A 55,645-nucleotide genomic window follows, 5' to 3' on the forward strand; every position below is an offset into this window, starting at 1 on the left:
TGCCGTTCGACTTGCATGTGTAAGGCATGCCGCCAGCGTTCAATCTGAGCCAGGATCAAACTCTTCAGTTCAATCCAACAAACTCGCAAATTCACTGACGGTAGATTTCTCTACCTCGATGGATCTCTCCATCTTATTTAGTGCGTTTGCCTTAATACATTTCGTGGCCGAAACCACTGCATCAAGACACCCACACCTATCGGTTGTCCAAACTTTTAAAGAGCATCGCCGCGCCAAATCAACACATCAATTCGTCTGCAGCAGAGAAGCGAGATTATGTAACACTTCCTCACCTCCGTCAAGCACTTCAGCAAAATTTCTTTCACCTCACTGCTTCACTACATTCTCTGACTTCCGCTTACACCAACAACCTTCGCTGGTTGCGGGGGCAGGATTTGAACCTGCGACCTTCGGGTTATGAGCCCGACGAGCTGCCAGACTGCTCCACCCCGCGTCCGTCAGAGAGGCCGAATTATGCAGAGCTTCCGCCCCCTCGTCAACCCCTCGAAGCAAATTAATGGAATTTAATTCTCCAGCCACTCCAGCAGGGTTCTCCACTGTTCGACGTCCTTCTTATTGCGCGCCCGCGGCGGATCGAAGACTGTCGCCCCGGCAGCGGCTGCATTGACGTAGTTCTGTGTATTCCGGAGATAGGCAACGATGGGCAGGTCGAAATGTTTGAGGAACTCTTCCAGCATTGCCGCCGCCCTGGTGCGCGGATCAACACGCATCGCGACAATTGCGACCTTGGCGCGCTGGCCGCGGATTTCGCTACGAATGGAGTTGAGAAAGTCTTCCGTGGCCGCCATATCGAAGACCGAAGGCACCAGCGGAACAACGACTCGATCGACGGCGCGAATGTAATCGGTGAGTTTGTATCCCTGCAGCCCAGCCGGCGCATCGACAACGACCCAGTCGGCTTCGCGCGGCAGACTCAGGGATATCTGATTGCCGCCATAGTAGCCAGTCACCGCCGGCAGCGAGGGATCGCGAAAAGCCATCCAGCGCAATGCCGATTGCTGCCGGTCGAGATCACACAGCGTTGTCACCTTGCCCTGATTGGCAAAATGACCGGAGAGATTCGTCGCCAAGGTGGTCTTACCCGCCCCACCCTTGGGATTTGCCACGAGAACAGCCCGCATACCACCTCCCTCTATATTGGAGGTGCAATTATATTGCCGCACGCAAGGGCGTCATAGATGCATAGAATATGGACTTTGATTCGGCACACGCACCATGATCACAAAAGTAGCCAGCGAACGACAAGGCATCCAATCCATCGAGGTCGGCTTTCGCCTGCTCGACGTACTTGCCAAGAACAATCGATCAATGATGTTGCGCGACATCGCCAAGGGGGCTGGCATGCCTGCGGCCAAAGCACATCGCTACCTGGTCAGCTTCATGCGCATCGGTATCGTCGAGCAGGATGCCGGCACCGGCCGTTACGATCTCGGCGCCTACGCACTTGACCTTGGACTCTCCGGACTCGGCAGACTGGATCCGGTCAGATTGGCCGGCCCCGTGCTCGATTCGCTGTGCGAAACGATTCATGAAACTGTCGCACTGGCTGTCTGGGGAACACATGGGGCAACCATCGTCCGGATCGTGGATGCCGGCAGCCCGATCACGATTACCTTGCGCCCGGGCACAGTTCTCTCGCTCAGCCGCTCGGCCACCGGCCGCGCCTTTGCCGCATTCTATCGCTCGCCCTTCCTCAAGAAAATGATTGACGAGGAGTTGCATGAGCAGGCCCTGTCAAGCAAGACGGCCATTGGCACGTGCCGCCGACAACTGGAAAAGACGCTGACCGAAATCCGCGAGCGCGGACTTTCCCGCGCCACCGGAAGCCTGACCCCCGGCATCAACGGCTTCAGTGCGCCGGTATACGATCACAGCGAACGCATGGTCGCCGCCATCACTTCACTGGGTTCGGTCGGGGAGTTCGACGTGGAATGGGACAGCCCGACCGCCCGCGCCATGCAGCAGGCAGCCGCTGATCTGTCGCACCGACTTGGCTACGGCAGTATCAACAATGATGGTGCCCCCAGTCGGAATCGAACCAACACCTGATGATTACAAATCAACTGCACGACCTTCATGCTATGGGGGCTGAAGTCGGGCCGAGATTATAGCCGATCAGCACCCGAGGAAGGAAAAGAAGGTCTCCCCATTTGGGAGACCTTCTTTTTTCAGCGGTGACGCTTTCCGCTGGGATGGACGGACGGTTTGCCCGCACCACGCTGACCATTGCCCGCTCTTGCCCGGGAGTCATCCCGACGCGGCCCGCGCGGCGGTTGCGGCGGCCGCGGCTTGGCCACCGCCGATTGTTCGAAGCCTTCGATGGCAACACGATCCAGCGTCCGCTTGATCAGCTTCTCGATGTCCTTTAGCTGAGCCCGCTCATCGTGGCAGACCAGCGAGATCGCCTCGCCGACCATGCCGGCGCGACCGGTACGGCCGATGCGGTGGACGTAGTCCTCGGGCACGTTGGGCAGCTCGTAATTGATCACGTAGGGCAGTGCGTCGATGTCGATGCCGCGCGCCGCGATGTCGGTGGCGACCAGCGCGACCAGCTTGCCTTCCTTGAACTCGGAAAGGACGCGGGTGCGCGCCCCTTGCGATTTGTCGCCATGGATTGCCGCCGCCTTGATGCCGGCCTTGTCCAGCGTCCGCGCCAGCGCGTCGGCGCCGTGCTTGGTCCGGGCGAAGACCAGCACCTGGTGCCAACCATGCGTCTGGAACAGGTGGCAGAGCAGCTCCTTCTTGCGCTCGCGGTCGGTCTCGATGACTTTCTGGGTCACCGTCTCGGCCGCCGTGTTACGCGGCGCGACGTCGACCGACACCGGCTGGTTGAGCAGGCCGGCGGCGAGTTCGCGGATTTCCGGCGAAAAGGTCGCCGAGAACAGCAGGTTCTGCCGTTGCTTGGGTAGCAGCGCGATGATCTTGCGGATGTCGCGAATGAAGCCCATGTCGAGCATGCGATCAGCTTCGTCGAGGACGAAGATCTCGATCGCCGACAGATCAACCGTCTTCTGCTGAACGTGGTCGAGCAGTCGCCCCGGTGTTGCCACCAGGATGTCCACGCCGCGGCGCAGATTGGCGATCTGGGGGTTGATGCCGACGCCGCCGAAGACGGCCAGCGAATTGATCGGCAGGTGTTTGCCGTAGGTGCGCACGCTTTCCTCGACCTGGATCGCCAGTTCGCGGGTCGGCGTCAGCACCAGCACGCGCGGCGTCTTGGCGATGCGCGTCAGGCGGTCATTGGCAACACCGGCCAGGCGGTGCAGGATGGGTAGCGTGAAGCCGGCGGTCTTGCCGGTGCCGGTCTGTGCCGTCGCCATCAGGTCATGGCCGGCGAGCACGGCGGGAATCGCCTGCTGCTGGATCGGCGTCGGCGTGTCGTAGCCTTGTTCGGCAACGGCACGCTGGATTTCGGCCTTCAGGCCGAGTTCGGAAAAAAGCATGGACAGCTCCAAAGGCGGACGCCCGGCCACAGCCGGGTGCCCGCACGGAAAATCAGATCAGGGAAAGGCCGCGCTCGAGGTCGGCCTGCAGATCCTCGACCGCTTCCAGGCCGACCGCGATGCGCAGCAGGCCTTCGTTGATGCCGGCGGCGGCCCGGGCTTCCGGGGAAATGCGGCCGTGCGTGGTCGAGGCGGGATGGGTGATGGTGGTCTTCGTATCGCCGAGATTGGCGGTGATCGATAGCAGGTGGCAGTTATCCACCACCGTCCAGGCCTGCTCGCGGGCGCCCTTGACCTCGAAGGAGACGATGGCGCCACCACTGGCCTGCTGCGTCTGCGCCAGCGCGTATTGCGGGTGCGACGGCAGTCCCGGGTAGAAAACGCGGGCGACCTTGGGGTGCGCTTCCAGCCAGTGGGCCAGCCGTGCAGCATTGGCGGCCTGCGCCTCGATCCGGATCTTCAGCGTTTCCAGGCCCTTGAGCAGGACCCAAGCATTGAACGCCGACAGCGTCGGCCCGGCGGTACGCAGGTACTTGAAAACTTCCTCGGTCAGTTTCTTCGGACCGCAGACGGCGCCGCCGAGGACGCGCCCCTGGCCGTCGATGTACTTGGTCGCCGAATGGACGACGAGGTCAGCGCCCATCTCCAGCGGCTTCTGCAGGATAGGCGTGCAGAAGCAGTTATCGACCGCAACCAGGATGCCGCGCGCGTGAGCGATTGCACTCAGCGCCCGGATATCGGCGATTTCGGTCAGCGGATTCGACGGTGTTTCCAGGAAGAACAGCCTGGTTTCCGGGCGGATCGCCGCTTCCCAGGCCGCCGGGTCGGTATGCGAGACGAAGGTGGTGGTGATGCCGGTGCGCGACAGGATGTTGTTGAACAGCTGCACGGTGGCGCCGAACAGGCTGTTTGAGGCGACGATGTGGTCGCCCTGCTTGAGGTGCGCCAGGCACAGCGCCATGATCGCCGCCATGCCGCTGGCGGTGGCAACGCAATCCTCGGCGCCTTCGAGTGCCGCCAGACGTTCCTCGAACATGGTCACGGTCGGATTCGAGAAACGCGCGTAGACGTTGCCTTCCTCTTCGCCGGAGAAGCGCTTCGCTGCCTGCGCGGCACTGCCGAAGACGAAGCTCGACGTCAGGTAAAGCGCTTCGGCATGCTCGCCGAACTGGCTACGCTCCTGGCCGGCGCGAACGGCCAGCGTTTCCGGACGGTAGTTCGGCAACCCAGCCATCATTCCTGCCCGCCGTTGGCCAGACCGAGCACCATCTGCTGCGATTCGCGGCCGTCGCCATCGTCTTCGTTCTTGTCGTCGCTCTTCGCAGGTTTCTTGCTGCGCTTGCCCTCGACGGCATCGAGATAATAGTCGTCGATATCGCCGGTGATGTAGCAACCGTCGAAGCAGGAGGCGTCGAACACGGTCAGGTCGGCGCGCAGCTTGGTGATCGATTGCTTGAGCGCCTCGATGTCCTGATAGACCAGCGCATCGGCGCCGATTTCGGCGGCGATCTGGGCGTCGCTGCGACCGGTGGCGATCAGTTCGGCACGCGTCGGCATGTCGATGCCGTAGACATTCGGGAAACGTACCGGCGGCGCAGCGGAAGCGAAATAGACCTTGACCGCACCGGCCGCTCGCGCCATCTCGACGATCTCGCGGCTGGTCGTGCCACGGACGATGGAATCGTCAACCAACAGCACGCGCTTGCCCTTGAACTCCTGGCCGACGGTGTTCAGCTTCTGGCGCACCGATTTCTTGCGCATCGCCTGGCCAGGCATGATGAAGGTGCGGCCCACGTAGCGGTTCTTGACGAAGCCTTCGCGGAACGGAATGTTCAGCACATGCGCCAACTGCATGGCCGAGGGACGGCTGGAATCGGGAATCGGAATGACGACGTCGATCTCGTCCACCGGAATCGCCGTCCTGACCTTCTCGGCCAGCAATTCGCCCATCGCCAGACGGGCTTCGTAGACCGGCACGCGGTCGATCACGGTGTCCGGCCGGGCCAGATAGACGTACTCGAAAATGCACGGCGCGTACATCGGCTGCTGGGCGCATTGGCGGGTGTGCAACTGGTGATTGAGGTCGATGAACACCGCCTCGCCCGGCTCGATGTCGCGGATGGTCTGGAAACCCAGGGTATCCAGCGCCACCGACTCGGAGGCAACCAGGTACTCGGTGCCTTCCGGGGTTTCGTTCTGACCGTAGATCAACGGACGGATACCGTGCGGGTCGCGGAACGCGAGCAGCCCATAGCCGGCGATGATAGCGACAACGGCGTAGGCGCCGCGGCATCGGCGATGGACACCGGCCACCGCCTGGAAAATGCTGTCCACATCCAGTTCATAACCGTGTGCCGCCGACTGCAGTTCATGCGCCAGCACGTTGAGCAGGACTTCGGAATCGGAATTGGTATTGATGTGTCGGCGATCAAGGCGGAACATCTCCTCCTTCAACTGCTCGGCGTTGGTCAGGTTACCGTTGTGACCGAGCACGATGCCAAACGGCGAATTGACGTAGAAAGGCTGCGCCTCGGCAAAGTTGTAGGCTGAGCCGGCGGTCGGGTAGCGGACGTGGCCGATACCGCAGTTACCCGGCAGCGCCCGCATGTTGCGGGTGCGGAAAACGTCGCGCACCAGCCCCGGCCCCTTGTGCAGGTGGAAGGTATTGCCTTCCGCCGTGGCAATACCGGCCGCATCCTGACCGCGGTGCTGCAGCACCATGAGTCCGTCGTACAGCAATTGATTGACCGGAGTAGTGGCCAAGACGCCGAGAATCCCGCACATGATATTTTCCTGATTAACTGAATCGAATACGTTTGGCCAGATCGTGTGGCAACATCGGTTTCATCGCCAGCACAGCCGTTTCCAGTGGCGGCGCCAGCGCCGCGCCGCGCCACCAAGGCTGGCTTGGTGCGGCCGTCATGCCACCGAGCGCCACCAGCAGCAGGGTCACCAACAGGCCCCGTGCCAGACCGAAGAACATGCCCAGCAGGCGGTCGGAGACCGACAGCCCCAAAGCTTTCACTGCCTTGAGGATGAGCAGGCGGACAATCGCCATCGCCACCAGCACGCCGACAAAGATCAGCGTACAACCGATCAGCGCGCGCACTGTCGGATCCTCGATCCCGCCCGGCAGCATCGCGCCGAGTTCGGGGCCAAAACTGAATGCTGCATAAATGCCCAGGCCCCAGGCCAGCAAGGCGATGACCTCGCTGACCATGCCTCGCCACAGGCCGAAGCCCAAGGAAAGCAGGACAATGGTCACGGCAATGTAATCGAACAGGGTCATGGCTTGGGTGCAATGACACCGGAAACGCCAATACGTTTCATCTTTTCCAGTGCCTTTTCAGCCGCATCGCGGCTCGGGAAGGGGCCGGCGCGCACGCGGATCTTCTTGCCCTGCGGCGAATCAAGCGGCTCGGTGAAGGTCTTGATACCCTGCTCGCCGAGCTTCTTGCGCAAATTATCGACATTGGCCTGGTTGGCAAAGGCACCGATCAGGATCAGATGCGGCGCCCCGGCCGCTGCCGCTGCAGGAGCTGGCGCCGGTGACTGTCCGGCAAGGATCGCCGCTGCCCGGCGGGCCTCGTCGTTGGCCGCCGCGCTGGGCGCTTCAGGCTTTTTCTCGGCCACCGGTTTTTCCGGCGCTTTGACCACCGGCTTATCGGCAGGCTTGGCCGGTGCCGGCGGGACCACCGCAGGCACCGGGGCCGGCGCAGGTGGCGGACTGGCTTCGACGACGCGGGCTGCCGGTGCGGCGGGCGCCTCACTCGTCGGCACGGGTTTTTCAGGCGGGCTTTCGACCGGCACGGCGACCATCGCCGGCGCGAACGGTTTGTCGTCCTGGCCGGGAATGCGGATTTCGACGTCCTGTACGGGTGGCCGCGGATCGTGATCCATCAGCATCGGCAATACCAGGGCGACGAGCGAGACGAAGAAGACGGCACCGACCAGGCGGCGGCGGGCGCGTTTCTTGAGCTGCAACTGAACGTCGTTGTCTTCCATCAATCAGGCTTTCCTGCCCAGCGCTTCGAGTGCGCCGGCCACCGTGTAGAACGATCCGAAGGCGAGGATTCTATCACTTTCCCCGGCTGCCTCCCGGGCCGCCCGCATCGCCTCGGCCGGCGTGTCGTGGCAGACGATCTCGCCGCCGACCCCGGCATCGCGCACGATCTGCGCCAGCGCCGCGGCGGTCGTGCCGCGCGGCCCCGGCAGGCTGGCCAGATGCCAGACGTCGACGCGATCCTTGAGCGGCGCCAGGGCGCCGGCGATGTCCTTGTCGGCGAGCATGCCGAGTACCGCCCGGGTGCGGTCGAAAAAACCCATGTTCGAGAGGTTGTCGGCGAGCACCTTGACCGCCTGCGGATTGTGGCCAACGTCGAGGACGATTGCCGGCTTGCCGGGAACGACCTGGAAGCGCCCGCTCAATTCGGTTTCGATCAAGCCCGGGCGGATCGCCTGCATGGTTACCGGTAGCTGGTCGGCAATGGCTTCCAGCGCCGCCAGCGCGACGCTGGCGTTGAACAACTGGGTCGGCCCGCGCAGCCCCGGGTAGGCCAGCGAGCGGCGCACGATCTGCGCGCCGCTACGGCACCACCAGCGCCACTGCAGGCGGTTTTCGGCGGCCTCGGCGCCAGGGCGTTCGAAACCGAAGTCGCGGCCGACCAGGCGCAGGTCGGCACCAATCGCCGCGGCGTGGTCGAGCAGGCGTTGCGGCGGCTGCGGGTCGGCGCACAGCGCCGGTTTGCCGGCGCGGAAGATGCCGGCCTTCTCGAAGCCGATCGATTCGCGATCCGGCCCCAGCCAGTCGGTATGGTCGAGCGCCACGGTGGTGACGATGGAAACATCCGGTTCATAGGCGTTGACCGCATCAAGACGACCACCGAGACCGACTTCGAGGACTGCCGCCTCGACACCGGCAGCGGCGAAGACTTCCCAGGCGGCGAGCGTGCCGAATTCGAAATAGGTCAGGGCGACGCCGGTCGCCAGTCGCGCCGCCTCGACCTTGGCGAAGGCGGTGCACAGTGCGGCGTCGTCGACCGGCACGCCGTTCAGACGGACGCGCTCGTTGTAGGCGAGGATGTGCGGCGAGGTGTAGCAGCCGACCTTGTAGCCGGCGCGGTCGATGATGTTCTCGAGGTAGGCGCAGGTCGAGCCCTTGCCGTTGGTGCCGCCGACGACGATCACCGGGCAGTGCTGGACCTGGCCGAGCGCCGCCTTGACCTGGCGGATGCGTTCCAGGCCGAGCTCGATGCCGGCCTGCCCCTTCGGATGCAGGCCTTCGAGATGGACCAGCCAGTCGGCGAGAGTCTTCAAGCGGCGGCCGGCTGGTTGAGCAGCAGCGCCAGCGTCCGCGCGACCTGGTCGCGCATTTCGCGGCGATCGACGATCATGTCGATGGCGCCCTTGTCGAGCAGGAACTCGGCACGCTGGAAGCCTTCCGGCAGCTTCTCGCGCACCGTCTGCTCGATGACGCGCGGGCCGGCGAAGCCGATCAGCGCATTCGGCTCGGCGATGACGACGTCGCCGACGAAGGCGAACGAGGCCGAGACGCCGCCCATGGTCGGGTCGGTCAGGATCGAGATGAAGGGCTGGCCGACCTGCGACAGACGGGTCAGCGCCGCCGTCGTCTTGGCCATCTGCATCAGCGAGAACAGACCTTCCTGCATGCGCGCACCGCCGGAAGCGGCAACGCAGATGAACGGCGTCTTCTGCTCGATCGCGACGTTGACCCCGCGCACGAAACGCTCGCCGAGCACCGAACCCATCGAACCGCCCATGAAGTCGAATTCAAAGGCAGCGGCAACCGCCGGAATGTTCTTGATCGCGCCCTGCATGACCACCAGCGAATCGCTTTCGCCGGTATCGCGGTTGGCATCCATCAGGCGATCCGGGTACTTTTTCGAATCCTTGAACTTGAGGCTGTCCACCGGCACCACCTCGGCACCGATCTCGAAGCGGCCTTCCGGATCGAGCAGCAGGTCCAGACGCTGGCGGGCGTTGATGCGATGGTGATGGCCGCACTTCGGGCAGACCTGCAGGTTGTTCTGCAGATCGGTCGCGTAGAGCACCGCCTCGCAGGCCGGGCACTTGCTCCACAGGCCTTCGGGCAGATTGCCGCGGCGCTGCTGGGCGCCCTGTTCGCGCTTGATCTTCGGGGGTAGCAGTTTGGTCAGCCAGCTCATTTTTTCACCTCATCCACACCGCGACGGATCTCGGCAACCAGCGCCTTGACGTTGGCGCAGGCCGAACTGTTGTCACCGTTCGCGGTTGATTTCTCGATTTCTTCGATAATCCGGCTGCCGACAACGACGGCATCGGCAAACGCGGCGATGCGCGCGGCGGTCGCCGCGTCACGGATGCCGAAGCCGACACCGACCGGCAGACCGGTCTGTTCACGGATCAGCGGCAGCTTCTGCGCCACCGCCTCCACATTCAGCGCGCCGGAACCGGTCACGCCGGCCAGCGACACGTAATAGACATAACCACTGGCGATCTTCGCCGTGTGGGCGATGCGCTCGGCGCTGGAAGTCGGCGCGATCAGGAAGATCGGATCCATGCCCTGCGCCTTCATCGCCGCGCCGAATTTCTCCGCCTCTTCCGGCGGATAATCGACCACCAGCACGCCATCGACGCCCGATTGCGCGGCCTTCTCGGCGAACGTCGTCAGGCCCATGGCTTCGATCGGATTGGCGTAGCCCATCAGCACCACCGGCGTCTTATCGTCCTCGGTACGGAAGCGGGTCACCAGTTGCAGTACCTTGCGCAGGCTCATGCCCTTGGCCAGCGCCCGCTCGGACGCGCGCTGGATGGTCGGGCCGTCGGCCATCGGGTCGGAGAAGGGCACCCCCAGCTCGATGATGTCGGCGCCGGCTTCGACCAGGGCGTGCATCAGCGGCACGGTCAGGTCGGCATCGGGATCGCCGGCGGTGATGAAGGGAATCAGTGCCTTGCGGCCCTCGCCATTGAGGCGTGCGAAAGTTTTTTGGATGCGCGACATCAGACGGACTCCTGCCGGGCCGCCCCAAAGGAGGCCAGCGCCCCCTCGGGGGGCAGCGAATGAAATGAGCGTGGGGGCATCAAAACACGATCCCCGACTTCTCGGCCACGGTGTGCATGTCCTTGTCACCCCGGCCGGAGAGGTTGACCAGCAGAATCTTGTCCTTGGCCAGTGTCGGCGCCAGCTTCATCGCGTAGGCGATGGCGTGGCTGGACTCCAGCGCCGGGATGATGCCTTCCAGGCGGCACAGGTCGTGGAAGGCCTTGAGCGCCTCGCCGTCCTTGATCGGCTGGTATTCGGCGCGACCGATGTCCTTCAGCCAGGCGTGTTCCGGGCCGACACCGGGATAGTCGAGGCCGGCGGAAACCGAGTGCGTCTCGATGATCTGGCCGTCCTCGTTCTGCAGCAGGTAGGTGCGGTTGCCGTGCAGCACGCCGGGGACGCCGGCGGTCAGCGAAGCGGCGTGCATGCCGGTCTCGATGCCGGAACCGGCGGCTTCGACACCGATCAGGCGGACATCCGGCACGTCGATGTAGGGGTAGAAGATGCCCATCGCGTTGGAACCGCCACCGACCGCAGCGATCACCGCATCGGGCTGGCGCCCGGCCATTTCCGGCATCTGTTCGAGGCATTCCTCGCCGATGATCTTCTGGAAGTCGCGCACCAGCATGGGATACGGGTGCGGACCGGCGACCGTGCCGATGATGTAGAAGGTGTTGTGGATGTTGGTGACCCAGTCGCGCATCGCTTCGTTGAGCGCGTCCTTCAGCGTCTTCGAGCCGGACTCGACGGGTACCACGGTGGCGCCGAGCAGCTTCATGCGATAGACGTTGGCCGCCTGGCGACGCACATCCTCGCTGCCCATGTAGACGACGCACTCGAAACCGTAGCGGGCGGCAACCGTCGCCGTGGCGACGCCGTGCTGGCCAGCGCCGGTTTCGGCGATGACGCGCGGCTTGCCCATGCGCTTGGCCAGCAAGGCCTGGCCGATGCAGTTGTTCACCTTGTGCGCGCCGGTATGGTTCAGATCCTCGCGCTTCAAGTAAATCTGGGCGCCACCGCAGACCTCGGACAGGCGCTTGGCGTGATAGATCGGTGACGGACGGCCGACGAAATGCTTGAGCTCGTAATCGTACTCGGCGCGGAAGGCCGGGTCGGCCTGGGCCGCAGCGTAGGCGGCCTTCAGCTCATCGAGCGCGCCGAACAGCGTTTCGGCAACGAAGACGCCGCCGTAGGGGCCGAAATGGCCGCTGGCGTCGGGAAAATTGTATTGCGATTGGGACATGGCGAAACTCCTGGAAAATGGGTGAACGGGAACCGGCGAAGATCCCGTTTCAGGGATGGTTCGCCAGGTGACGCCGCCAACAGGTTCGGGTGATACCGCCCACCGATTTCCGCATGATTTTCCTAAACTTCGCCGATCGCCGCATCGGCTGCCCGAACGGCAGCAACAAAAGCGGCGATCTTGTCGTGATCCTTGATCCCCTTGCCCGCTTCGACACCCGACGAGACATCGACCGCCACCGGTCGCACCCGACGGATCGCGTCGCCGACATTGTCCGCGTGCAGCCCGCCGGAAAGCACCAGATGCCCCGGCAGGCCCGGCGGAACCAGCGTCCAGTCGAACACGTGACCGCCACCACCATAGCCTTCGACAAAAGCATCGAGCAACAAACCGCGCGCATCGGAATACGAGCGCGCGAATTCTACCAGATCGAGCCCCGGCCTCACGCGCGCCGCTCGCAGCCAGGGTCTGGCGAAGCTGCGGCAGAACGCCGGCGCCTCGTCGCCGTGAAATTGGAGCAAATTGAGCGGCACTGCGGCGCAGGTCGCCCCGATTTCCTCAGCCGAGGCATTGACGAACAAGCCGACCACATCGACGAAGGGCGGCACCCGGCGCGCCAGTTCGGCGGCCCGTTCCGGCGTCACGTAACGCGGACTGGGCGAGTAGAAGACGAAACCGATGGCGTCGGCACCGGCGGCGACGGCGGCATCCACGTCAGCTTCGCGGGTCAGGCCACAGATCTTGATGCGGGTTTTCATGTCAGCAATCCATCGAGAAAATCATCGGCCGGTTCGGGCAGCCCCCATTCCGGCGCATAAACCGGACCGCGAAAATACAGGCCGTCCGGCGAGAAAGTCGGTGCCGCCTGCGTCCGGTCGCGCATCTGCAGCAGCGCATCGACCCAGTCCGGCGACTGCGCGCCTTTACCGACATGAACCAGCGTGCCGACCAGATTGCGCACCATGTGGTGCAGGAAGGCCGAGGCGGCAAAATCGAAGACGAACATTGCCCCGTGCTGGCGGACGCTGGCGCCGATCATCAATTTGACCGGCGACTTGGCCTGGCATTGCGCCGCCCGGAAGGCCGAAAAATCGTGCTCGCCAAGCAGTCGACTGCAAGCATCCTGCATCGCCGCCAGGTCGAGCGGCAGGTGGAACCAGCCGACCCGTCCCTGCCACAGGCCAGGCCGCTGCGGCCGGTTGAGCAGCAAGTAGCGGTAGCGCCGGCCGTGGGCGCTGAAGCGAGCATGGAATTCATCGCTCACCGGCTGCGCCCAGCGCACCGCGACACCGTCCGGCAGATGCGTATTGACGCCGCGCACCCAGGCCGTCAGCGGTCGCTCGACCGGCGCGTCGAAATGCACGACCTGCTGCGTCGCATGCACGCCGGCATCGGTGCGGCCGGCACACAAGGTCGCCACCGGCTGGCCGGCGATCTTCGCCAGGGCAGCCTCCAGCGCATCCTGCACGGTGCCGCCGCCGGCCTGACTCTGCCAGCCGTGAAAGGGCGAACCGAAGTACTCGACGCCGAGCGCAATCCTCACCACGCCATCACCCCCAGCAAGGCCAGTGTCGACACCAGCACCAGCAGGCTGTCACGTCTCAGCCATGCCTGCGTCTGCAAACTCAGCACATTCGGGCCGTCGTGCATCTCACCGCCAGCCGACAACACTTTGCGCCAGGCACCTTTTTCCTGTGCCTGCTGCAGGCGCTCCAGGACCAGCGACAGCCGAACGACCAGGCGTTCGCCGTCGAAGCCCAGACGCGAGGCCGGCAACAGCAGCCCTGCCAGACCGGCCAGCAGCCCTTCCCGCCCCAGGCGCGAGAAGAGGCACGACAGGCAACCGAGCATCACGATCAGGCGCAAGGCATGGACATTGGCCTCGGCCATACCCTCGTAGGTCGGCGCCCAGGCGATATCGGCATAGGCTTCCCCTGGCGTGTGATAGGCCAGGATCAGCCACAGGCTGAGCAACAACCAGCGGGCACGTCGGGTAAATGCAAACCACGGGCGGGCGACCCCGGGGATCAGCAGCAGGCAGGCGGAAATCAGCAGCAGGCCGGGATAAGCCAGATACTGAACCGCGAGCACGGCGGCAAACCACAGGAAGACAGCAGCAGAGGGATGCAGGGTATACGACTCCATAAATGCGAACGGCCCCTTGCGGGGCCGTTTGCCAGGCGCAATCAGCAGATTTTACCCGCCAATGCGCCCCAGGATGCTCTGCGCTTGCTCGACCAAGTCGCCGGAACCTTCGTTCAGCACTTCCTGCAACAGCTCGCGCGCCCCTTCAAGGTCGCCCATTTCCTCGTAGGCCTTGGCCAGATCGAGCTTGGTATTGACCTCTTCCCATTGCGCGTCATGAACCTCTGCTGCGGTTTCGTCCGCACCGGCACTGGCCTGGGACAACCCAGCCGGTTCCGGCAAATCAGCGGATTCGGTTTCCGTCGGTGAGGGTTCGGCGGAAAGATCCAGATTGATCGAGCCGATGTCGAACTCGGAAGGCATCATCGGCTGCCCCAGGAAGACCGAGTCGGAGAGCTTGACGTCGAAATCCATGTCATCCGCGCCCAGGGCCATCGGATTGACGATGGTATTGACCAGGTCAGGCGCATCCATGGTCAAGGGCTCGGCGGCAATTTCCGCTTCGACCTTAGACGCTTCTGCCGGAACTTCGACAGGCGTATCTTCTTCTACCACCACCGGCGTTACCGAGGTCGAAACCAGCGCCGCCAGGTCGTCGGCTTCCGGCATTTCCTCTACTGACACAGCACCCGCTTCAACTTCTGGCAGTTCGTCCAGCGCGAAGTCGCCGGTATCCACGGCTTGTCCGAAGTTACCGGCATTGGAAATCACCAGCGTGCCCTCGGGCGAGAAGTCGTGGGCAGGATCAGCAGCAGCGAACTCGTCCTCGACCGTCGCCGCTGGGGCTTCAACCGCGGCATCGAGCGGCGGCAGATCAAGTGCATCGAGCCCCTTGTCTTCCGGCTCGGCGTCGAGCGCGACAGCACCAAGCGAGGAATCTCCGCCGACCATGCCGCTCAGATCGAAGTCGAGCGCGTCCGGCGTGCTCTCACCGGTGACCACGGTATCGACGTAGGGCTCAGCCGGCCGCGGCACGGACAGGCTCAATTCCGCCTCGGCTGCTGCACCGGCTTCTTCAGTCAACTCTGCCACCGGTGCGGCATTGCCGAGATCGAAGTCCAGCGCCATCCCGTCATCGGCCGGTTCGGCAGCCGCAAATTCAGCGGCCATTGGCGATGTAGGCTCAAGCGCCGGCTCGGGTTCGGTGTCAAATTCCGGTTCGGCAAACGTCGGCGTCTCGAAAACGAGCGCATCGTCGGCACTGGTCTGCACCGGGGAGTCGACGCGCTCCGGCACATCCAGGGTGGCGGCAGCGGCCGTCGCGGCGGCTACCGCTGCGGTACTGGCAACCAGCGTGGCATCGGCATCGAAGGATTTGGCAAGCGACGGTTTGGCGGACTGTGCAGCCCCGCCGTACAGAGGATTCTCGGGGTCGATTTCGGCGCCCAGCGCCGCTACCTTCTCCCATTCCGGTCCAACACCTGCCGTCTGCGCATAGAGCTCGCTGGCCAGTGTTTCGAATTGCTTGATGCTGCGACGATTGGCGTAGATTTCAAGCAGCTTGGCGTGGATGGCCAAGCGACTCGGATCTTTCTGCATCGCCTCGAGGAGGATTTCCTCAGCCTGGGCGTCACGTCCGTAAGCCATATAGACATCGGCCTCGGCAACCGGATCGACTTCATCGGTATCGATCGTGCCCGGACCCGCCTGGCTGAACTCGCCGGTATGCGGCGGCGTGCTGGCGGTATCGACACTCTGGCCACCGGTCATGCGGAATACCGAATTCGGCCCGAGGCTGGATGGCGACGGCGCAGCCGTAGTTTCAGCACCGAGGGCATCCGGCTTGCGCCGACGACGATAGAGCAGAAGGCCGGTCAACAATGCAATCGCGGCAGCACCACCGGCCAGCGGCAGCGCATTGTCGAGCAGGGAGTCTTCCTCGACAGGCGCTTCCGGAACGACCGGCGCCGGCGCGACCGGCGGTTTGGTTTCAGCTGCCGGCGGCTCGGCCGCTGCAGGCTGAGCCGGCTCGGCTGGCGCTGGCGTCGTCGATGCTTCAGTGGCTGGCGCAGCCTGCTGGGCGGCGGGCTCGACCGGCGTCTCGGCCGGCTTGGTTTCAGGCACGGCCGCCTCGACTGCTGGCGCGGGCTTTTCCAGTTCGGCAAGTCGCTGGTTCTTCATTTCCAGCAACTTCTGTATTTCGGTCAGGTTGCGTTCAAGCTGCGTCACCCGCGCCTGCGACTCCTGCAGCGCCTTGTCGGCAGCAATGCGGTCGACCTCGGTGCCAGCCGGAGCATCGGCGCGCGACACCTTGACCTGATCGCGTGCGCTATCGACAGCCGGCGTCTTCTCCTCGACCTTGGGCGTGATCTTGCCAGCGGCACTCTGGGCCGCCGGCGACTCAGCCCGCGCCTCGGCCGCCGCAGCTGCCAGCTTGCGTCGGTAGGCAGCAAAATCGCCGGCCGACACGTAAACAGCGCGCGCCTCCTTTTCGGAAACGGCAGCAACACTGGCTTCATCCGGCACGTTCAGGATGACACCCGCCTTGAGACGATTGATGTCGTTCTCGATGAAGGCTTCGCGGTTGTTGCGATAGAGACCGACCAGCATCTGCTCGAGCGAGACGCTGGCGTAACGACGTTCATTGGCAATCCGCAGCAAGGTATCGCCACGTTCGACCAGCCGGGTTGAGGAATCGCCAGCCGGTGCCTTTTCCGGGGCCTTCGCAACCGGAGTCACGGCGGCGACTTCCGCTCTTTTGGGCGGCGGAGCCACCGTTTCAGGCGCGGCACCACCGCCCCTGACGGTTTCAACGATCTTGGCATCGACGCTGGTACGCATTCCCTGGCCGCTGGCAAACTCCGGCGGATCAAGCAGGAAAGTGTATTCCCGAACCAGGCGACCGGCCGGCCAGGTCAGCTCGACCAGAAAATCAAGGAAGGGCTCATTGACCGGACGCGCTGAACTCACGCGCAGGACCGATTTGCCGTTACTGCGTCGCTCCACCGCGAAGCGCAGGTCGGTCAGCGCCGAGGAGTATTCCACGCCAGCCTGTTTGAAAATATCCGGCGGCGCCAACCTGGCATTCATGCCAACCAGCTCCTCCCCCGTCGCCGAAAGCTCGACCTCGGCCTTCAGCGGCTGTCCCAGACTGGAGAAAACTGTCAGTTTCCCGAGTCCGGCAGCTTCGGCGGCCGTGGTCGCAAGCGACATACAGGAAGCGACGGCAAGCGCCAGCGCACATTTCTTGAATTTGGAAGAATTGTTCTCGGTCACGGCCATGCCCTGAGCGTATAACTTGGGAGAATCAAATTAACATCATGGACTTAGCAATGCAAGCTAAACCCGCTTCTCATTTACGGACTTTCAGCATATACCCAACAAATAAAAAACGGGGCAGATCGCCCCGTTTTTGCTAATCATGCCGAGTTCAGGCATCGAGCAGGATGCGCAGCATGCGCCGCAGCGGTTCGGCGGCACCCCACAGCAACTGGTCGCCGCAGGTGAAGGCAGCCAGGTACTCCGGGCCCATCGCCATCTTGTGCAGACGGCCGACCGGCACCGTCAGCGTGCCGGTAACGGCAGCCGGGGTCAGCTCGCGCTCGGAAATCTCGCGATCGTTCGGCACGACCTTGGCCCACTGATTGGCCTTGGCCAGCATGTCGCTGATTTCATCGAGCGGCACGTCCTTCTTCAGCTTGATGGTCAGCGCCTGGCTGTGGCAACGCATCGCGCCGATGCGTACGCACAGGCCGTCGATCGGGATCGAACCCGCCGTACGGAAAGCCGGCTTGCCGAGGATCTTGTTGCACTCGGCGCCGCCCTTCCACTCTTCCTTGGACTGGCCGTTTTCGTACGGCACGTCGATCCACGGAATCAGCGAGCCGGCCAGCGGCGTGTTGCGGAAGTTCTTCTTCGGGAAGCTGTCCGAACGAATGGTCTCGGCAACCTTGCGATCGATGTCGAGGATGGCCGAGGCCGGATCGGCCAGCAGGTCCTTGACCGAATCGTGGATGACGCCCATCTGGCTGATCAGTTCGCGCATGTTCTGCGCGCCGGCACCGGAAGCGGCCTGGTAGGTCATGGACGTGGCCCACTCGACCAGATCGTTCTGGAACAGGCCACCGAGGCCCATCAGCATCAGGGAAACGGTGCAGTTGCCGCCGATCCAGTTCTTGCCGCCCTTGGCCAGCGCATCCTTGATCACGTGCATGTTGACCGGATCGAGGATGATCACGGCGTCGTCAGCCATGCGCAGCGACGAGGCAGCATCGATCCAGTGGCCGTTCCAGCCGGCAGCGCGCAGCTTGGGGAAGACTTCCTTGGTGTAGTCGCCGCCCTGGCAGGTGATGATGATTTCGCAGGCCTTCAGCGCATCGATGTTGGACGCATCCTGCAGCGGCAGCGAGGCTTCCTTGCCGCCGAAGACCGGTGCCTTGCCGCCAGCGGCGGAGGTCGAGAAATAAACCGGATCGATATAGGCGAAATCGCCCTCTTCGACCATACGCTGCATCAGCACGGAACCAACCATGCCACGCCAACCGACCAGACCAACCTTCTTCATGACTCTCTCTCCAGATACAAGCTTTGTTTAACGCGCGAACCGCAGCTTTGGTTTACGCCAGCGCCGCCAGCACGGCGTCGCCCATTTCCTTCGTCCCGACCTTGTTGGTCCCGCGCTCGTAGATGTCGCCGGTGCGATAGCCCTGGGCCAGCACCTTTTTGACCGCGTTTTCCACCCGCAGTGCCTGTTCTTCCAGGCCGAAGGTGTAACGCAGCATCATCGCCGCCGACAGGATGGTGGCCAGCGGGTTGGCCACGCCTTTACCGGCGATGTCCGGGGCGGAGCCGTGCGAGGGCTCGTACAGGCCCTTGTTCTTGTCGTCGAGCGAGGCCGACGGCAGCATGCCGATCGAACCGGTCAGCATCGACGCCTCATCCGACAGGATGTCGCCGAACATGTTGCCCGTGACCATCACGTCGAACTGCTTCGGCGCCTTGACCAGTTGCATGGCGGCGTTGTCGACCAGCATGTGGCTGAGTTCGACATCCGGGTAGTCGTGGGCGATTTCGATCATCACGTCACGCCACAACTGCGTGCATTCGAGCACGTTCATCTTGTCCACCGAACACAGCTTCTTGTTGCGCTTCTGCGCCGCCTGGAAGGCAACATGGCCGATGCGGCGAATTTCCGACTCGCTGTAGACCATGGTATTGAAGCCAACGCGCTCGCCATTTTCCTCGCGCACGCCGCGCGGCTGGCCAAAATAAATGTCACCGGTCAGTTCGCGGACGATCAGGATGTCGAGCCCGGCAACGACTTCCGGCTTCAGCGTCGAGGCATTGGCCAGCTCCGGGTAGAGGATGGCCGGACGCAGGTTGGCGAACAGGTTGAGATCCTTGCGGATACCGAGCAGGCCACGCTCCGGGCGTTGCTCACGGGGCAAACCGTCCCACTGCGGGCCGCCGACGGCGCCGAGCAGCACGGCATCGGCTTCGCGTGCCAGTTTCTGGGTCGCTTCCGGATACGGGTTGCCGGTCGCATCGACCGCACCGCCGCCAAGCAGCGCCGTTTCCATTTCGAACTTGAGGTCGAGCGCATTGAGCACCCGCACCGCTTCGGCGGTGATTTCCGGACCGATGCCGTCACCCGGCAGCACACAAATCTTCATGTTTTCTCCTTATTGGGCGAACAGCCAGGGCTGCTCGACGCGGCGCTTCTCTTCGAAGGCCTTGATCTTGTCGGCGTGACGCAGGGTCAGGCCGATGTCGTCCCAGCCGTTGATCAGGCATTCCTTGCGGAAGGCATCGACCTGGAAGGGAATGGCGTGGCCGTCGGGGCGGACCACCGCCTGCGCCGGCAGGTCGACAACCAGCTTGTAGCCCGGCGTCGCCTCGACCTGCTGGAACAGCACCTCGATTTCGGCAGCCGGCAGCATGATCGGCAGGATGCCGTTCTTGAAGCAGTTGTTGAAGAAGATGTCGGCAAAGCTCTCGGCGATGATCGCCTTGAAACCGAAATCGAGCAGCGCCCACGGCGCGTGCTCGCGCGAACTGCCGCAGCCGAAGTTGGCGCGCGTCAGCAGTACTTCGGCCCCTTGGTAGCGCGGCTGGTTGAGCACGAAGTTGGGGTTCTTCGGGCGCTGCGAATTGTCCTGGCCGGGCTGGCCGACATCCATGTAGCGCCATTCGTCGAAGGCGTTCGGACCGAAGCCGGAACGCTTGATCGACTTGAGGAACTGCTTCGGGATGATCGCGTCGGTATCGACGTTGCTGCGATCAAGCGGCGCCACCAGCCCTTCGAGACGTACAAACTTATCCATCAGTCCACCACCTTCTGCACGGCTTCACCACCCTTTTTGAGCGCACCGCCAACAACTTCCCCTCCCTTATGCAGGGCACTTTCAACGGCCTCGCCCCCCTTCTGCAGGGCCTCACCGGTCTTTTCGGCACCGATCGCAACGTCCTTCTTGACACCTTGCGCGGTATTGCACGCAGCAATCCCGAAACACAACACAACCACCATCAGGAAACGCATCGTCATTACTCCTCAGAGAACGTCCCGCACATCGGCGAAACGGCCAGCAATGGCCGCAGCCGCCGCCATCGCCGGGCTGACGAGATGGGTCCGCCCACCCGGCCCCTGGCGCCCTTCGAAATTACGGTTCGAGGTCGAGGCGCAACGCTCGCCCGGCTCCAGACGGTCGGCGTTCATCGCCAGACACATCGAGCAGCCCGGCTCGCGCCACTCGAAACCGGCAGCAACGAACACTTTATCGAGGCCCTCTTCCTCGGCCTGGCGCTTGACCAGCCCGGAGCCCGGCACAGCCAACGCCAGCTTGACGTTGGCGGCGACATGACGGCCCTTGAGCACGGCAGCCGCCTGGCGCAGGTCCTCGATCCGCGAATTGGTGCACGAACCGATGAAAACCTTGTCGATGGCAATGTTCTGAATCGGCGTATTCGGGTTGAGCCCCATGTATTGCAACGCACGCTCCATGCCCTCGCGCTTGACCGGATCGGCTTCCTTGGCCGGATCGGGAACGACAGCGTCGATGCCGACCACCATTTCCGGCGACGTGCCCCAGGTCACCTGCGGCCGGATGTCTTCGGCCTTGAGCGTGACCACGCGATCGAACTGCGCGCCCGGGTCGGAATGCAGCGTACGCCAGTAGGCGACGGCTTTGTCCCAGGTTTCGCCCTGCGGCGAGAACGGCCGGCCATTCAGGTAGTTGATCGTGGTGTCGTCGACGGCGACGAAGCCCATCCGGGCGCCGCCTTCAATGGCCATGTTGCACAGCGTCATCCGGCCTTCCATCGACAGGCTGCGGATGGCGCTGCCGCCGAACTCGATGGCGTAACCGGTGCCGCCGGCGGTGCCGATGGCGCCGATGATGGCCAGCGCCACGTCCTTGGCGGTAACACCCTTGCCGAGCTTGCCTTCGACCGCGATCAGCATGGTCTTCGACTTCTTCTGCACCAGGCATTGCGTCGCCATCACGTGCTCGACTTCGGAGGTACCGATGCCGTGTGCCAGACAGGCGAAAGCGCCGTGCGTCGAGGTGTGCGAATCACCGCAGACGACGGTCATGCCTGGCAGCGTGGCGCCGTTTTCCGGACCGACGACGTGCAGGATGCCCATCCGCGGGTCTTTGAACGGGAAGTAGGCGAGTGCGCCGACTTCGCGGATATTGGCGTCCAGCGTCTCAACCTGCAGGCGGGAGATCGGGTCCTTGATCCCCTCGTCCCAGTGATCGGTCGGCGTGTTGTGATCGGGGGTCGAGACGATGGACGAAACGCGCCACGGCTTGCGGCCAGCCAGTTTCAGGCCTTCGAAAGCCTGCGGGCTGGTCACTTCATGGACGAGGTGACGATCGATATAGAGGAGTGCCGTGCCGTCTGCTTCCTGATGGACGACATGGTTCTCCCACAGCTTGTCGTAAAGTGTCTTCGACATGGGACCTGGCAGTGTGCGGTAAAGCCTTGAATTATTGCACAGGATCGGGCGTTTTTGCCGCCTGGAACACAGTGTCGGCCGTCACCCAGCGCCAGACCAGCAGCAGACCGGCCAACGCGAACACCGATCCGAGCGAGAAAGTCCAGCCGGCCCCCCAGTCATCCCAGGCCCAGCCGCTGACCAAGGCCCCGATCAGACCGCCGGCACCGAAGGACAGGCTGGAATAGAGCGCCTGCCCGCGCCCCTGCGCCTTACCCGGAAACCACTGGTTCACGGCGGCAATGGCGGCGGCATGATAAGCGCCGAAAGTCAGGCCGTGCAGCAGCTGAACGAAGATCATCGCCGCCACCGACTCGACCGCCCAGCCCATCAACAGGAAACGCAACACAGCCGCTGCAAAACTCAGCAGCAGGATGTCGCGCAGGCTGTAGCGGCGGGCGATCCGTGCCATCAACAGGAAGACGCCGATTTCTGCGAGCACTCCGAGCGACCACAGCAGGCCGACCGCCGTCTTGGCATAACCGTGACCGCTGAGGTGGATCGAATAAAACACGTAGAAACCGCCATGCGCCGCCGACATGGCAAAACACGCCCCCATCAGCGCCAGCACCCGCGGCTGGCGCAGGATGTCGCGGATCGGTGTTTCCTCGCCGGTCGCTGAATGGAGGGGCGCTTCCGGCAGAACCAAGGCAAAGACCAGAATGCCGAGCAGGATGAAGGCGCACACCCAGAGCACGCCGACCGGCGCCACCCAGTCAAGCAAGGCGCCGGTCCCCATCACTGCGATGATGAAACCGACCGACCCCCACAAGCGGATATTGCCGTAGCGTCCGCGCTCCTCGCGCAGGTGATCGAAGGTCAGCGTTTCGACCAGCGGCAACGCGGCGCTCCAGAACAAGGCCAGCACCGCCATCGCCACCAGCATGCCAGGCAGGCGGTCGAGCCAGAAGAAAGCGAGAAAGCCCGCCAGGCCAACTGCCCCAGCCAGCCGGATGACCGCCAGACGATGGCCGAAGTGATCGACCAGCCAGCCCCAGAGATTGGGACCGAACAGGCGCATCAGCTGCATCTGCGACATCAGCAGGCCGATGTCCCAGGCCGAGAAACTCAGCGACTGGAGATACAGCCCGAAATACGGCGAGAAAGCGCCGATGAAGGCGAAATAGAAGAAGTAATAGCCCGACAGACGCCAGTGCGGCAGGGCTTGCATACCGCGCTCCTAGCGTCGGCGCCGCCGGGCGGCGCGCAGTTCAGCCAACCGACTGCTGGCCGGCACGGAAGGCCAGCAGCATGTGATAGAGCTCGTCCTTGAGCTTGACCCGCTGTTTCTTCATGTCTTCCAGCGTGAAATCGGCAACCGGCATGTCGTGCGCTTCCAGATCCTCGACCTTGCCGGTCAGCCGGTTGTAGCTGGCGAGCTGACGCGAGAACAAGGCATTGCCCGCCTTGAGGGCGGTGATGGCATCGGCGAACTCCGGGAATTCGCTGAGAAGATCGTGATGGTCAACCTGCATGATGCTCCCCTTCAGTAGACACGGCCAGCCGCCATGGCCAGCCCGTGGAAAATCTCAGCCCGGCAGGCGTGGCGTCGTGCACACGACGTCGCCGCACTGCGCCCGGTGGCGCAAGGCATGATCGATCAGCACCAGCGCCAGCATCGCTTCGGCAATCGGCGTCGCCCGGATGCCGACACAGGGATCGTGGCGCCCCTGGGTCGCCACCTCGACCGCGTTGCCGTCGACATCGACCGAACGGCGCGCCTGGGCAATCGACGAGGTCGGCTTGATCGCCATGTTGACGACAATCCGCTGGCCGGTCGAAATACCGCCGAGCACGCCGCCAGCGTGGTTGCTGGCAAAACCCTGCGGCGTCATCTCGTCGCCGTGCTCGCTGCCCTTCTGGGCGACCGACGCAAAACCGTCGCCGACCTCGACACCCTTGACCGCGTTGATGCCCATCATCGCGTAGGCAATCTCGGCGTCGAGCCGGTCGAACACCGGCTCGCCCCAGCCCGGCGGCACACCGTCGGCGGTCACGGTTATCTTCGCGCCGACCGAATCGAGCGACTTGCGCAGGTCGTCCATGTAGCTTTCCAGTGTCGGCACGAGCGCGGCATTGGGCGCGAAGAAGGCGTTGCCGTCGATGTCGTCGGCGCTGACGAAAGGAATCTCGATCGGCCCGAGCGCGCTCATCCAGCCGCGGATGCTGACGCCGTAGCGTTCCTTCAGCCACTTGCGGGCAATCGCCCCGGCAGCGACGCGGACCGCCGTTTCGCGCGCCGACGAACGACCGCCGCCGCGATAGTCGCGGAAACCGTATTTCTGGGTATAGGTGTAATCGGCGTGACCGGGACGGAAGGTCGTCGCGATGTTGCCGTAATCCTTGCTGCGCTGGTCCTGGTTGCGGATCAGCAGCGCAATCGGCGTGCCGGTGGTCTTGCCCTCGAACACCCCGGACAGGATTTCGACGGTATCCGGCTCGCGGCGCTGGGTCACATGCCGCGAGGTGCCCGGCTTGCGCCGGTCGAGTTCGGCCTGGATGTCGGCTTCGCAGAGCGCCAGCCCCGGCGGGCAGCCATCGACGACACAACCGATTGCCGGACCATGCGACTCGCCAAAGGAAGTCACCGTAAACAGGGTGCCGAAGGTATTGCCGGACATGAAATCACACCATATTTGAGGAGGGCGGAGTGTACCACGCCGCCCCCTTGCCGCCCGCCCGCAGGACTCAGGCCGCCGTTTCTTCCGGCCAGTTCTTGATGTAGTTCTTGAGCAGCGCGTTCTCCAGGCCCTGCTCCTCAAGCACAGCCTTGGCCACGTCGAGGAAGGAAATCACGCCGAGCAACTGTCCGTTATCGACGACCGGCAGGTAGCGCGAGTGCTTTTCTATCATCAACCGGCGCAGGTCGTTGGCTTCCATGTCGGGGTAGGCAATCACCGGATCTGCAATCATGACGTCACCGAGCGGCAGATCGGTTCCCTGCCCGCCTGCCGCCTTAAGTGCCTTGAGCACTTCACGGAAGGTGACGATACCGACCATGCGCCCCTCGTCCATGACCACCAGCGAACCGACGTCCAGGTCGGCCATCGTCGCGATGGCCGAAGCCAGCGACTGCCCCGGTGTCGCGGTATACAGTGCGCCGCCCTTGACGCGGAGGATTTCCTTGACCTGCATTGTTCTCTCCTTGATTGCGCAGTGCGCTTTGCGACGATCTTAGATTAAGGCGGGCGTTTCGCAAAGGACTTGCGCCTGCCGCCCGGCAGCCGCCGTCGGGAATGACAGACAAAAGAAAGAAACTATCGACGTATTTAACAAAATTTATGGCTTTACCACTTGCCGAACGTCATAGGCCTATATAGAATTCGTCATATGACCTAAGTAATACCTGTTTAAGACGGTCAGATACGAATACATTTATTGCATAGGAGAGATTTCCATGACTTCCGTCAAAACCATCGAAAAAATCGACGCCCGCGAGATTCGCCGCAAGCTGGGCCTGAACCAGCAACAATTCTGGTCGGCACTGGGCGTTACCCAGAGCGGCGGCTCCCGCTACGAGAGCGGCCGCAACATGCCGAAGCCGGTTCGCGAACTGCTGCGCCTGGTTCACGTCGAGCAGATCGACATCCGCACCATCAAGCGCGATGACTGGGAAGTGGTCGAGTACCTCAAGGCCCAGGAGCCGGAGCTGTACAAGTCGCTGAAGAAGTCGGCGCGCAACCACGCCAAGAAGGCCGCCTGATTGACGCCCCGGCAACGGGGCACGGCAGCCGCAGCGGGCCTCAGGGTGAGACGATCACCTTGAGGCCCGTTTCTTTTTCGATCTGCGCGGCGAATTGCTGCATGACGGCCGCCGGCAGGGCGCTCAGGCGCGGTGCCGCCGGCTGCATCGACGGCCGTGCCAGCCCGTACAGATGGACGCCGGCGAGTTTGCCGGCCAGCGGTTGCAACAAGCGGCAATAGGCATCGGCCGATTCTTTCGCGGGCGCCTGCCCATCGAAGGCGAACCAGCAAGTCTGCACCCAGGTGCGCACCAGACCCGCACAGATTTCTAGATTGCGCGCCGCCTTTTCCGGCGAACCGGGAATCTCATTGACCAGGGCAATCTCGTCCGCCAGTGCCCGATCAAGCTTGAACCAGACCTCGCCCGCCAGTTCGGACAGGCGGCGCAACCCGTCCTGCACGCCCGGGCGGTGGACCAGGCTGCCATTGGTGATCAGACGCACCGGCAAGCCCGGCACCAGACGCTCGACGATGCGCCCGACCACATCGACGGCGGCGGCAAACTCGGCCGCCGAGGTCGGCTCGCCATTGCCGGAAAAGGCGACGTCGACCAGGCGACGCGCTTCGGGTGGCGCATGACGGGACAGGTAATCGCCATCAATCGCCGCCTGCAGGAAGCCCGACAACTCGCCCGCCAGCAGATCCAGGTCGATCGGCGGCGGCCCGCCGCGGCTCAGCCCCTCGACCTGGCAATAGACGCAGGCCCAGTTGCAGGCATTGTTCGGATTGAGATTGACGCCCACCGAGACCCCACCGGCACGTCGGGAAACGACCGGATAAACGTAGCGGAGGCCGGCGCTGTCGCGGCTGTGATCAACGGTGGTAAGCATGCCTGCATTGTATAATCGGGCGGTCCAACGGCGAACCCCTTGCCCATGCCAATCCACCGCAGTCAGGCACTCGCATGAACGAACCCGCACCGACCGTGCGCCCCGGCGGCAACTCGACGGCACTGGTGCTGACAGGTGGCGGGGCTCGCGCCGCCTACCAGGTCGGCGTTCTGCTGGCGGTCAGCAAACTGGCCGGCAAGCAGCGGCGACGCAATCCCTTCCCGATCATCTGCGGCACCTCCGCCGGCGCCATCAATGCCGTCGGCCTGGCCTGCCAGGCCGACAACTTCGGCCGGGCGGTCACCACCCTGGCCAGTTTCTGGCGCAACATGAAGGCCGGCGACATCTATCGCACCGACCCGATCGGCGTCGGCGCGGCCGGCGCGCGCTGGCTGTCGGCACTGGCTTTCGGCTGGCTACTCGGCCGGCCACCGCGCTCGCTACTCGACAACTCTCCCCTGCATTCGCTGCTGCACCGGAACATGGACCTGGCCGGCATCGACCGCGCGATCCGTCGCGGCGCCTTGCACGCGATCAGTATTTCCGCCTCCGGCTACGACTCGGGACAACACATCAACTTCTTTCAGGCTGCGACCGATGCCCAACCCTGGCACCGCTCGCAGCGCATCGGCGTCAAGACCGAACTGAGCATTGGCCACCTGCTGGCCTCCAGCGCCATTCCCTTCATCTTCCCGGCGACGCGGATCAATCGCGAATACTTCGGCGACGGCTCGATGCGTCAGATCGCCCCCTTGTCGCCGGCCATCCACCTCGGTGCCGAACGCCTGCTGATCGTTGGCGCGCCGCGTCGCGACGAACATCGGGAGCGGCTGCACACCGACGACTACCCTTCGCTCGCCCAGATTGCCGGCCATGCGCTGTCGAGCATCTTCCTTGACGGGCTGGCGGTGGACATTGAACGTGTCGAGCGCATCAACCGTACCTTGTCGGCGATTCCGGAGGATTTGCGGCAGGCGTCGGGAATCAAGCTGCGGCCGATCGACACCCTGGTCATTTCGCCCTCCGAGCGTATCGACCGGATCGCCGCCGAACACGCCCACACGTTACCCTGGCCGATCAAGCTCCTGCTTGGCGGGATCGGCGCGATGAACCGGCGCGGCGGCGCACTGACCAGCTACCTGCTGTTCGAAAAGCCCTTCACCCGCAAACTGATCGACCTCGGTTACGCCGACACGCTGGCCCGGGCCGGCGAAGTCGGCGATTTCCTCGAACTGTAGCTTACTGGCCGGCCTCGACCAGACGCCGGGCGCGAACGCCGGCGGCCAGGCGCTCAAGCACGAGCAGGCTGTCATCCCAGTGGATGCAGGCGTCGGTGATGCTCTGACCATAGGTCAGCGGCTTTTCCGGCGACAGGTCCTGACGCCCCTCGACCAGATGCGACTCGACCATGACCCCCATGATCCGCTCCTCGCCGGCGGAAAGCTGAGCGGCGACGCTGTCGCAGACCTCCATCTGCAGCTTGTACTGCTTACGGCTGTTGCCGTGCGAGAAATCGACCATCAGTCGCGCCGCCAGACCGGCCTTGGCGATTTCCTGGCAGGCTGCATCGACGCTGGCGGCGTCGTAGTTGGGCTCCTTGCCACCGCGCAGGATGACGTGGCAGTCCTCGTTGCCCATCGTGGACACGATGGCGGTATGGCCGGACTTGGTCACCGACAGAAAGTGGTGCGGCGAATTAGCCGAACGGATGGCGTCGACCGCGATCCGCATGTTGCCGTCGGTGCCGTTCTTGAAGCCGACCGGACACGACAGCCCGGAAGCCAGTTCGCGGTGCACCTGCGATTCGGTGGTACGGGCACCGATGGCGCCCCAGGCAATCAGGTCGGCCGTGTATTGCGGGGTGATCGTGTCGAGGAACTCGGTCGCGCAGGGCAGGCCGAGTTCGTTGATCTCGAGCAGGATGCGCCGCGCCAGGCGGATGCCTTCGTTGATACGGAAGGTATTGTCGAGGCGCGGGTCGTTGATCAGCCCCTTCCAGCCGACCGTGGTGCGCGGCTTCTCGAAGTACACGCGCATGACGACGATCAGGTCGTCGGCATACTTATCCGCCTCGCGGGCGAGACGCTTGGCGTACTCCATCGCTGCATCGTAGTCGTGGATCGAACAGGGGCCGATGACCACCAGCAGGCGGTCGTCAGCACCGTGCAGAACACGGTGGATGGCTTGGCGGGCGGCATAGGTCGTCTGCGCGGCGCGCCCGGAAGCCGGGTATTCGCGGAAAACGTGGGCCGGTGGTACCAGTTCCTTGATTTCCCTGATCCGTACGTCGTCGGTGACCGGTTTACCCGTAGCCGTGCTGTTCGCTGCCATGTCCTGAACCATCCAGTAGAAATTGCCGAAGATCGGCCATTCTACCGGAAGGCAAGGCGCTACGGCTTCACGGCAGTTGCGTCAGGTAATGCGAGAGGGAAACGATGTCTTCGTTCTTCAACGGCGCGGTGGCAATCCTCATCAGTTGATTGTTGCGCACGCCGGTACCGTCACGATAGTGAGTGATCGACTTCTTCAGGTAAGGCTGCTGCTGGCCGGCCAGCCGCGGATAGAGTTCGCTGCCGCGAGCATCTGCGCCATGGCAGCGGGCACACAGCTTGTCGAAGAGGACCTTGCCATGGGCGATCTGGCTGACATCGGCCTTGGAGGGCGGAACCGTGACGCTGGCGTAATAGAGGGCGATCTGGGCACGCTCCTCGTTGTTGAGGACCTTGATCAGGCCTTCCATGAATGCATCCTTGCGCTCGCCGGCACCGAACTTGCGAATCTGTTCGAGCAGGTAAGCGGGATGCTGACCGGCCAGATTCGGCACGTCGCTGGTCTTGGCAACGCCGTTTTCACCATGGCAATTGGCGCAGAAAAAGCTCGCCTTCTTGCCGGCAACAACTGCTGCCTGGAGCGTGGCCGGATCGGCCTGCAGGGCCTTCATGCGCTCGTGAGCCGCCGACTGGGCGAACAAGGGACCGCTCGCCAGCAGAGTGGCCAGAAACAGGATCACGCGCATGACTTGACTCCGGAAAATGACAATGCGGAATTATGCCGTCCCGCCCACCGTCAGTCCATCGATTCGCAGCGTTGGCTGCCCCACGCCGACCGGGACGCTCTGCCCTTCCTTGCCACAGGTGCCGACACCGGGGTCGAGGCGCAGGTCGTTACCGATCATCGACACCCGGGTCAGCGCGTCCGGGCCATTGCCGATCAGCGTCGCACCCTTGATCGGCCGGGTCACCTTGCCATCCTCGATGAGGTAGGCCTCGCTCATCGAGAAGACGAACTTGCCGCTGGTGATATCAACCTGACCGCCGCCGAAGTTGGCGGCGTAGATGCCCTTCTTGACCGAGGCGATGATTTCCTGCGGATCGTGCTCGCCGGCCAGCATCATGGTGTTGGTCATGCGCGGCAGCGGCAGGTGGGCGAAGGACTCGCGGCGGCCGTTGCCGGTCGGGGCGACGCCGCTCAGGCGGGCATTCAGGCTGTCCTGCATGTAACCTTTGAGGATGCCGTCCTCGATCAGCACGTTGCGCTGGGTCGGGTTGCCCTCGTCGTCGATGTTCAGCGAACCACGCCGGTCGGCGATGGTGCCGTCGTCGATGACGGTGACGCCCTTGGCGGCAACGCGTTCGCCGATGCGCCCGGAAAAGGCCGAGCTGCCCTTGCGGTTGAAATCACCCTCGAGGCCGTGGCCGACGGCTTCGTGCAGCAGGATGCCGGGCCAGCCGGAACCAAGAACGACGGTCATCTGCCCGGCCGGCGCCGCTTCGGCGCGCAGGTTGGTGACCGCCTGGTGCACCGCTTCGCTGGCGTAACGCTGCAGCACCTCGTCGTTGAAATAGCCGAAGTCGAACCGCCCACCGCCGCCCGAGGCGCCCTGCTCGCGCCGGCCGTTTTCCTCGACGATGACCGAGATCGAACAACGCACCAGCGGCCGGATGTCGGCGGCCAGCCGGCCGTCGGAACCGGCGACCAGGATCACCTCGTACTCGCCGGCGAGCGAGGCATTGACCTGCTGGACACGGGTATCGAGCGCCCGGGCGAAGCCTTCCAGGCGTTCGAGCAGTTTGACCTTGGCGTCCGCCGGCAGCGATGCCAGCGGATCGTTCGGCAGGTAGAGCGCGCGGGCGCCGGCCGAGGCGCGCAGCGCCGGCAGTACGCCGGACTGGCCGGCAGCGGCAATGGCACGCACCGCACTGGCCGCGTCGCCGAGCGCAGCAGCGCTGATGTCGTCGGAGTAGGCAAAGGCCGTCTTCTCGCCGGACAGGGCACGCACACCGACCCCCTGATCGATATTGAAGCTGCCCGATTTGACGATGCCCTCGTCGAGACTCCAGGCCTCGGAGCGCGAATACTGGAAGTAGAGATCGGCGTAATCGACCTGATGCGCCATGATCTGCCCAAAGGTCCGCGACAGGTCGGTTTCGCTCAGGGAGAAAGGCGTCAGCAGCAGGGATTCGGCTTGCGCCAGCGCGTTGGGTTGGCTCATGGAACGTCCTTATAGTTTGCGGTGGGCGAGCGCCGGCAGGCTCTCGCGGACTTCGGCAATGCGTTGGTGGTCGAGGTCGGCGATGACGACGCCCGGCCCTTTCAATTTACGGTCGAGAATTTCGCCCCAGGGGTCGACGATCATGCTGTTGCCGTGGGTCAAGCGACCGCTTTCGTGGCGCCCGCCCTGGCCGACGGCCAGCAGGTAACACTGGTTCTCGATGGCGCGGGCGCGCAACAGGATTTCCCAGTGCGCGCGACCGGTGGTTTCGGTAAACGCCGCCGGCATCAGGATCAGGTCAACCGCGCCGAGGCTGCGGTAGAGCTCGGGGAAACGCAGGTCGTAGCAGATCGACAGAGCCACACGCCCGAACGGTGTCGTTACCGCGACCGGCGTATCGCCGGCTTCGATGAAGGCGGCTTCATCGTAGGACTCGTCGCCCTTGCGGAAGCCGAACAGGTGGATCTTGTCGTAGCGGGCGACGCATTCGCCCTGCGGATTGAACACCAGGCTGCTGTTGCGCATCTTGTCCGGGACGCTGGCCGTCAGCGGAATCGAGCCGGCAAACACCCAGATGCCGTGACGCTGCGCGGTCTGCGCCAGCCAGTCCTGGATCGGCCCCTGGCCAAAGGCTTCGCGGGCACGGACGCGGTCGGCATCGACGGCGCCGATGACCGGAAAATATTCAGGCAGGACGACCAGCTGCGCGCCCTGCGCGACAGCGTCCTCGACCAGACGTCCGGCCACCACCAGATTGTCGGCGACGCGCGGCCCGGAGACCATCTGCAAGGCGGCGATACGGCAATTCTGCGGATTCATGGTTTCTTTTCCTGTACGTTGGCCGGCGCCTTTTCCTCGCCCAGGCCGAGTTTTTCCACCTGCGGATCGCTCCAGCTCCCGGTGACATGATAACGGTAGCTGAACACTCGGCTGAGCGGGTTCTTGAGCACGGTATTGGCAACCAGCGCCGCCGCGCCGGCCACTGGATTGACCAGCGCCGCCGCACCGATGGCCAGGGTACTGACCTCCGGCCGTACACCCACACGCAGATCCTGGGTTTCCTGCTTCAGGTCGGTACTGCCCTCGATCGCCACCTGCGCCGCCGGCCCGTTGATCATCAGGGGGCTGAGCGTGCGCATCATGCCGGCTTCGACCGCCAGCTTGCCTTCGATGCTGTCAAAGGCCAGCCCTTCGCTGAACAGGTCGCGAAAATCCAGCGTCAAGCGGCGCGGCAGCGATTGCAGCGAAATCAGGCCGAGCAGACGACCAACCCCGGGTTCGAGCTTGTTGAACTGCCCTTTTTCCGCCTTGACCTCAAGTTCGCCGCTCAGCGACGGGTAATGCAGGTCAGTCAATGGTCCATTCCAGCGCAGGCTACCGGCCAGCCGGGCCTTGCCCTGGCGGACCGCGTCCTCGTAGCCAAGCCGGGTCAGCAGCTTGCCGATATCGTTGGCCGTCAGTTCGAAGTCGAGATCGGTACGCTGACGCTGACCGCGCGTCCACCGACCACTACCGGCCAGTTCTCCGTCTGCGTTGCTCAGTCGCAGTTTCTCCAGCAACCAGGCCCCGCGTAGATTACGCGCCCGCAACTCAAGTTGGCCGAGCAACTTGTTGCCCAGACGCAGGTCATCGACCTGCAGATTCATGCCCGGCAGGCTGTCGATGACCGACGACGATGAGCTTCCCCCACCCGCTGATTGAGGCAGATGCAATTTTTGCAGCCGCCCCTCCACCCAACCGTCGCCAGCACTGCGCCAGACCAGGCTACCGGCCGACTCGCGCGTTTTCAGGTCGATCTTCCAGGATTGCGCCTGCGGCACCAGGCCGAGTTCGACTTCATGATAGTCGCCGCCGAACAGACGTAGCAGCGGCGTGCGCAAGCTGAGGGACGACAGTGGCAAGGCACTTTCGGCCGCCCCATCGCCTTCGGGAAGATAAGCGCGCCAGGCATCGCCATCGATTCTGGGCATCGCCACACGAACATCCAGCCCACTGGCGGGCAGGACAGCCTCAGCCGCCCCCAGGGCAAACGCTCCTCGGGTCCATTTGCCACCCTGACGCTGAATCACGCCGCGGGCCACATCGCCGAGGCTGATCCGGTATTGCTCGCTATCCGGGGCTGGTGCCGTCCGCTCGATACGCAATGGCAGGCGGGTTGTCGCCGACTTGTTGAGCAGGTCGGGCAAGGGCGAACTGATACCGAGCAGATCCGAGGTCACCAGCACGTAGGCATTGCGACGATGGATGACCAGGTCGGCCTTCCAGGGCGTGCTTCCGGCGAGTTGATCGAGCAGCGGCCAGCCGAAATGCCTTGCCACCTCGACGATTCCGGCGGTGCCGGCGGCACTGACCAGAACCTTGCCGCCTTCGCTACCGACCTTGACCCGCAACGGCCCGCCAAATCCACGGCCGGTGATTTCCGTGGCCGATATCGATCTGTCGGTCAGATCCAGCCGGCCATTGACCTGCGTGATCGTCGGCAGCCCCTCGACCAGATGCACCTGATTATCGTGAAAATGGTAGGCCCCGCGCATCCGCGTTTCCAGCGGGCGCCGCAAGGGAATATCGAGCTCGAGATCAAGACGGCCGTTGCCGACGGCACGCATGCCTTCGGTAAAGTGATCGATACTGGCAGCCACTGGACTGCGCTCGATGAAATCGAGAAATTCGCTGGTCGGACCGGTCGCCGCACCGCGCACCAGCAACACCTCGTCTTCGACGTCAAAATCAGGAATGACCACCGTCACATCCGGCAACTCGGCGCCCAGAATGCGGCCGGCGGTCGCATGAACGCGCATGCCGAAATCGAAGCTCATGTCGCCACTGACCCCTTCGATGACTGGCCAGCCATCGGCATAGTCGATCCGCGCATCACGCGCCTTGGCGGTCACCAGGAATTTGCCGGTGGCCGGATCGCGGAACGGGAAATCGTGCAGATTGCCCTTGAGCACCAGCCGGGCGTCGTGGGCAGTACCACCAGTGATGCCGCGCCGTAGCCATTCCCGGGCATCACGATTGACCGCGTGCGGCATGTAGCGCCACACCGCGTTGCCGTTGGCCCGCTCGATGCTGGCTTCGAGATCGATCTCGCCCGGCCCGTCGCCATTGAAACGATATTTGCCCTGAGCCTTGCCGGTGGCGTCCGGACCGGAGAACAGCACCTCCTCGATGGCGACCTCGAGTGCCGCCGGCGTGTTCTTCCAGCCGACCCGCGCCTTGAGCGTGTCGAAGGCGATATCCGGCTCGGGAAACACAGCCGGCAAGGACAGCGAGGACTGCGCCGCATCGATCTGCACCCGCCCGCCCTTCTCGCTCAAGTCGATGCTGCCGGCCAGACCGAGCGCCCCGGGAAAATAGTCCTGAGCCTGCACGCCCAGGCCGGAGAAGCCTGCAGCCAGGGCATAACGCGTCAGCTTGTCGCCCTGCAAGCCCCAACTGGCCCGCAGGTCGCTGATCCGGCCTTGCGGCGCATAAGCCTGCAACAGTTCCCGGCTACGCGCATCGAGCGGCAGGTGGCCAGCCAGCTGGGCCAGTACCGCGAGATCGAGGCGATTGGCGCGCAGATTGCCATTGATCCCGCCCGGCAGATTGCGCCAATCCACATGAAAATCCGTCGGCGCAACGTGCACCCCGTCGCTGGTCTGCAATTCGAGCTTCTGCGCCGTCACCGCCCAGGCATCACTGCGGTATTCACCAAGCAGGCGCCCACGCATTGCCGACAGATCGAGGACCGGCAGTTGCTCGCCGAGGCGGACGCTGAGGTCGGCCAGGGCCAGATCGGCAGTCAGTTTGCCGTTGCCCTCGGCCAGTTTCCCCCACAGACGCAAACCACCGCGACCACGCGGCAGGGATACCGGGTAATCGATCCACGGCTGCCAGCCGGCCAGATCGGCGCGATCGACTTCCAGATACAGACTGCCCGAGTAATGCTCAAGCGCCTCGTGCATATCCCCATACACCTCGCCACGCAGATCGATGCGCGTCGACAGTTCCGCCGGCGGCAAGGCCGACAGCCCGAACCGGTGTCGCCGCCCCCGGTTGTCCAGGCCGAACTGGAGGTCTTCGAGCACCAGCGGCGGCGCCCCGCGCAGGGCATCCTCCCAGACGATGGTGGCGTCATGGACACGGATGCGTAACTGGTCCAGCACCCACTCGGCGAAAGCCGGATCACCGCCGTCGTCTGAAGCCATCCCGGCAACACGGATTCGCCCGTCGACATCGCGCCGGACATGCAGCACCGGTCGGTCGAAGGACAATAACGCCAAGACCGGCTGGAACTGCCACAGGCTGTGCCAGGAGAGGACGGTATCGATACGCTCAAGCGTCAGTGCCGGCTGGCCGTCGGCGTCGAGCAGTGAGACGCCGTCGAGGACCAGTTCGGGATTGAGCCCGCGCCAATGCGCCTCAATCCGCGCAATCCGCACCGGCTGACCAACCGCCTGGCTGGCCAGCCCTTCGATCTCGCCCCGGTAGTCGGCCACCGATGGCAGGATGACGAAACGCAGGGCCAGCACCAGCGCCACGAACAGCAACCAACTGGCCAGCACCAGCCAGCCGGCCAGCCGCAGCGCACGCGCGACCCAGGGCCGGCCGAGCAAGGCACGCAAGCCATGCAGCCGGTAGTACAGTGCCCGGCGCGAATCCGGGGAAAGTTCGGGAATGGGGTGGCTGGACGGATTACTCAAGCGTCGCGTCGCTTTGCCAGAAAGGGTGATAGATCACTACAATCGAAAGACTGAAAACAGGACGACCATTCTACCCTCTCGGCAGGGAGCCGAACGCAAACATGGACACCACCCCGATCGACCCCCGCTGGCAAAGGGCACTGGCCCACAGCCGTTACCTGAGCAACCTGCTGCAGGCCCGCCCGGCACTGATTGCCGAACTGGCCGCCGACTGGTTGCGCCCACTCGACGAAGAAATGCTGCGGTCACCGTTGAACCGCCCGTTCGCCAACGACGAAGCCCTGAAAACCGGCCTGCGCCACCTGCGTCAGCGGGCCATGGCGCACATCGCGCTGCGCGACCTGTGCGGCGTCGCCCCCCTGGCCGAAGTCGTCGAAAGCATGACCCTGCTCGCCGACGTCACCACCAATTTCGCCCTCGAACACTATCACCGTCAGCTTGCCGCCACCCACGGCGAACCGCTGGACACCCAAGGCCGGCCACAACGCATGCTGGTGATCGGCATGGGCAAGCTCGGCGGACGCGAGCTGAACGTCTCGTCCGACGTCGACTACATCTTCATCTACCCCGAGGAAGGCGACACCGCCGGCCCGAAGTCGATCGAGAATTACGACTTCTTCACCCGCCTCGGCAAACGCGTGATCCAGGCGCTCGGCGACATCACCGCCGACGGCCAGGTCTTCCGCGTGGACATGCGCCTGCGCCCGAACGGCGACTCCGGGCCGCTGGTCTGCTCGCTCGACTCGCTCGAGAACTACTTCATCACCCAGGGCCGCGAGTGGGAGCGCTACGCCTGGATCAAGGGCCGGACGATGAACACCGGCGTCAACCTGCAGCCGGAATGGATCGAGGCGATGCAGAAGATCGCCCGTCCCTTCGTCTTCCGCAAATACCTCGACTTCGGCGCGATCAACGCGATGCGCGACCTGCATGCGCAGATCCGCCGCGAAGTCGCGCGCAAGGACATGGCCGACCACGTCAAGCTGGGCCCTGGCGGCATCCGTGAAATCGAATTCATGGCCCAGGTCTTCCAGTTGATCCGCGGTGGCCGCGACCCCGGCCTGCAGATCCGGCCAACCCTGTCGGTGCTCAAGCAACTGGTGGCCCGCCAGCTGATCCCCGCCGAAACCGAACAGGAACTGCGCGAAGCCTACGTCTTCCTGCGCCGCCTGGAACATCGCCTGCAATACGTCAACGACGCGCAAACGCACATGCTGCCGAGCGACCCCGAGGAGCGCCAGAAAATCGCCGCCAGCATGGACTTTGCCGACTGGCCGGCAATGCTGGCCGTGCTCGACGCGCATCGCAGCAAGGTCAGCCAGCATTTCGAGGCCATTTTCTCCGACCCCGAAGCCGGCGACCACCCGCTGACCGGTCTGTGGCTCGGCCAGCTTGACGACGACACCGCCATCGAAGCCTTCGGCAACCTCGGCTTTCGCCGCCCCCAGGACGCCATCGCACGCCTGGCCGATCTGCGCGCCGCCAGCCGCTACCAGCAATTGCCGGCCAGCAACCGGCAGCGCCTCGACGCGGTTGGCCCGCGCCTGATCGAAGCCGCCGGCCAGACCAGCGATCCGGACACGACGCTGGTCCGTGGCATCACCTTCCTCGAAGGCATTGCCCGGCGCGGCGCCTACCTGGCGCTGCTGCAGCAATACCCGCTGGCGCTCAAGCGCGTCGCCGACATGATGTGCGCCTCGACCTGGGCCAACGAATACCTCAACCGCTATCCGCTGCTGCTCGACGAACTGCTCGACCCCCGGCTCTACGACAGCGCCACCGACTGGAACGGTTTCCGCGAGCAATTGCGCATCAGCCTGGCCGATCACCTCGACGATACCGAGCGCGAGATGGACATCCTGCGCGAGATGCACCATGCCCAGGTCTTCCGCCTGCTGGCGCAGGACCTGGCCGGCCTGCAGACCATCGAGTCGCTGTCCGACCACCTCACCGAACTGGCCGACAGCATCGTCCAGGAAACCCTGCCGCTGGTCTGGCGCAAGATCAAGAAACGCCATTGCGAAACGCCGAAATTCGCCGTCATCGGCTACGGCAAGATGGGCGGCAAGGAGCTCGGCTACGCCTCCGACCTCGACCTCGTCTATCTCTACGAGGACGACGATCAGGACGCCCAGGAAAACTACACCCGCCTGGCCCAGCGCATGAACACCTGGCTATCGAGCCAAACCTCGGCCGGCATCCTGTTCGAGACCGACCTGCGCCTGCGCCCCAACGGCGACGCCGGCCTGCTGGCGGTCACCGTCGATGCCTTCCGCGACTACCTGCTGAACCATGCCTGGACCTGGGAACACCAGGCACTGACCCGCGCCCGCTTCTGCGCCGGCGACAAGTCAGTGGGCGCTCGCTTCGAAGCCATCCGTTGTGAAATACTGCAACAACCGCGCGATCTCGCCAAACTGCACGAGGAAGTCATCGCCATGCGGCGCAAGATGTACGACGCCCATGCCTCGAAAAGCGACAGCCATTTCGGCCTCAAGCACGACCCGGGCGGTATCATCGATGTCGAGTTCATCGTCCAGTACCTGGTCCTCGGCCACGCCCACCGGCACCCGGAACTGACCGGCAACCTGGGCAATATCGCCCTGCTGCGCATCGCTGGCGAACTCGGCCTGATCGAACCGGAACTGGCGCTGGCCGCCGGCAACGCCTACCGCGAATACCGTCGCCTGCAACACATCCGCCGACTGTCGGCAACGCCGAAAGCCCCAGTACTGCGGGAAGAGGTCGAACGCCACATTGCCGCAGTCGGCGCACTCTGGCACGCGGTTTTCGACGAACGCAACTGAGCGCTCAGCGATACAGGTCGGTCGCCGCCTCGCCCCGGCGGCGTCCCGATCCACGTTGCTCACTACGTTCGTCTCGTTCCTCACGTACCCGTTCGTCTCGTTCCTCACGTACCCGTTCGTCGCGTCCCGCCTCGGGGCTGCCCGCAGGTTGCCGGCGCCGCTCCTGATGCATTTCCGGCGACCGTTGCTGCCCTTCCGGGCGGGTCTGCGGCCGATAGTCGGGGCGGTAATCCGGGCGATACCCATCATCCCGGCGATCATCGCGCCCACGCCGGTCATCGCGCCGATCGTCATGCCGTTTCGCTTCGCGCTCGTCGACGCGCGGCGGGGTGATGCGTGCCGGTGGCGGCGGCGCCGTCCGTGGCCGCCCGTCCCGATTCCAGCGCCCTTCGTGCATCCGCCAGTGCGGCCCGTCACGAACCCAACGCGGCGCCACCCAGACATAGCCAGGACGCGGCGCCACCCAGCGCCCCGGCACCCAGACATGGCGCTGCCCACCCCAGGACCAGTAACCGGTAATCCAGACGTAACCGGGATAAGGCGGATAACCGGGATACTCGACGCGTAGTGGTGGCGGTTCGACGACGACCGTGCCACCGTAATAAGGCTCGACCGGAACGACCACACACGCACTGGCGAGCGAGGCTAGGATGGCGGCAAGGATCAGACGTTTGTTCATGGCAAGCTCTCTGTTGGATGGTCCTGTAGCCATTAACGTCCTGCCAGCGATGCCGGAGCACCGTATTCACGTTTTGTTACGCTTTCTTGCCCCCGCTCGCTGTCGGCGACAAAAAGGCCGCCCGCAGGCGGCCCGGCCACAGCGTCTGCTGGCCTATTTCTTCAGCGCGTCGCGGATTTCACGCAGCAGGACGACATCTTCCGGCGTCGGCGGCGGCTCGGCCGGCGCCGGCGCCGGGGCGGCCTCTTCCTTGCGCAAGCGATTCATCTGCTTGACGATCATGAAGATGATGAAAGCCAGGATGACGAAATTGAGCAGGATGGTCACGAAGGAACCGTAGGCAAACACCGGAATACCGGCCTTCTTCAGATCGGCCAGGGCAACCAGATTGTCCGGATTGTCGCCAAGCACGACAAACAGATTGGAAAAATCCAGCTTGCCGACGACCATGCTGACCAGCGGCATGATCAGGTCGCCGACGATGGAATCGACGATCTTGCCGAACGCGGCGCCGATGATGACGCCGACCGCCAGGTCCATCGCATTGCCCTTGACGGCGAACTCCTTGAATTCCTGAAGCATTCCCATGCTGTTTCCTTTATTGAAATGAGGTGACCGGTGAATTATTCGGGCGATGGTGAACACCCGTCAAGGCGCTTTGCATTTCTCCACACTACTTTGCAAATGCCGCACGCAGGCGCTCGGCCGCCGCAACCAGCGTTTCCTCCCGCTTGGCAAAGCAGAAACGCACCACCTTTTCGTCATGGCCATCGGCATGAAACACCGATACCGGGATCACGGCGACGCCGACTTCGCGGGTCAGCCACTGCGCAAAATCGGTATCCGGCAGCTCGGAAATCTGTCCGTAGCGCGCCAACTGGAAATAGGTGCCACGACAGGGCAGCAACTCGAACGACGTGTCGCGCATCAGCGCGCGGAAGAAATCGCGCTTCTCCTGGTAGAACGCCGCCAGACCGAGATGGCGTGAAGCATCCTGCATGTACTCGGCAATCGCCAGTTGCGACGGCGCATGAACCGTGAACACATTGAACTGGTGCACCTTGCGGAACTCGGCCATGAGGGCTTCCGGGCCGACCACGTAGCCGATCTTCCAGCCGGTGATGTGATAGGTCTTGCCGAAGCTGGAAACAACGATGCTGCGCGCCGCCAATTCCGGATGACCGCACAGGCTGGCGTGCGCCTCACCCTCGTAGACGATGTGCTCATAGACTTCGTCGGACAGGATGACGATGTCAGTACCGCGCACGATGGCCGCCAGGCGGTCGAGATCGGCGGCAGTGAGCAGGCTGCCGGTCGGATTGTGCGGCGAATTGACGATGATCATCCGCGTCCGCGGCGTCACCAGCGACTGCACTTCGTCCCAGTCCGGCGTGTAATCGGGAAACCGCAGCCGCGAAAATACCGCCTTGCCGCCCACCGTCTCGATCGCCGGCACGTAGGAATCGTAGACCGGTTCGAGGGCGATCACTTCGTCGCCTGGACGGACGAAGGCGGCAATCGCCGTGAAGATCGCCTGCGTCGCGCCAGCCGTCACCGTCACCTCGCGGTCGACGTCGAAACGGGTGCCGTACAGCGCCGCCACCTTGTCCACGATGGCCTGACGCAGCTCCGGCAGGCCGGCCATCGGCGCATACTGGTTGCGCCCGGCCAGCATGTAGCGATGCATGGCATCGAACAGCGCCGGCTCGGCCTGGAAATCGGGAAAGCCCTGCGACAGGTTGACGGCGCCGCAATCGGCCGCCAGTTTCGACATGACCGTGAAAATGGTCGTCCCCATCGCGGGGAAGCGGGAATCAATGTGAATCGGTGTATCCATACTGGGAACGGGTTCTGGGCAAGCGCCCACTATGCCACAATGGCACCCCATGAACATCGACGGCATCCCCACCCGAACCCTGCGCGCCCATCCCGAGCAGCGCGCCATCGACATCATTGACCAGACCCGGCTGCCGCATGCGCTGCATTGGGTGCGCGTGCGTACGCTGGCCGAGGCGGCGCATGCGATCCGCGCCATGCAGGTACGCGGCGCGCCGCTGATCGGCGCCACTGCCGCCTACGGCCTGGCCATCGCCGTCGCTGAGGACGCCTCCGACACGGGATTGGCCCTGGCCATCGCCGAACTCGGCGCGACCCGGCCGACGGCGGTCAACCTGCACTGGGCACTGGCCCGCATGCAGACCTGCCTGCAGCCGCTGGCCCCGGCGCAGCGTCTGGCGGCGGCCTGGCAGGAAGCTGAAGCGATCGCCGAGGAGGACGTGGCCCAGAACGCCGCCATCGGCCAGCACGGCCTGGCGCTGTTCCGGCAGTTACAGCGCGAACAGGGGCGTGTGCTCAACGTGATGACCCACTGCAACGCCGGCTGGCTGGCCACCGTCGACTGGGGCACCGCACTGTCGCCGGTCTATGCCGCGCACGACGCCGGCCTGCCGGTGCATGTCTGGGTGTCGGAAACCCGGCCGCGCAACCAGGGCCTGCTCACCGCCTGGGAACTGGCTCAGCACGGCGTGCCGCACACGCTGATCGCCGACAACGCCGCCGGCCTCCTGATGCGCAGCGGCCAGGTCGACGCCGTCATCGTCGGCGCCGACCGCATTGCCGCCAATGGCGACGTTGCCAACAAAGTGGGCACTTACTTGAAGGCCCTGGCCTGCGCCGACAACGGCATTCCCTTCTACGTCGCCGCGCCGCGGTCGACGCTGGATTTCGCCTGCCCGGACGGCAAGTCCATTCCAATCGAGGAACGCGACGGCGACGAGTTCCGCCTGGTGCACGGCCTCGACCGCCACGCGCAACCGGCTGCCGTGCGCCAGCTGGCGGCCGAGGAAGCCGTGGCCAACCCGGCCTTCGACGTCACGCCGGCGACACGGGTCAGCGCCATCATCACCGAGCGCGGCGTCTGCCCGGCCAGCCGGGCCGGCCTGCTCGCGCTCTATCCGGAAGAAGACCGTGACTGAACTGCGCCGGCAACTGATCGCCACCGCCCGGGCCATGCAACCGGCCGGGCTCAATCGCGGCACCGCCGGCAATGTCAGCGTGCGCGACAGCGACGGCTTCCTGATCACGCCGACCGGCATGCCCTACGCCGGCCTGGAAGCTGAAGACATTCCCCACATGGCGCTCGACGGCTCGCACCAGGGGCGGCGCAAACCGTCGTCCGAGTGGCGTTTCCACCGCGACCTCTACGCCGCCCGGCCCGAGTTCGGCGCCGTGCTCCACGCCCATTCGCCGTTCGCCGTCAGCCTCGCCTGTCTGCGCCTGGAGATTCCGCCCTTCCACTACATGATCGCCCGTTTCGGCGGCGACACCGTGCGCTGCGCCGATTACGCCATCTTCGGCTCGCAGGCCTTGTCCGACGCCGCGTTGCGCGCCATGGAAGGCCGTTGTGCCTGCCTGCTGGCCAACCACGGCCTGCTCGTCGCCGGCCGCGACCTCGACCAGGCGCTGGCGCTGGCCATCGAACTGGAGGAGCTGTGCGAGCAGTACTGGCGCGCCTGCCAGCTCGGCCAGCCGGTGCTGCTCGGCAAGATCGAAATGGACGAGGTCATCGACAAATTCAGGAGTTACGGTCAGCAATGAACACTTATCACGACCTTTCCCGCTGGGAACAATCGCACGACTACGGCACCGGCAATGCCCGCGCCGAAGCCGGCACCCGCTGGGTACTGTGGATCACGCTGCTGACCATGATCGTCGAGATCACCGCCGGCTGGTGGTTCAACTCGATGGCGGTGCTGGCCGACGGCTGGCACATGAGTTCGCACGCGCTGGCCATTGGCCTGTCGGTCTTCGCCTATGGCGCCGCCCGTAAATACGCCGACGACCCGCGCTTCACCTTCGGCACCTGGAAGATCGAGGTACTCGGCGGCTATACCAGCGCCCTGTTCCTGCTCGCCGTCGCCGGCCTGATGGTGGTCGGGGCCTTCCACCGCCTGCTCGAACCGCAACCGATCCGCTACGGCGAAGCGATGGCGGTCGCCATCCTCGGCCTGTTGGTCAATCTCGGCTGCGCCGCCATCCTGCACCGGGCCGGCGGTCACGACCATCACCACGAGCACGGACATGGGCACGACCACGGCCATCACCACCAAGACCTCAACCTGAAAGCGGCCTACATCCACGTCATTACCGATGCGCTGACCTCCATCCTCGCCATCGCCGCCCTGGCCGGCGGCTGGATCTACGGCTGGGACTGGCTCGACCCGGCCTGCGCGCTGGTCGGCGCCGTGCTGGTCGCGCTGTGGGCGAAGAACCTGCTGCGCGACACCAGCCGCGTCCTGCTCGACCGCGAGATGGACCACCCGGTGGTCGAGGAAATCCGCGAGGTCATCGCCACGCTACCGGCCGGCACCCACCTGACCGACCTGCACGTCTGGCGCGTCGGCAACGGCACCTACGCCTGCGCTGTCTCGCTGCTCACCCACAGTGCCGCACTGACCCCGCTGGCCGTGCGCCAGGCACTGGCCATCCACGAGGAAATCGTTCATGTCACGGTGGAAATCCACCACTGCGACGAATGTCCCACCTGACGACAGACCACCCATCATGACTCCGGCAGAAATTTCGCGCTTCATCCCGATCTCCGACCTTTCCCGGCAAGCGCAGGCGCAGGCCTTGAATCTGGCGCGTGGCATGCAACTGGTTCCCGGCCAGGTCGCCTTCAACAAGGGCGACAAGGACATCTACACCTGCTACGTGTTATCCGGCGAAGTCGTGCTCGATGCCGGCGACGGCAGCCCGCCGCAGCGCCTGCGCGCCGACGACAAGGCCGCCTGTCATCCGCTCTCCCGCCTGAAACCACGCGCCCATACCTGCAAGGCGGTCGACCATGGTCAGTTGCTGATCTTTACCGACGACGACCTCGACGACCTGCTCGCCCGCGACCAGGCAACGGCTTACGAAGTCACCGAATTCGAGGGCGACGATCCGCAATGGATGTTTCAGCTGCTCAGCAACCCGGCTTTCAGCAAGATCCCGCCGGGCAACCTGCACCTGCTGTTCGGCCGATTCGAGGCCATGCCGGTGGCCGCCGGACAAGTCGTTGTCCGCCAGGGCGAAGCGGGTGACTACTATTACCTGATCCGCAGCGGCAGCGCGCAAGTCACCCGCACTACCGAAGACGGCAAGCAAGTCCCGCTGGCCAATCTGCAAGCCGGCCAGGGCTTTGGCGAAGAAGCCCTGATTTCCGGTTACCCACGCAACGCTACCGTCACCATGAGCCAGGCCGGCGAACTGATGCGCCTGCCGGCCGCCGATTTCGACACACTGCTGCGGACTCCGCTGGTCAAGCACATCAACCTCGCCCAGGGCGCCGAACTGATCAAGCGCGGCGCGCAACTGATCGACGTCCGACTGGAGAGCGAGTACCAGACCGGCAGCCTGAAAGGCAGCGTCAACCTGCCGCTCTACCTGCTCCGTCTGAAAGCCGCCAGCCTCGACCGGCAACGCACCTACATCCTGCTCTGCCAGAGCGGACGCCGCAGCAGCGCCGCCGCTTTCCTGCTCAGCCAGCGCGGCTTCGACGTCCGGGTTCTGTCCGGAGGACTGGACGCGCTGGGTGGCCACAGCTCAGGATGAGCGCCCTCAACGGATCAGGCGAGCGCGGACAACAGGCTGCTGGTCATGCTGTCAGGGCGCCCGTAGGCCTGCATCAACTGCATGACTCTCATCATGACCTGTGATTCCGTACTGGCAACCTGTTCGGCCGAGGTCGCAGCACTCGATGCCGTACTCTCGGCACGCTGCGATTCCTGATAGGCCTGCGCCTCCTTGAAACTGACCTTGCCATCGCCGTCGGTATCGGCAGCCTCGAAGTTGGCAACGACATCCGCAATCAGATTCGCACGATCGCTGTCGGCACCACCAATTTCCGCCAGTTGCGCCTCCAGTTCCTCCTTGGTAAATCCCGAGTCGTTCATCGGCGGCGGAGGTGGCGGCGGCATTCCCCCTTGCATGCGCATCTGCCCGAACTGAGCCTCGAGTTCCTCCTGCAGCTTGCTCAGCGTCGAGGCGAACTCGCTTTCCGTGACCTTGCCATCGCTGTCAGCATCCAGCACCGAGAACAACTCTTCGGCAGCACTGTCTCCGCTACCGGAAATGGCACTGAAAGCCGACACCAGGTCACTTTTTTCCAGGTAACCCTGACTCTTGCTGTCCAGTCGGGAAAACAGCTGGCTCACTTGCGACGAACTACCGACACCACTGATCATGATCGACTCCTTTTAACAATGAAAAAACCGGAAACAACTTCCGCAATCGCCTTCTGAGCAAGTTATCGGCCATTTGCCCTAAAAATTGGCGTCGATTGACGTTAAACGGAGTAAAAACTCGTCAAGAAATCGATCAATCCCTATGGTGGACCGTTGAAATCAGTGAAAAACCATAGCAAAACCGGCAATATCTGCCTGCGGCCAAAATTACCGCCACTTCGGCACACCGGGGTAAAAGTCTGTAAAAACAGCGCTCTGGCGCCCCCCGTTGGCTATGATGCCGACTTGAACCCGGAAATCATGGAGAGCAGGACATGGCAGCCGTGCTGCTGATCGACGACGATGTGGAACTGGCCGGCATGCTTGCCGACTACCTCAGGCGCGACGGCTTTGCCGTCGATCTTGCGCACGACGGCGAAAGCGGCGTACAGGCGGCACTATCGGGCAATTTCGCCATCGCCGTACTCGACGTGATGATGCCGGGCATTTCCGGCATCGAAGCACTCCGCCGCATCCGCGCTGGCAGCCGGATGCCGGTGCTGATGCTGACCGCGCGCGGTGACGACATGGATCGCATCGTCGGCCTCGAACTCGGCGCCGACGACTACGTCCCCAAACCCTGTTTGCCGCGCGAACTGGCCGCCCGCCTGCGCGCCATCCTGCGGCGCAGTTCCAGCCCCCCGCAGGACAACGGCGAACTGACAGTCGGCCCGCTGCGCCTGCATGCGGCACAACGCCGGGCGGAATGGCGAGGACAACAGCTTGAATTGACCAGCACCGAATTCAACCTGCTTGAAGTACTGGCCCGCAACGCCGGGCGCATCGTCGGCAAGGATGAACTGTCTGCCCAGGCGCTCGGCCGACCACTGGCCCGCTACGATCGCAGCATCGACGTGCACCTGTCGAGCATCCGCCAGAAACTCGGCTTGCTCGACGATGGCCGCTCACCGATTCAGACGGTGTTCCGCCAGGGTTACCAGATGATTCCGGGCTGAACATGGGACGCCTGTTCTGGAAATTCTTCCTCATCGTCTGGCTGGCGCAACTGGCCGCTATCCTCGGCACCGCAGCGATTTTCTGGGTCGAGCGCGACGAACTGCGGCCCCGTTTCGAACAACGCCAACCGCCACCGCCCCGGGCAGCGCACGACAACATGCGCCCGCCGCCAGGGCCACCTGGCGAACCGCCTCCACCACTACCGCTGTTGCCGATTCTGACCGGCCTGCTCGCCAGCCTGGTCGCAGCTGGCGCCATCGCCTGGTATGTCGCCCGCCCGGTCCGTCGCCTAAAGAGCGCCTTCGCCGCCGCCGCCGAGGGCGACCTGAGCCTGCGCATCGCTCCGACAATGGGCCGTCGCCGCGACGAACTGGCTGACCTCGGCCACGACTTCGACCGCATGAGCGAGCGCCTGCACAGCCTGCTCGACGCCCAAACCCGGCTGCTCCACGACGTCTCGCATGAACTGCGCTCGCCACTGGCCCGTCTGCACGCTGCCATCGGCCTGGCACGCCAGGAGCCGGCGCGTTTCGACGAAACCATGAGCCGCCTCGAACGCGAAGGCGAACGGATGAACCATCTGGTCGGCGAACTGCTCACGCTCTCACGACTGGAAGCCGGCGTCGGCGGCGCCGTCGAGACCATCGAACTGGACGAGCTGATCGCCGACCTGCTGGAAGATGCCCGCCTGGAAGCCTCCCCCCGCCATCAGATCGTCGATGTCGACGAAACCCCGGGGCTGCGCGTCCGCGCCAACCCCGAACTGCTGCACCGGGCAATCGAAAACGTCGTACGCAATGCCCTCAAGCATTCGCCGGCCGGTGGCCGGATACGCATCATCAGCGCCATTACGCCCGACCGACGCTGCCGAATCAGCGTCCTCGACCAAGGTCCCGGCGTGCCGGAAGACGAACTGCCGTTCATCTTCGAACCCTTCCGCCGCACCAGCAATGCCACCGGCAACGGCCACGGCCTCGGCCTGGCCATTGCCCGCCGCGTCATGACGGCGGCCGACGGCACGATCAGGGCAAAAAACCTGGCCGACGGAGGTTTCCGCGTCGACCTGGAGTTACCACTACTCAGCGCATGACGAAGGCTTCCTGATGGAAACTCAGGCGCTGCCTGCCGATCCCGGCAATTCCCCGGCGCAGCGCATCGGCCAGCCCACCCGGACCGCAGAACCAGACCTCGGCCGCTTCGCCGGGGCCGGCATCGGCAAGCAGGCGATGCGCATCCAGCACTTCGCCCTGGGCAGCACCATGGACATGCAGGCGAACGCTGGGCAAGCCGGTGCACAGTGCCTGCAGTTCGGCCACGAAGGGATCGCGCTCGCGGTCGCGGGTGCAGTAATGCAGGTCCGCCGCCGGCACCGGCGCTGCGCTGTTCTGCAAGGCGCCCAGCCAGGCCAGGAAGGGCGTCACGCCGATGCCGCCGGCCACCCAGAATTGCCGTGCCTGAGGATTGATGCGTGACAGGTCGAAGCGTCCGTATGGCCCTTCGATGTCGACCGGCTGGCCCGGGCGCAGCAGCGAAGGCAGCTGGCGGGTATGGTCGCCGAGCGCCTTGATGCGGAACTCGACGGTCCGGTCGCCGCTGTCGGCGCTGGCGATGGTGAAGGGATGCGCGCCCTCGTCCGGGTCAAAGGTGACCAGCGCGAACTGTCCGGCACGATGCCCATGCCAGGCCGCCGGCAAGCGGCAGGAAACGGCGACGACATCGGGGGCCGGCTGCGTCACGGCAAGGATTTCGCTGCGCATGCGCCGGGCCTGGCCGATGTTGCCGAGCAAGGCCCGCAACGCGCCATAAACGCCGGCCGCAACCAGCCCGGCAAGCACCCAGCCAACCGGCTGCGTCCAGTAATCGCGCGGCGCCAGCAGGACCGAGTGAAAAGCCAGCAGCAGGTAGATCACCGGCATCGCCCGGTGCAGGAAACGCCAGGGGCGATAGGGAAAACGCTGCCACAGCGTGATCGCCAGCAGCACCAGCAGGATGTAGAAGCCCCATTCGCCGAAGTCCTCGGCCAGATCCTGCATGCTGTCGAGCAGACCGGTGGCCTTTTCCTTGGGCACCCGGCCGGCACGGCCGATGGTCGATTTTAGGATGTCATCGGACATCTCGACCAGCCAGTGCAGGATCGCGAAACTGCCGCCGACGATGCCCGCCCACTTATGGGCGCGATAGACGCTGTCCATGCCGCCCAGCGGCGTTTCCAGCCAGGCCGGACGGGTCGCCAGGTACATCGCCAGCGACATCAGGCCGATCGCCAGCAGGCCGCTCAGGTACATCGCTTCCTGCCGCGCGATCCACCAGGGATGCGCCGGCGAGGCCGGTGCCTGCCACACATCCCAGCCCCAGAGCAGGGCCAACGTGGCAGTCAGCAAGACAAGTACGCCCCTGACCATCAGCGGCTCCCGGCCGGCGTTGCCGGCATGTCGTCGCGACAGCGGCGCTTGTTGCACTCGCCGCTGCTTTCTTCCCGACGAGCAGCTTGCCGCTCGTACGCGCGCTGCGCGCCGACGAATTCGCCGGTACGCGCATCGAGCAGCAGCTTGCTGCGTGCGCCCTGGGGATTGGTGGCACGCACTTCGTAACGTCCGTGCTCACGCTCGATCTTCTCGATATTGCGATAGCCGGCCGCCTCCAGCTTTTCGATCAGACGGGGAATCGGCAGCCAGTTGCCGCTGCGCTCGGAATCGGCAAGAGCCGGTTGAGAAAAGCTCAGCACGCCGGCCATCAGCACGGCGACCAGGGCAAAGGAAAACATCCGGTGCGAAAAAGTCATGGTGCTATCTCCCTGAAACGTTCAATCTTCGTAGTAGCCGAGCTCAGCGTCGGCGTGGCAGGCCGTGCAGTTGGCCTTGCTGCGCACGTCCTTGTGCCGCCATTCCCAATCCGGCACTTCGCGGTGTTCGCGCACCCACTTGGGCAAGGCCGTGATGCGCTGCGGCGCCGAGGCCGGATCGACACCACGCTGCAACTTGGCGCCGTAGCGCTGGCCACCGGTATCGGCGGCATTGGCGACGAGGTAGGCGGTGATCTTGCGGGCGACCTCGGGATCGACGGAAGCGTTGTCGCCAAAGTGATTGTCGAGTTCGCCCATCATGCGTTTCCACGACGAAGCCGGCAGCATCGACGCCGGGAACGCCAGGTGGCAGCTACCGCATTCTTCCTTGACCAGCGGATCGGCGACCGGCGGATAGTAATGACCGCCGCCGGCCTGAGCGCGGCTGAAGATCAGGGCGGAAAAGCCTAGGGCGAGCAGGCCAAGGGCAAGGGGTCGGGGCGGGAATTTCATCTTCGTTTCCTCCGTTCAGTTTCAGCGGCTGCTGACGAAAGTCAGCCAGTCGCCCTTCTCGAGCGGGGTGCATTCGCGGCCGAGCACCTCGTTGCAGTTGCGCTTGAACCACTTCTCGACCTTGGCCGGATCGGCATAGCGTCCGGGCGAGACCGACAGCGCCACCGGCTCGATCACCTTGCCGGTCAGGGTCTTGCCCGCAGCGCGGGGATCGTTGCCATGACAGCTGGTGCAGGCCGGCGTATCCGGCTTGCCCAGGGCAAAGTTGGTGACATGCAGCTTTTCGCCGCGAGCGGCGGAGAAACCCGTAAACGCCGGGTTGGCCGCCTTGGCGGCAGTGGCGTAGGCAGCCAGTTGCGCTTCGAGCGGACCGGCGCTGGCCAACAGTGAGTGGAACGAAAGCACGAAGCAGGAAAGGGCGAGACGGAATTTCATGGCGGACATCCTCCAGATCAACAATGGAGCGAACTATGCCGCCGCACACCTGAACCGAACCTGAAAGCCGGATTCATCTCCCGTTCAGGTCAACCGGCGTAAAACGGGAATCGGGGAATGAACAAGCCTGTGCCATCATTCAATTCGTGAAGGAGTCCATCATGTTGTCCCAAAGCAAGTTGCTGCTCAGTCTCGTCACCGCCGGCCTGCTCTTGAGTTCAGGCGGCGTATTTGCGGCCGACCCGGTCGCCGAACCGATTTTTGGTAGCCAGTTGATGACTGAGCAGGAGCGTGTCGAACACCGCAATGCCATGCGCAGCGCCCGTACCGAGGAGGAACGCGCGGCCGTGCGCGCCAAACACCATGAACAGATGGTGCAACGCGCGCAGGAACGTGGCGTCACCCTGCCGGCCACGCCACCGGAACAGCGCCCCTATGCCGGCCCGCGCGGCGGCATGGGGCCGGGCATGAATGCCGGCGGTCAGGGCATGGGTCCCGGCCGCGGTCGTCAATAGCCCGATGATGTTGTTGCGATTGCTCCGCTTGTTCCTGCTGTCGGCCTGCATCGGCATTGCGCCGGTCCAGGCCGACAGCCGCCAGGATCACGAGATCGCCCGGCGGGCACTGGAAGCCGGCGAGATTCTGTCGCTGCGCCAGGTTCTGTCACGCATCGAACGCGAACATCGCGGCGAGGTGCTGGAAGTCGAACTGGAACACGAGGACCAGCGCTGGATTTACGAAGTGAAGATGCTGCGCCGCGACGGCGGCATCAACAAACTGCTGATCGATGCACGCGACGGCAGGGTGCTGGAGGTCAAGGGACGGCACGGCGGTCGGCATGGGAGACGGGACTGATGCGCATCCTGCTGGTCGAAGACGAACCGACACTGAATCTCCAGATCGCCCGCAAGCTGAAGGCCGAGGGCTACATCGTCGAGGTCGCGGTCAACGGGCGCGATGCGCTGCATCTGGGCATGGAGAACGATTTCGACGCTGTGATCCTCGACCTCGGCCTGCCGCTGCTTGACGGCCTGTCGGTGCTGAGCCGCTGGCGTGGCGGCGGGCGGAGCATGCCGGTAATGATCCTGACTGCGCGCGGCGACTGGCATGAGCGGGTGGCCGGGATCGACGCCGGTGCCGACGATTACCTGGTCAAACCCTTCCACATGGAAGAACTGCTTGCCCGCCTGCGTGCCCTGATCCGGCGCAGCGCCGGCCAGGCCAGCAACGAGCTGGTATGCGGCAGTTTGCGCGTGGATATCCGGCGGGCGGAAGCGAGCGTCGATGGCCAGAGTCTGGCGCTGACCAGCCACGAATTCAAGGTGCTGGCCTACCTGATGCAGCGACGTGGCGAGGTCGTCTCGCGCAGCGAATTGTCCGAGCACATCTACCCGCAGGACAGCGACCGCGACTCCAACACCATCGAAGTCTTCGTCGGCCGGCTGCGCAAGAAGCTGCCCAACGGAATGATCGAAACCGTACGCGGCTTCGGTTACCGCCTGGGGCAGCCCGCATGAAGGCAGGCAGCACCTCGCTGCGTTTCCGCCTGCTGGTCGGGACGCTGGTCTGGGTCGCCGCCACCGTCGGCATTGCCGGCTGGGTCTTGCAAAGCATGTTCGAACAACAGCTGTCGCGCCAGTTTGACAACGAGTTGAGCATGCACCTGGCCCAACTGGCCGCCCACCTTGAAACCGATGCCGGCGGCAATCCCGTGCTTGCCCGGCCGCTCAGCGACCCGCGCCTGGAACGCCCCTACGCCGGACTTTACTGGCAGGTCGAGCGCATGGCACCCGACAACAGCGGCGTGATCGTCCTGCGTTCCCGTTCGCTGTGGGATGCCCAATTGCCGGTGCCCGCCGACCGGCTGGCCGATGGCGAGCGCCACACCCATCGCGTCAGCGGCCCGGACGGGGAAGCGCTGCGCATGCTGGAACAGGTCATGCAGCCGGCCGAAGGCCCGGATCAGAGCTGGCGCCTGATCGTCGCCGCCGACGAACGTTTGCTGTCCGAACCCATAGCCCGCTTCCGCACGCTGCTGATCGGTGCCCTCGCCCTGCTCGCCTTGGGGCTGATGGTCGCCGCGGCCTTCCAGGTTGTCGCTGGTCTGCGCCCACTCAAGCGCCTGCGCGACGAGTTGTCACTGCTGCGCGACGGCCGGCGGACGACGCTGAGCGAGGACCACCCGAGCGAAATCCAGCCGGTGGTCGACGAACTGAATGCCGTGCTCAGCCGCAATGCCGATTTCGTCACCCGCGCCCGCCACCAGGCCGGCAATCTCGCCCACGCGGTCAAGACTCCGCTGGCGGTGATGGCCAACGCCGCCGCCGAGGCCGACGGCCCGTTTGCCGAACTGGTGCACAACCAGGTCATCGCCGCCCGCCAGCAGATCGACCGTCACCTGGCGCTGGCCAGGGTTGCTGCCGCCGCCCAGGATAAAGGCTTGCGCTGCCAGGTGGTGCCGGTCATCGAGGGCTTGGTCCGCGTCATGCAGCGCGTCCACCCCGAGCGCAGCTTCACCCTCACCCCCGGCGAGACGGCACGTGAAATGCTGTTTCGCGGCGAAGCCCAGGACCTCCAGGAAATGCTCGGCAACCTGCTCGACAACGCCGGCAAGTGGGCCTGCAGCCAAATTCGCATCGCCATTTCGGCCGATGCGGAGCAGTTGCATCTCGATATCGACGACGACGGCCCCGGCATCCCGGACGACCGACGGATCGCCCTGCTGCAACGCGGCCAGCGCGGCGACGAAAAGGTCGCCGGCGCCGGCCTGGGTCTGGCCATCGTCAGCGAACTGGCCACGCTTTACCAAGGACAGCTTGAACTACTCGATGCCCCGGGCGGTGGTCTGCGGGCCCGTCTGAAGCTACCCCTGGCGCGCTGAAATCAGTGGGTGAGCCACCCCACCACCGGCACCACCGCCACCCCGGCCCCGATCAGCAGGCTCTGGCGGACGAAACTCTCGCGCTGCTTGTGCAGTAGCGGAAAGATGTCGGCCAGCGCGACGTAGATGAAGCTGGAGGCGGCAATCACCAGCACGTAGGGGAGGACGAAATCGGCCGCCGACAGCGCAAAGAAACCGAGCGCACCGCCGAGCAGCGAACTCAGGCTGGAGCCGGCATTGGCGATGAAGGCCTTGGTATTGCTCCAGCCGGCATTGCGCAGCAGCACGAAGTCGCCCATTTCCTGCGGCACTTCGTGGGCGATGATGGCGACCGTCGTGGTCACGCCGAGCATCGGGTCGGCAATGAAGGCGGCGGCGATCAGCACGCCGTCGACGAAATTGTGGAAGGCATCGCCGATCAGGATCAATGGCGGCGCCGTCACCGTTGCGTGGTGACCGTCGTGCGACGCGCAATCGCCGTGCGAGTGGCGCCACAGCGCCAGGCGCTCGAGGGCGAAGAAGGTGAACAGCGTGCCCAGCATCAGCGCGAACAAGGTAGCGAACGGGCCACCGTGGTTGTGCCCGGCGTGCGCATCCTCCTCGGCGGCGATGGCGGCGTGGTCGTCCGGGCCATGGTCGTGACCAGCGTGGATGTCCACCGGCGGCAGCGAGTTGAAGGCTTCCGGCAGGATGTGCAGGAAGGCCGACGACAGCATGACGCCGGCAGCAAACGCCACCAGGATTGCCGTCGACTGCCGGGACAGGCGGAACACCACCATCGCCGCTGCGGCCATGCTGATCAAACCGCCGGCCAGGCAGGCCAGCAGGATCATGCTCAGGATAGTCATCGTTTCTTTCCTTGATTCACTTGATAGGGTTCAACCCGCTCGGCAGCGATACGGTAGGCATAGACGCCCATGCCGCTGTCGCCGCCCTGCAGGTTGAGGGTGCCGCTGACCCAGAAGGTTTCCATGGTCCGCATGCCCTTCACCGGCTTGGCCGGGACGACATGGATGACCTGATTCGACGGCGGCGGCGGCACATGCACGCAGGCACCGAAATACGGCACCAGCAGGAACTCGATGACATCGTCGCCTTTCCGTTCGAGCGGCACGACGAAGCCGGGAATACGGATGCGCTGGCCATTCAGCGCGGGCTCGACCGGCGCCTTGTCCCATTCCTTGCGGACGCTGGCAAGCAGTTCGGCGGCTCGCGGATCGCTATCCTGCAATTTGTTGAGATCGATGCCCTTGAACGCCGCCATCGGGTCCCAGCCCTTGGGCATCAGGTCATCCCACATGATTTCCTTGAATCCCTTGGCGCTCCCCTTGGCGGCAGGCAAACGGTCGCCGACACGGTAATCGCTGGCCGGGGCCAGCATGGGCACGAGCAGCGCAAACAACAGCAGGCAACGCTTCAGCATTCTTGTTCCTTCATGAACGGGGAATCAGTCCGTCGGCCAGCGACAGACGATAGGCACGCCAGGCCGGCAGCACACCGACGGACAGGCCGCAGACCAGCACGGCGCCGAGAAGTTTCATTTCGCCCACGCTCACCGCCAGCGGCAGGGCCGCCAGACCGAAAGCGGCCAGCAAATCGCCGCCGACGGCAGCGAACAGGCTGACCGCGGCCAGCCCGAGCAGGCAGCCGAGCAGGCTGACCAGGCCGCTTTCGAGCAGCAACAAGCCAAGAATGTGCCGTCGCCCGGCGCCGATGGAGCGCAGGATGGCCATTTCGCGGCGGCGCTGGTCGAGGCCGGCGAGCATGGTCGCCATCAGGCCGGCCAGACCGACCGCCAGCACCAGCCAGGATACCGCCTGCAAAGCCCGTTCGACGACACCGACGGTCTGCCACAACTGGTCGAGGGCGACGCCGGGCATCACGGCGAGCAGCGGCTCGTCGGCAAACTGGTTGATCCGGCGCTGGATGCGGAAGACCTCGGCGCGCTGGTGCAGGCCGACCAGGAAGGCGGTGATCGATTTCGGCGTCAGGTCGAACTTCTGCACCACCTCGGCACCGATGTTGAAACCGGGCACCGGCGCGCCGCCGATCCAGTCGAGGTGGATGGCCTCGATGGCCGCCAGGCCGACATGCACGGTGCGGTCGACCGGCGTACCGGTCGGCGCCAGGATGCCGACCACGGTGAACGGCTTGTCGTCGTGCGCCATGCCGGGCAGGCCGCCGTCGCCGTGGCTCAGGGTAATCTGGTCGCCGACGCGGTAGCCGAGACGCTGGGCGACTTCGGCGCCGAGCACTGCGTCGAAGATACCGGCGAAGACGACGCCGTCGGCCAGGCGTAAAGGCTGACGGTCGCCGTAGCGGAAATGGGTGAAGTAATCAGCCGTGGTGCCGAGCACCGGATACCCACGATGCGAATCGCCGAGCGACAAGGGCACGCTCCAGGCAATGGCCGGATCGGCAGCAATTTTCTGGTAGCTTGCCCAGTCGAGGTTGTTGGTCGCCTCGCCGAGGCGGAAGACCGAATACAGCACCAGCTGGACCGGGCTGGTGCGGGCGCCGACGATCAGGTCGCTGCCCGAGACCGATTGCGCGAAACTGTCGCGCGCCGCCTCGCGGATACGTTCGACCGACAGCAGCAGGGTCGCCGCCAGCATCACGGCGAGCAAGGTCAGCCCCAGGCTGAGCCGCCGATTCCAGGCGCTGGCCAGGGCCAGCCGCGGCAAGGCGCTCATGCCGGCAACTCCCCGGTCAGGGCAAAACTGGCGTCGAAATGTGCCGCCAGA

55 protein-coding genes, 2 tRNA genes and 1 rRNA gene (1 of these 58 cut by a window edge) are annotated in these 55,645 nt (G+C 64.4%); 14 read left to right on the forward strand and 44 right to left on the reverse strand.

What is annotated here, in order from left to right:
• The 3 genes from G471_RS0100005 to G471_RS0100015 all read right to left on the reverse strand — a co-directional run.
• A 16S ribosomal RNA gene (locus tag G471_RS0100005) occupies window positions 1-71 on the reverse strand; the annotation flags it as partial.
• Between the two features lie 306 nt (window positions 72-377).
• Window positions 378-454, reverse strand: a tRNA-Met gene (locus G471_RS0100010).
• A 70-nt stretch (window positions 455-524) separates the two neighbouring features.
• Complete coding sequence (locus tag G471_RS0100015; RefSeq protein WP_028993494.1) at window positions 525-1,142, reverse strand: nucleotide-binding protein; 618 nt, start codon at window positions 1,140-1,142, stop codon at window positions 525-527.
• Between the two features lie 94 nt (window positions 1,143-1,236).
• On the opposite strand from G471_RS0100015, the gene G471_RS18110 reads away from it, so the two are divergent.
• Window positions 1,237-2,070 carry an IclR family transcriptional regulator gene (locus G471_RS18110; RefSeq protein WP_051295186.1) on the forward strand — a complete coding sequence of 278 codons (834 nt, stop codon included), beginning with the start codon at window positions 1,237-1,239 and terminating at the stop codon, window positions 2,068-2,070.
• Here G471_RS18110 and G471_RS0100025 read toward each other — a convergent pair.
• The 23 genes from G471_RS0100025 to G471_RS0100135 form a co-directional block, all read right to left on the reverse strand.
• Window positions 2,037-2,110: transfer RNA gene (locus G471_RS0100025), tRNA-Thr, on the reverse strand. The genes G471_RS18110 and G471_RS0100025 overlap by 34 nt on opposite strands.
• 79 nt (window positions 2,111-2,189) lie before the next feature.
• Window positions 2,190-3,464: a DEAD/DEAH box helicase gene (locus G471_RS16220; protein ID WP_081700047.1), complete on the reverse strand. Its 1,275-nt coding sequence runs from the start codon at window positions 3,462-3,464 to the stop codon at window positions 2,190-2,192.
• Between the two features lie 52 nt (window positions 3,465-3,516).
• Entirely contained in the window at window positions 3,517-4,698 is a 1,182-nt protein-coding gene (locus G471_RS0100035) for an O-succinylhomoserine sulfhydrylase (RefSeq protein ID WP_088177937.1), read from the reverse strand.
• Window positions 4,698-6,248, reverse strand: a complete 1,551-nt coding sequence (purF, locus tag G471_RS0100040; protein WP_028993497.1) for an amidophosphoribosyltransferase — start codon at window positions 6,246-6,248, stop codon at window positions 4,698-4,700. The genes G471_RS0100035 and purF overlap by 1 nt, the downstream gene beginning before the upstream one ends.
• A gap of 13 nt (window positions 6,249-6,261) precedes the next feature.
• On the reverse strand, window positions 6,262-6,753 hold the full coding sequence (locus G471_RS0100045) for a CvpA family protein (RefSeq protein ID WP_028993498.1): 492 nt from the start codon (window positions 6,751-6,753) through the stop codon (window positions 6,262-6,264).
• Window positions 6,750-7,469: an SPOR domain-containing protein gene (locus G471_RS0100050; RefSeq protein WP_028993499.1), complete on the reverse strand. Its 720-nt coding sequence runs from the start codon at window positions 7,467-7,469 to the stop codon at window positions 6,750-6,752. The genes G471_RS0100045 and G471_RS0100050 overlap by 4 nt, the downstream gene beginning before the upstream one ends.
• A gap of 3 nt (window positions 7,470-7,472) precedes the next feature.
• The gene (folC, locus tag G471_RS0100055) at window positions 7,473-8,780 is read right to left on the reverse strand and encodes a bifunctional tetrahydrofolate synthase/dihydrofolate synthase (RefSeq protein ID WP_028993500.1); all 1,308 of its coding nucleotides are present in this window, start codon (window positions 8,778-8,780) and stop codon (window positions 7,473-7,475) included.
• Entirely contained in the window at window positions 8,777-9,649 is an 873-nt protein-coding gene (gene accD / locus G471_RS0100060; protein WP_028993501.1) for an acetyl-CoA carboxylase, carboxyltransferase subunit beta, read from the reverse strand. The genes folC and accD overlap by 4 nt, the downstream gene beginning before the upstream one ends.
• Window positions 9,646-10,464, reverse strand: a complete 819-nt coding sequence (gene trpA / locus G471_RS0100065; protein ID WP_028993502.1) for a tryptophan synthase subunit alpha — start codon at window positions 10,462-10,464, stop codon at window positions 9,646-9,648. The genes accD and trpA overlap by 4 nt, the downstream gene beginning before the upstream one ends.
• 79 nt (window positions 10,465-10,543) lie before the next feature.
• Window positions 10,544-11,749, reverse strand: coding sequence for a tryptophan synthase subunit beta (gene trpB, locus G471_RS0100070; protein WP_028993503.1), 1,206 nt, complete (start codon window positions 11,747-11,749; stop codon window positions 10,544-10,546).
• Between the two features lie 122 nt (window positions 11,750-11,871).
• Window positions 11,872-12,507 carry a phosphoribosylanthranilate isomerase gene (locus G471_RS0100075; RefSeq protein WP_028993504.1) on the reverse strand — a complete coding sequence of 212 codons (636 nt, stop codon included), beginning with the start codon at window positions 12,505-12,507 and terminating at the stop codon, window positions 11,872-11,874.
• Window positions 12,504-13,292, reverse strand: a complete 789-nt coding sequence (gene truA, locus G471_RS0100080; protein ID WP_028993505.1) for a tRNA pseudouridine(38-40) synthase TruA — start codon at window positions 13,290-13,292, stop codon at window positions 12,504-12,506. The genes G471_RS0100075 and truA overlap by 4 nt, the downstream gene beginning before the upstream one ends.
• Window positions 13,289-13,894, reverse strand: coding sequence for a CbiQ family ECF transporter T component (locus G471_RS0100085; RefSeq protein WP_028993506.1), 606 nt, complete (start codon window positions 13,892-13,894; stop codon window positions 13,289-13,291). Before G471_RS0100085 ends, truA begins: the two co-directional genes overlap by 4 nt.
• Window positions 13,895-13,945: 51 nt before the next feature.
• On the reverse strand, window positions 13,946-17,110 hold the full coding sequence (locus G471_RS16225; RefSeq protein WP_169720475.1) for a motility hub landmark protein FimV: 3,165 nt from the start codon (window positions 17,108-17,110) through the stop codon (window positions 13,946-13,948).
• Window positions 17,111-17,264: 154 nt separating this feature from the next.
• Window positions 17,265-18,398, reverse strand: coding sequence for an aspartate-semialdehyde dehydrogenase (gene asd / locus G471_RS0100095; protein ID WP_028993508.1), 1,134 nt, complete (start codon window positions 18,396-18,398; stop codon window positions 17,265-17,267).
• A gap of 52 nt (window positions 18,399-18,450) precedes the next feature.
• Window positions 18,451-19,506 (reverse strand): 3-isopropylmalate dehydrogenase, encoded by a 1,056-nt coding sequence (gene leuB, locus G471_RS0100100; protein WP_028993509.1) that lies wholly within the window; start codon window positions 19,504-19,506, stop codon window positions 18,451-18,453.
• Window positions 19,507-19,515: 9 nt separating this feature from the next.
• Window positions 19,516-20,157, reverse strand: a complete 642-nt coding sequence (leuD, locus tag G471_RS0100105; RefSeq protein ID WP_028993510.1) for a 3-isopropylmalate dehydratase small subunit — start codon at window positions 20,155-20,157, stop codon at window positions 19,516-19,518.
• Window positions 20,157-20,372 (reverse strand): hypothetical protein, encoded by a 216-nt coding sequence (locus tag G471_RS0100110; RefSeq protein WP_028993511.1) that lies wholly within the window; start codon window positions 20,370-20,372, stop codon window positions 20,157-20,159. The genes leuD and G471_RS0100110 overlap by 1 nt, the downstream gene beginning before the upstream one ends.
• 12 nt (window positions 20,373-20,384) lie before the next feature.
• Window positions 20,385-21,791 carry a 3-isopropylmalate dehydratase large subunit gene (gene leuC, locus G471_RS0100115; protein ID WP_028993512.1) on the reverse strand — a complete coding sequence of 469 codons (1,407 nt, stop codon included), beginning with the start codon at window positions 21,789-21,791 and terminating at the stop codon, window positions 20,385-20,387.
• Window positions 21,792-21,822: 31 nt separating this feature from the next.
• Window positions 21,823-23,001: an MFS transporter gene (locus G471_RS0100120; RefSeq protein ID WP_028993513.1), complete on the reverse strand. Its 1,179-nt coding sequence runs from the start codon at window positions 22,999-23,001 to the stop codon at window positions 21,823-21,825.
• A 40-nt stretch (window positions 23,002-23,041) separates the two neighbouring features.
• Window positions 23,042-23,305, reverse strand: a complete 264-nt coding sequence (locus tag G471_RS0100125; RefSeq protein ID WP_028993514.1) for an HP1242/YdcH family protein — start codon at window positions 23,303-23,305, stop codon at window positions 23,042-23,044.
• Window positions 23,306-23,359: 54 nt separating this feature from the next.
• Window positions 23,360-24,451 carry a chorismate synthase gene (gene aroC / locus G471_RS0100130; protein ID WP_028993515.1) on the reverse strand — a complete coding sequence of 364 codons (1,092 nt, stop codon included), beginning with the start codon at window positions 24,449-24,451 and terminating at the stop codon, window positions 23,360-23,362.
• Between the two features lie 67 nt (window positions 24,452-24,518).
• Entirely contained in the window at window positions 24,519-24,965 is a 447-nt protein-coding gene (locus G471_RS0100135) for a CBS domain-containing protein (protein WP_028993516.1), read from the reverse strand.
• A gap of 262 nt (window positions 24,966-25,227) precedes the next feature.
• Between G471_RS0100135 and G471_RS0100140 the strand changes: the two genes are divergently transcribed.
• Complete coding sequence (locus G471_RS0100140) at window positions 25,228-25,533, forward strand: helix-turn-helix domain-containing protein (protein ID WP_028993517.1); 306 nt, start codon at window positions 25,228-25,230, stop codon at window positions 25,531-25,533.
• 40 nt (window positions 25,534-25,573) lie between these two features.
• Here the strand turns inward: G471_RS0100140 and G471_RS0100145 are convergent, their stop codons facing one another.
• The gene (locus G471_RS0100145; RefSeq protein WP_028993518.1) at window positions 25,574-26,404 is read right to left on the reverse strand and encodes a radical SAM protein; all 831 of its coding nucleotides are present in this window, start codon (window positions 26,402-26,404) and stop codon (window positions 25,574-25,576) included.
• A 74-nt stretch (window positions 26,405-26,478) separates the two neighbouring features.
• Here G471_RS0100145 and G471_RS0100150 point away from each other — a divergent pair, with 74 nt between their 5' ends.
• Complete coding sequence (locus tag G471_RS0100150) at window positions 26,479-27,642, forward strand: patatin-like phospholipase family protein (protein ID WP_051295176.1); 1,164 nt, start codon at window positions 26,479-26,481, stop codon at window positions 27,640-27,642.
• 1 nt (window position 27,643) lies between these two features.
• Here the strand turns inward: G471_RS0100150 and aroG are convergent, their stop codons facing one another.
• The 5 genes from aroG to G471_RS0100175 form a co-directional block, all read right to left on the reverse strand.
• On the reverse strand, window positions 27,644-28,735 hold the full coding sequence (gene aroG / locus G471_RS0100155; RefSeq protein ID WP_028993520.1) for a 3-deoxy-7-phosphoheptulonate synthase AroG: 1,092 nt from the start codon (window positions 28,733-28,735) through the stop codon (window positions 27,644-27,646).
• A 67-nt stretch (window positions 28,736-28,802) separates the two neighbouring features.
• Window positions 28,803-29,420: a c-type cytochrome gene (locus G471_RS0100160; protein ID WP_043420499.1), complete on the reverse strand. Its 618-nt coding sequence runs from the start codon at window positions 29,418-29,420 to the stop codon at window positions 28,803-28,805.
• 30 nt (window positions 29,421-29,450) lie between these two features.
• Window positions 29,451-30,896: a metalloprotease TldD gene (gene tldD, locus G471_RS0100165; RefSeq protein ID WP_028993522.1), complete on the reverse strand. Its 1,446-nt coding sequence runs from the start codon at window positions 30,894-30,896 to the stop codon at window positions 29,451-29,453.
• A 9-nt stretch (window positions 30,897-30,905) separates the two neighbouring features.
• The gene (locus G471_RS0100170; protein ID WP_028993523.1) at window positions 30,906-31,715 is read right to left on the reverse strand and encodes a carbon-nitrogen hydrolase family protein; all 810 of its coding nucleotides are present in this window, start codon (window positions 31,713-31,715) and stop codon (window positions 30,906-30,908) included.
• Entirely contained in the window at window positions 31,712-35,581 is a 3,870-nt protein-coding gene (locus G471_RS0100175) for a YhdP family protein (RefSeq protein WP_157272413.1), read from the reverse strand. The genes G471_RS0100170 and G471_RS0100175 overlap by 4 nt, the downstream gene beginning before the upstream one ends.
• 101 nt (window positions 35,582-35,682) lie before the next feature.
• On the opposite strand from G471_RS0100175, the gene glnE reads away from it, so the two are divergent.
• Window positions 35,683-38,388, forward strand: a complete 2,706-nt coding sequence (gene glnE / locus G471_RS0100180; protein WP_051295177.1) for a bifunctional [glutamate--ammonia ligase]-adenylyl-L-tyrosine phosphorylase/[glutamate--ammonia-ligase] adenylyltransferase — start codon at window positions 35,683-35,685, stop codon at window positions 38,386-38,388.
• Between the two features lie 4 nt (window positions 38,389-38,392).
• Here glnE and G471_RS18535 read toward each other — a convergent pair whose 3' ends face one another.
• The 3 genes from G471_RS18535 to G471_RS0100190 form a co-directional block, all read right to left on the reverse strand.
• The gene (locus G471_RS18535) at window positions 38,393-39,067 is read right to left on the reverse strand and encodes a YXWGXW repeat-containing protein (protein WP_081700043.1); all 675 of its coding nucleotides are present in this window, start codon (window positions 39,065-39,067) and stop codon (window positions 38,393-38,395) included.
• A gap of 153 nt (window positions 39,068-39,220) precedes the next feature.
• Window positions 39,221-39,655, reverse strand: coding sequence for a large conductance mechanosensitive channel protein MscL (mscL, locus tag G471_RS0100185; protein WP_028993526.1), 435 nt, complete (start codon window positions 39,653-39,655; stop codon window positions 39,221-39,223).
• A gap of 85 nt (window positions 39,656-39,740) precedes the next feature.
• Complete coding sequence (locus tag G471_RS0100190) at window positions 39,741-40,904, reverse strand: pyridoxal phosphate-dependent aminotransferase (RefSeq protein WP_028993527.1); 1,164 nt, start codon at window positions 40,902-40,904, stop codon at window positions 39,741-39,743.
• Between the two features lie 49 nt (window positions 40,905-40,953).
• On the opposite strand from G471_RS0100190, the gene mtnA reads away from it, so the two are divergent.
• Genes mtnA through G471_RS16230 form a run of 4 tightly spaced genes read left to right on the forward strand, consistent with a single transcriptional unit; the run spans window position 40,954 to window position 44,662 of the window.
• Window positions 40,954-42,042, forward strand: coding sequence for an S-methyl-5-thioribose-1-phosphate isomerase (gene mtnA / locus G471_RS0100195; protein WP_028993528.1), 1,089 nt, complete (start codon window positions 40,954-40,956; stop codon window positions 42,040-42,042).
• 34 nt (window positions 42,043-42,076) lie between these two features.
• Complete coding sequence (locus tag G471_RS0100200; RefSeq protein ID WP_211226358.1) at window positions 42,077-42,664, forward strand: class II aldolase/adducin family protein; 588 nt, start codon at window positions 42,077-42,079, stop codon at window positions 42,662-42,664.
• Window positions 42,661-43,614 carry a CDF family Co(II)/Ni(II) efflux transporter DmeF gene (gene dmeF, locus G471_RS0100205; RefSeq protein ID WP_028993530.1) on the forward strand — a complete coding sequence of 318 codons (954 nt, stop codon included), beginning with the start codon at window positions 42,661-42,663 and terminating at the stop codon, window positions 43,612-43,614. The genes G471_RS0100200 and dmeF overlap by 4 nt, the downstream gene beginning before the upstream one ends.
• Before the next feature lie 16 nt (window positions 43,615-43,630).
• Entirely contained in the window at window positions 43,631-44,662 is a 1,032-nt protein-coding gene (locus G471_RS16230) for a cyclic nucleotide-binding domain-containing protein (protein ID WP_051295179.1), read from the forward strand.
• A 14-nt stretch (window positions 44,663-44,676) separates the two neighbouring features.
• Here the strand turns inward: G471_RS16230 and G471_RS0100215 are convergent, their stop codons facing one another.
• On the reverse strand, window positions 44,677-45,294 hold the full coding sequence (locus G471_RS0100215) for an EF-hand domain-containing protein (RefSeq protein ID WP_028993531.1): 618 nt from the start codon (window positions 45,292-45,294) through the stop codon (window positions 44,677-44,679).
• 314 nt (window positions 45,295-45,608) lie between these two features.
• Here G471_RS0100215 and G471_RS0100220 point away from each other — a divergent pair, with 314 nt between their 5' ends.
• Window positions 45,609-46,289 carry a response regulator transcription factor gene (locus tag G471_RS0100220; protein ID WP_028993532.1) on the forward strand — a complete coding sequence of 227 codons (681 nt, stop codon included), beginning with the start codon at window positions 45,609-45,611 and terminating at the stop codon, window positions 46,287-46,289.
• A gap of 2 nt (window positions 46,290-46,291) precedes the next feature.
• Window positions 46,292-47,380, forward strand: a complete 1,089-nt coding sequence (locus G471_RS0100225) for a HAMP domain-containing sensor histidine kinase (protein WP_028993533.1) — start codon at window positions 46,292-46,294, stop codon at window positions 47,378-47,380.
• On the opposite strand, the gene G471_RS0100230 is transcribed toward G471_RS0100225, so the two are convergent.
• From G471_RS0100230 to G471_RS0100245, 4 genes are read right to left on the reverse strand one after another with little or no spacing between them, the layout of a single operon-like run.
• On the reverse strand, window positions 47,370-48,692 hold the full coding sequence (locus tag G471_RS0100230) for a ferredoxin reductase family protein (protein WP_051295180.1): 1,323 nt from the start codon (window positions 48,690-48,692) through the stop codon (window positions 47,370-47,372). The genes G471_RS0100225 and G471_RS0100230 overlap by 11 nt on opposite strands.
• Complete coding sequence (locus G471_RS16235; RefSeq protein ID WP_081700044.1) at window positions 48,692-49,072, reverse strand: PepSY domain-containing protein; 381 nt, start codon at window positions 49,070-49,072, stop codon at window positions 48,692-48,694. The genes G471_RS0100230 and G471_RS16235 overlap by 1 nt, the downstream gene beginning before the upstream one ends.
• 21 nt (window positions 49,073-49,093) lie before the next feature.
• The gene (locus G471_RS0100240) at window positions 49,094-49,585 is read right to left on the reverse strand and encodes a diheme cytochrome c (protein ID WP_028993535.1); all 492 of its coding nucleotides are present in this window, start codon (window positions 49,583-49,585) and stop codon (window positions 49,094-49,096) included.
• Window positions 49,586-49,606: 21 nt separating this feature from the next.
• Window positions 49,607-50,020, reverse strand: coding sequence for a DUF1924 domain-containing protein (locus tag G471_RS0100245; RefSeq protein WP_088177938.1), 414 nt, complete (start codon window positions 50,018-50,020; stop codon window positions 49,607-49,609).
• A gap of 161 nt (window positions 50,021-50,181) precedes the next feature.
• On the opposite strand from G471_RS0100245, the gene G471_RS0100250 reads away from it, so the two are divergent.
• The 4 genes from G471_RS0100250 to G471_RS0100265 are packed head-to-tail and all read left to right on the forward strand — an operon-like array spanning window position 50,182 to window position 52,901.
• Window positions 50,182-50,535: a hypothetical protein gene (locus G471_RS0100250; protein WP_043420503.1), complete on the forward strand. Its 354-nt coding sequence runs from the start codon at window positions 50,182-50,184 to the stop codon at window positions 50,533-50,535.
• Window positions 50,536-50,539: 4 nt separating this feature from the next.
• Window positions 50,540-50,875, forward strand: a complete 336-nt coding sequence (locus G471_RS0100255; protein ID WP_051295182.1) for a PepSY domain-containing protein — start codon at window positions 50,540-50,542, stop codon at window positions 50,873-50,875.
• Window positions 50,875-51,537: a response regulator transcription factor gene (locus G471_RS0100260; RefSeq protein ID WP_028993539.1), complete on the forward strand. Its 663-nt coding sequence runs from the start codon at window positions 50,875-50,877 to the stop codon at window positions 51,535-51,537. The genes G471_RS0100255 and G471_RS0100260 overlap by 1 nt, the downstream gene beginning before the upstream one ends.
• A complete protein-coding gene (locus G471_RS0100265) occupies window positions 51,534-52,901 on the forward strand; it encodes a sensor histidine kinase (protein ID WP_028993540.1) in 1,368 nt (455 codons plus the stop codon). Before G471_RS0100260 ends, G471_RS0100265 begins: the two co-directional genes overlap by 4 nt.
• A gap of 2 nt (window positions 52,902-52,903) precedes the next feature.
• On the opposite strand, the gene G471_RS16240 is transcribed toward G471_RS0100265, so the two are convergent.
• The 4 genes in view from G471_RS16240 to G471_RS0100285 are tightly spaced (at most 10 nt apart) and all read right to left on the reverse strand, a layout consistent with a single transcriptional unit that may run on beyond the window.
• Window positions 52,904-53,749: a ZIP family metal transporter gene (locus G471_RS16240; RefSeq protein ID WP_043420505.1), complete on the reverse strand. Its 846-nt coding sequence runs from the start codon at window positions 53,747-53,749 to the stop codon at window positions 52,904-52,906.
• Entirely contained in the window at window positions 53,746-54,324 is a 579-nt protein-coding gene (locus G471_RS0100275) for a DUF3299 domain-containing protein (RefSeq protein WP_028993541.1), read from the reverse strand. The genes G471_RS16240 and G471_RS0100275 overlap by 4 nt, the downstream gene beginning before the upstream one ends.
• Before the next feature lie 10 nt (window positions 54,325-54,334).
• Window positions 54,335-55,594: an ABC transporter permease gene (locus G471_RS0100280; protein WP_028993542.1), complete on the reverse strand. Its 1,260-nt coding sequence runs from the start codon at window positions 55,592-55,594 to the stop codon at window positions 54,335-54,337.
• A protein-coding gene (locus tag G471_RS0100285; protein WP_028993543.1) for an ATP-binding cassette domain-containing protein crosses the window boundary here: on the reverse strand, window positions 55,591-55,645 show its 3' portion. The gene runs 626 nt beyond the window's last position; 55 of the gene's 681 nt are visible here — the last part of the coding sequence; the start codon falls outside the window, past its right edge — the gene reads right to left on this strand; the stop codon is at window positions 55,591-55,593. Before G471_RS0100285 ends, G471_RS0100280 begins: the two co-directional genes overlap by 4 nt.

This window comes from Azonexus hydrophilus DSM 23864 (genome assembly GCF_000429605.1).
GTDB lineage: Bacteria > Pseudomonadota > Gammaproteobacteria > Burkholderiales > Rhodocyclaceae > Azonexus > Azonexus hydrophilus.

What these genes read in the sequence shown, in the direction of transcription:
- G471_RS0100015 (WP_028993494.1), bottom strand. Translation starts at nt 1,142, where the DNA reads ATGCGGGCTGTTCTCGTGGCAAATCCCAAGGGTGGGGCGGGTAAGACC.
- G471_RS18110 (WP_051295186.1), top strand. Translation starts at nt 1,237, where the DNA reads ATGATCACAAAAGTAGCCAGCGAACGACAAGGCATCCAATCCATCGAG.
- G471_RS16220 (WP_081700047.1), bottom strand. Translation starts at nt 3,464, where the DNA reads ATGCTTTTTTCCGAACTCGGCCTGAAGGCCGAAATCCAGCGTGCCGTT.
- G471_RS0100035 (WP_088177937.1), bottom strand. Translation starts at nt 4,698, where the DNA reads ATGGCTGGGTTGCCGAACTACCGTCCGGAAACGCTGGCCGTTCGCGCC.
- purF (WP_028993497.1), bottom strand. Translation starts at nt 6,248, where the DNA reads ATGTGCGGGATTCTCGGCGTCTTGGCCACTACTCCGGTCAATCAATTG.
- G471_RS0100045 (WP_028993498.1), bottom strand. Translation starts at nt 6,753, where the DNA reads ATGACCCTGTTCGATTACATTGCCGTGACCATTGTCCTGCTTTCCTTG.
- G471_RS0100050 (WP_028993499.1), bottom strand. Translation starts at nt 7,469, where the DNA reads ATGGAAGACAACGACGTTCAGTTGCAGCTCAAGAAACGCGCCCGCCGC.
- accD (WP_028993501.1), bottom strand. Translation starts at nt 9,649, where the DNA reads ATGAGCTGGCTGACCAAACTGCTACCCCCGAAGATCAAGCGCGAACAG.
- trpA (WP_028993502.1), bottom strand. Translation starts at nt 10,464, where the DNA reads ATGTCGCGCATCCAAAAAACTTTCGCACGCCTCAATGGCGAGGGCCGC.
- trpB (WP_028993503.1), bottom strand. Translation starts at nt 11,749, where the DNA reads ATGTCCCAATCGCAATACAATTTTCCCGACGCCAGCGGCCATTTCGGC.
- G471_RS0100075 (WP_028993504.1), bottom strand. Translation starts at nt 12,507, where the DNA reads ATGAAAACCCGCATCAAGATCTGTGGCCTGACCCGCGAAGCTGACGTG.
- G471_RS0100085 (WP_028993506.1), bottom strand. Translation starts at nt 13,894, where the DNA reads ATGGAGTCGTATACCCTGCATCCCTCTGCTGCTGTCTTCCTGTGGTTT.
- asd (WP_028993508.1), bottom strand. Translation starts at nt 18,398, where the DNA reads ATGAAGAAGGTTGGTCTGGTCGGTTGGCGTGGCATGGTTGGTTCCGTG.
- leuB (WP_028993509.1), bottom strand. Translation starts at nt 19,506, where the DNA reads ATGAAGATTTGTGTGCTGCCGGGTGACGGCATCGGTCCGGAAATCACC.
- leuD (WP_028993510.1), bottom strand. Translation starts at nt 20,157, where the DNA reads ATGGATAAGTTTGTACGTCTCGAAGGGCTGGTGGCGCCGCTTGATCGC.
- G471_RS0100110 (WP_028993511.1), bottom strand. Translation starts at nt 20,372, where the DNA reads ATGCGTTTCCTGATGGTGGTTGTGTTGTGTTTCGGGATTGCTGCGTGC.
- leuC (WP_028993512.1), bottom strand. Translation starts at nt 21,791, where the DNA reads ATGTCGAAGACACTTTACGACAAGCTGTGGGAGAACCATGTCGTCCAT.
- G471_RS0100120 (WP_028993513.1), bottom strand. Translation starts at nt 23,001, where the DNA reads ATGCAAGCCCTGCCGCACTGGCGTCTGTCGGGCTATTACTTCTTCTAT.
- G471_RS0100125 (WP_028993514.1), bottom strand. Translation starts at nt 23,305, where the DNA reads ATGCAGGTTGACCATCACGATCTTCTCAGCGAATTCCCGGAGTTCGCC.
- aroC (WP_028993515.1), bottom strand. Translation starts at nt 24,451, where the DNA reads ATGTCCGGCAATACCTTCGGCACCCTGTTTACGGTGACTTCCTTTGGC.
- G471_RS0100135 (WP_028993516.1), bottom strand. Translation starts at nt 24,965, where the DNA reads ATGCAGGTCAAGGAAATCCTCCGCGTCAAGGGCGGCGCACTGTATACC.
- G471_RS0100140 (WP_028993517.1), top strand. Translation starts at nt 25,228, where the DNA reads ATGACTTCCGTCAAAACCATCGAAAAAATCGACGCCCGCGAGATTCGC.
- G471_RS0100145 (WP_028993518.1), bottom strand. Translation starts at nt 26,404, where the DNA reads ATGCTTACCACCGTTGATCACAGCCGCGACAGCGCCGGCCTCCGCTAC.
- G471_RS0100150 (WP_051295176.1), top strand. Translation starts at nt 26,479, where the DNA reads ATGAACGAACCCGCACCGACCGTGCGCCCCGGCGGCAACTCGACGGCA.
- aroG (WP_028993520.1), bottom strand. Translation starts at nt 28,735, where the DNA reads ATGGCAGCGAACAGCACGGCTACGGGTAAACCGGTCACCGACGACGTA.
- G471_RS0100160 (WP_043420499.1), bottom strand. Translation starts at nt 29,420, where the DNA reads ATGCGCGTGATCCTGTTTCTGGCCACTCTGCTGGCGAGCGGTCCCTTG.
- tldD (WP_028993522.1), bottom strand. Translation starts at nt 30,896, where the DNA reads ATGAGCCAACCCAACGCGCTGGCGCAAGCCGAATCCCTGCTGCTGACG.
- G471_RS0100170 (WP_028993523.1), bottom strand. Translation starts at nt 31,715, where the DNA reads ATGAATCCGCAGAATTGCCGTATCGCCGCCTTGCAGATGGTCTCCGGG.
- glnE (WP_051295177.1), top strand. Translation starts at nt 35,683, where the DNA reads ATGGACACCACCCCGATCGACCCCCGCTGGCAAAGGGCACTGGCCCAC.
- G471_RS18535 (WP_081700043.1), bottom strand. Translation starts at nt 39,067, where the DNA reads ATGAACAAACGTCTGATCCTTGCCGCCATCCTAGCCTCGCTCGCCAGT.
- mscL (WP_028993526.1), bottom strand. Translation starts at nt 39,655, where the DNA reads ATGGGAATGCTTCAGGAATTCAAGGAGTTCGCCGTCAAGGGCAATGCG.
- G471_RS0100190 (WP_028993527.1), bottom strand. Translation starts at nt 40,904, where the DNA reads ATGGATACACCGATTCACATTGATTCCCGCTTCCCCGCGATGGGGACG.
- mtnA (WP_028993528.1), top strand. Translation starts at nt 40,954, where the DNA reads ATGAACATCGACGGCATCCCCACCCGAACCCTGCGCGCCCATCCCGAG.
- G471_RS0100200 (WP_211226358.1), top strand. Translation starts at nt 42,077, where the DNA reads ATGCAACCGGCCGGGCTCAATCGCGGCACCGCCGGCAATGTCAGCGTG.
- dmeF (WP_028993530.1), top strand. Translation starts at nt 42,661, where the DNA reads ATGAACACTTATCACGACCTTTCCCGCTGGGAACAATCGCACGACTAC.
- G471_RS16230 (WP_051295179.1), top strand. Translation starts at nt 43,631, where the DNA reads ATGACTCCGGCAGAAATTTCGCGCTTCATCCCGATCTCCGACCTTTCC.
- G471_RS0100215 (WP_028993531.1), bottom strand. Translation starts at nt 45,294, where the DNA reads ATGATCAGTGGTGTCGGTAGTTCGTCGCAAGTGAGCCAGCTGTTTTCC.
- G471_RS0100220 (WP_028993532.1), top strand. Translation starts at nt 45,609, where the DNA reads ATGGCAGCCGTGCTGCTGATCGACGACGATGTGGAACTGGCCGGCATG.
- G471_RS0100225 (WP_028993533.1), top strand. Translation starts at nt 46,292, where the DNA reads ATGGGACGCCTGTTCTGGAAATTCTTCCTCATCGTCTGGCTGGCGCAA.
- G471_RS0100230 (WP_051295180.1), bottom strand. Translation starts at nt 48,692, where the DNA reads ATGGTCAGGGGCGTACTTGTCTTGCTGACTGCCACGTTGGCCCTGCTC.
- G471_RS16235 (WP_081700044.1), bottom strand. Translation starts at nt 49,072, where the DNA reads ATGACTTTTTCGCACCGGATGTTTTCCTTTGCCCTGGTCGCCGTGCTG.
- G471_RS0100240 (WP_028993535.1), bottom strand. Translation starts at nt 49,585, where the DNA reads ATGAAATTCCCGCCCCGACCCCTTGCCCTTGGCCTGCTCGCCCTAGGC.
- G471_RS0100245 (WP_088177938.1), bottom strand. Translation starts at nt 50,020, where the DNA reads ATGAAATTCCGTCTCGCCCTTTCCTGCTTCGTGCTTTCGTTCCACTCA.
- G471_RS0100250 (WP_043420503.1), top strand. Translation starts at nt 50,182, where the DNA reads ATGTTGTCCCAAAGCAAGTTGCTGCTCAGTCTCGTCACCGCCGGCCTG.
- G471_RS0100255 (WP_051295182.1), top strand. Translation starts at nt 50,540, where the DNA reads ATGATGTTGTTGCGATTGCTCCGCTTGTTCCTGCTGTCGGCCTGCATC.
- G471_RS0100260 (WP_028993539.1), top strand. Translation starts at nt 50,875, where the DNA reads ATGCGCATCCTGCTGGTCGAAGACGAACCGACACTGAATCTCCAGATC.
- G471_RS0100265 (WP_028993540.1), top strand. Translation starts at nt 51,534, where the DNA reads ATGAAGGCAGGCAGCACCTCGCTGCGTTTCCGCCTGCTGGTCGGGACG.
- G471_RS16240 (WP_043420505.1), bottom strand. Translation starts at nt 53,749, where the DNA reads ATGACTATCCTGAGCATGATCCTGCTGGCCTGCCTGGCCGGCGGTTTG.
- G471_RS0100275 (WP_028993541.1), bottom strand. Translation starts at nt 54,324, where the DNA reads ATGCTGAAGCGTTGCCTGCTGTTGTTTGCGCTGCTCGTGCCCATGCTG.
- G471_RS0100280 (WP_028993542.1), bottom strand. Translation starts at nt 55,594, where the DNA reads ATGAGCGCCTTGCCGCGGCTGGCCCTGGCCAGCGCCTGGAATCGGCGG.